The organism is Isoptericola cucumis (assembly GCF_014635665.1).
GTDB classification, from domain to species: domain Bacteria; phylum Actinomycetota; class Actinomycetes; order Actinomycetales; family Cellulomonadaceae; genus Isoptericola; species Isoptericola cucumis.
Genome location: NZ_BMDG01000009.1, coordinates 114,411 through 171,243 on the forward strand (window position 1 = coordinate 114,411; position 56,833 = coordinate 171,243).

Sequence of the window (56,833 nt, forward strand, 5' to 3'; positions counted from 1 at the left end):
CCCTCTACGACGTGCTGCTCGGGATGACGCCGACGCCCGTCGTGGCGCTCAACCGGGCGGTCGCGGTGGCCGAGGCCCACGGGCCGGCGGCCGGGCTCGCGGTGCTCGACGACCTGGCGGGCGACCCGGCGCTCGGCTCGTACCACCTGTTGCCGGCCGTGCGAGCGGAGCTGCTCGCGCGGTCGGGGCGGCCCGACGACGCCGCGGCGGCGCTGCGCACCGCGCTCGGCCTCGTGGACCGGGAGGGCGACCGGCGGCTGCTGCACCGCCGGCTGGAGGACCTGACCGGTCAGCGGAACGACCGGCGGTAGTCGCCCGGCGCCGTGCCGCACACCTGCCGGAACGTGTCGTAGAAGCTGCTCTGGGCGGTGAACCCGGCGGCGTGCGCGACCTCCGCCGTGGTGCGGGTCGACGTGAGGAGCAGGCGCTGCGCCTCCGCGACGCGGCAGCGCGCGATGTAGGTGCCGATGGTCGTCCCGACGACCCGCTTGAACAGGGTCATCGCGTGGCTCGGGCTGAGGTGCACGGCCCGCGCCACGTCGGCGGGGGAGATCGGGGAGCGGTAGTGCTCGGCGACGAACTGCGCCATGGCCGTCGCCCGGGACGCCGCGCCGGTGAGCTCGGCCGGGACGCCCGGGGCCGCGCCGTGCGGTGCGTCGGGCCGCGGGCCGTCGTGCGCGTCGCTGGTGAGCAGGCGCCGCACGAACGCCTGCACCTCGAGCAGCACGACGGTCGTGTCCCGGCCGGACGACAGGTCGTGGTGCCACGCCGCGAACAGCGCCTCGACGTCGTGCACCAGGGCCGCGACGGGCACCACCACGGGCCGCGCGCTGAGCAGCACCGCGAGGTGCTCGGTGGGCAGGGCCCAGCCCAGCACCTGCGCCAGCGGGACGTGCACCCACGAGACGTCGGTCGACGGCGTGGCCGGGGCGACGAGCTGGTGCGGCGTGCCGCCCCAGAAGAGGGCGACCTCGCCCGCGCCGACGCGCAGCCGCGAGCCGCCGAAGAGGTAGTCGAGGCGCCCGGTGCGCACGAGGTTGAGCTCGAGGTCGTCGTGCCGGTGCGGCCGCGCCATCACGGGGGGCGCGCCGCAGCGCACCCAGAGCGCGGGTTCCGCCAGCTCGACCTCGTCGTCCGCGAGCACCATGCCGCGAGGATAGGCCGACCCCTCGAAGGGCCGAAGGATCCCGGAGACCGGGACGAGTCAGCCGGAGGTTCCACCGTCATCCTCGGGCCTAGCGTCGCGGCATGGCTCATTCCCCGAAGATCACCATCATCGGTGCCGGCGGCTTCGTCTTCCCGTTCCGCCTCATCGGAGACCTGCTCAGCTTCCCGGCGCTGCGCGGCGCCACGCTCAGCCTCATGGACCTCGACGCGGGCCGGCTGGACCGGGTGGCGAGCGCCGCCCGCGAGCTCGTCGACCACCACGGCCTGCCCACCGTCGTCGAGCAGACCACCGACCGCCGCGAGGCCCTGGCCGGCGCGGACTTCGTCATCATCACGTTCCAGGTGGGCGGCGTGGAGTCCTACCGGCACGACGTCGAGATCCCGCGCCGGTACGGCGTCGACCAGACCGTCGGGGACACCGTCGGCCCCGGCGGCGTCTTCCGCTTCCTGCGGTCGGTGCGCGCCTACCAGGACATCGCGGCCGACGCCCTCGAGCTGTGCCCCGGCGCGCAGTTCATCAACTACGCCAACCCGATGGCGATGGCCACCGCCTACCTCAACGCGCTCGGCCTGCGCACCGTCGGTCTGTGCCACAGCGTGCAGGGCACCACGCGCATGCTGGCCCGCACGCTCGGCGTCCCGTACGACGAGGTCTCCTTCCGGTGCGCCGGCATCAACCACCAGGCGTGGGTGCTCGACTTCCGCCGCGGGGACGAGGACCTCTACCCGCGGCTGCGCGAGGTCATGGCCGAGCGGCACGTGCGCGGGCGCGCCGCGGCCGACCTGCTCGCCGACGACGGCGACCACTCCGACGCGGCCCTCGCGGCCAGCACCTACGAGGGTGGCAACGAGCAGGTCCGCACGACGCTGATGAACCACTTCGGCTGGTTCGAGACGGAGTCCAGCCACCACGCGTCGGAGTACGTGCCGTGGTTCCGCAAGGACCCGGCCACCACGCTGGAGTACCTCCCGGAGCGCTGGGACTACTACGAGATCTGCTCCGCGCACGACGAGCAGGGCGACGTCGACGAGCAGCTCGAGCGCCTCGAGGCCGACCTCAGCCCGTCGGTCGAGTACGGCGCGTCGATCGTCAACGCCGTGGTCACGGGCGTGCCCGCCGTCGTCTACGGCAACGTGCCGAACGCGGGCCGGGTGATCACCAACCTGCCCGACGACGCGTGCGTCGAGGTCGCGTGCCTGGTCGACGCGAACGGCGTGCAGCCGACCTCGTTCGGCGACCTCCCGCCCCAGCTCGCGGCGATCAACCGCACCAACGTCAACGTGCAGACGCTCGCCGTCCGGGCGGCCCTGACCGGCGACGTCGAGCACGTGCACCACGCCGTCGCGCTGGACCCCCTGACGTCGGTGCACTGCACCCTCGAGCAGGCCCGGGCCATGACCGACGAGCTGCTCGCGGCGCACGCCGCGCTGCTGCCCGCCGCGCTGCGACCGGACGGCGCCGCACCCGGCGCGGGCACGGCCGACCGGGACCCCGCGCTGGCGCTCTGAGCCCGGGGCACCCCGGTGCCCCGGGCGCCGACGCCCGGGGCACCGCCGGGGCCGCGCGCCGCGCCGCCCCTCGACGGACCCTCGACGAAGAGGAGACGACATGCCGACCCCCGTCGCGGGGACCGGGAACCCGGTCGCGCGCAGGCTGTCCCGCCGCAGCTTCCTGGCGGTCGCCGGGATCAGCGTCGCGGGCGCGCTCGCGGCCTGCTCCGGCGCCCCGACCGGTACCAAGCACCTGCGCCTGTCTTCGTGGAACATCCCGCTGGACCTGGAGTCGTACCAGGCGATCGCCGACGAGTTCGTGGCGGCCCACCCGGGCACCAGCGTCGCGGTCGAGGTGACGACCGGGCAGTTCCACCAGTGGTTCATCACCCGCCTGGCGGCGGACCTCGCGCCCGACATCATCCGCATCACGCCGCAGCAGATCGGGCGCTACGCCGCCAACGGCAGCCTCGTGGACCTGACCGGCGCCGTGCCGGCCGCGTACCAGGACGACTGGTCGGAGCCGTTCTGGGCGATCGGGGCCAAGGAGGACGGCCTGTTCGGCGTCTTCCAGCACACCGACAACTTCATCACGTACTACGACCGGCGGGTGATCGAGCAGATCGGCGTCGACGTCCCACAGAGCCTCGACGAGGCGTGGCACTGGGACGAGTTCCTGGAGATCGCCCGCGAGGCGCAGCGCCTCACCGGCCGGTACGGCTTCGGGTACGGCTGGGGCGGGCCCGAGACGGCGTACCGCTGGATGCCGCTCGTCTACCAGAACGGCGGCGCCTTCCTCGGTGAGGACGGCATGACGCCGAGCATGGACACCCCCGAGGCCGTCGGGGCCCTCGACTTCGGCGGGCGCTGGTACGCGGACGGGCTCGTCTCGCCGGCGAACATGAGCAAGTCCGGCGGCGGCGCCGTCGGCCGTGATCTCTTCGCCACCGGCCAGACCGGCCTGCTGCTCGACAACCCCGAGGCGATCGCGGCCCTCGACGAGGCGCGGCCCGACGAGTGGGGCACCACGTACATGATCCGCAACGACGGCGAGGCCTCGGACCTCGGCGGCAACGCGCTGGCGGTGACCCGCTCCAGCAAGCACCCGGAGCTCGCGGCGGAGCTCGTCGCCTTCGTCACGAGCCGGACCAACGTCGCCGAGTTCTGCCGGCGTGGCAACTGGCTGCCGGCCCGCTCGTCCCTCGACGCGGCCGACATCGGCTACCAGCGGCACGAGAGCACGATGCAGCAGTTCATCGACCAGGCCTCGACCATCCCGCTGTCGATGGTGCGGGCACAGTCCGGGCCGTACTTCAGCTCGCTCAACTCGGTCTTCGCGGACTACCTCGACCTGTGCTTCCTCGGCGAGCTCACCCCTGGCGAGTGCGGCACCCAGATGACGGAGGCGATGCGCAGTGTCACCACACGGTGAGACCCTCACGGCCGCCGGAACCGCCCCCGCCGGGACCACGACCGACGCCGTGCCGGGCGACCCCGCGGGGACGAGGACGGACGGGCCCGCGCGCCGCCGTCGCGGACGCTGGGCGCCCTACCTCTTCGTCGGGCCCGCGGGCCTGCTGTTCCTGGCGTTCTCGCTGGTCCCGATCGTCATCGCGGTGGCCCTGTCGTTCCAGGACACCGCCACCCTCGGCGAGGGCAGCTGGGTGGGCGCCGACAACTACCGCACCATGCTGTCCGACCCGCTGCTGCGTACCGCCCTGCTCAACACGGTGGTCTTCACGGTGGGCACCGTGCCGACGGCGATGGCGATCGGGCTCGCGCTGGCGGTGGCGCTCAACCGGCCCCTGCCGGGCCGCGGCGTGCTGCGGGCGCTGTTCTTCGTGCCGATGGTCGCGGCCGGCGTCGTGGTCGGCGTGATCATGTCGTGGATCTTCAACCCGGACTACGGGGTGGCCAACAACGCGCTCCGGGCGCTCGGCCTCGGGGGCCTGCCGTGGCTGACGTCGCCGCGCACCGCGATGGTGACGCTGGTCCTCGTCGTCGTGTGGACGCGCATCGGGTTCTGCATGGTGATCTACCTCGGGGCGCTGCAGTCGATCCCGTCGGAGCTGCGCGAGGCCGCGGCGATCGATGGGGCGAGCCGCTGGCAGCGGTTCCGGCGGCTCACCGTGCCCATGCTGGCGCCCACGACCTCGATCCTGCTGATCCTCAACGTGGTGTTCTCGCTGCAGGCCTTCGACGTGATCTACGTCATGACCGGCGGCGGGCCCGGGTTCTCCACCACCGTCCTCATCCAGTACGTGTTCCGGTCCGCCTTCGCCGACGCCCGCATGGGGTACGCGGCGGCGCTCGGCCTCCTGCTGGTGCTGATCCTGCTGGTCTTCACGCTGCTGCGGCAGCGCGCGACGAAGAAAGCCGAGGAGCTCCTGTGACCGCCGTCCCCGTGCGCCCCGCGCCCACCGCGCCCAGTGCGCCCACCCGTCCCGGCGGCTCACCCCGGGAGCGGCGTTCGTCCCGCCGTCGGTGGCTGCTCACCGCGGCCCTGACCGCCGTGGCCATCGCCGTCGTCTTCCCCCTGTACTGGATGGTCGTCTCGGCCCTCACCACGGGCGGCCAGTCGCAGAGCAGCGAGTTCTACCTGTGGCCCGACGCGCCGACCGTCGGCAACTTCACCGAGGTCTTCGCGACGCAGCCGGTCTGGCGCTGGCTCGGCAACTCGATGCTGGTCGCGACGGTCGGCACCGCGCTGTCCGTGTGCGTCTCCCTCGGCGCCGGGTACGCGCTGGCCAAGTACCGGTTCCGGGGGCGGGGGCTGCTGTACGCCCTGTTCCTCGTGACGATCATGATCCCGATCCAGGTGACCCTGGTGCCGGCGTTCCTCGTCGTCGCGCGGCTCGGCCTGGTCGACTCGCCCTGGGCCGTCATCCTGCCGACCCTCTTCGACGTCGTGGGGATCTTCATCGCGCGCCAGTTCATGCTCGGCGTGCCCGACGCCCTCATCGAGGCGGCCCGGCTGGACGGCGCCGGCGAGCTGCGCACCTTCTTCCGGGTGGTGCTGCCCTCCTGCGGGCCGCTCGTCGGGGTGCTGGTGATCCTCGGGTTCATGAACCGGTGGAACGACTTCCTGTGGCCGCTGGTCGTGCTGCAGGGCAACGAGAGCCTCACCGTGCCCGTCGGCCTGTCCACCCTGACGACGAACCCGGCGTTCAGCTCGCCGTGGGGCGCGGTGATGGCGGTCGCGACGGTCGCGGTCGTCCCGCTGCTGGTCGTCTTCCTGGTCTTCCAGCGGACCTTCGTGCAGGGCATCGCGAGCACGGGGATCAAGTAGGCCGCGCCGGACCGGCTGCGGCCCGGGCCTACCCCTGCTCGGCGGGGAACAGGCTGTCGAGCGAGACCATCCAGTCGAAGTCCTCGCTCGCGAGCCCGTCGGCGACGTAGGTGCCGTCACCGAGGGGGTAGATGCCGCTGGAGCGGTCGAAGATCGTGCCGTCGGCGATGTCCATGGCCGCTGCCTCCTCGCCGGTCGCGGCGTCGAGGAGCACGGCCTTGTTGGTCTCGGAGGACTTCACGATGACGCCGTCGGGGCCGCCGCCCAGGAGGCTCGTGCTCCCGTCGCCGGGCCCGGCGGACCAGGCCACCTCGAGCGTCGTCGGGTCGACGAGCGCCACGTCGCCGTCGGCGCCGAAGGGGCCGTCCGTGCCGGTCCGGACGACGAGCTTGCCGTCGATCGCGACACCGCACCGGTCGACCGCCTCGTTGCCGATGCAGATCTCGCCGCCCACGTCGTCGTGCGCGGCGAGCTCCTCGCCCGACGCCGCGTCGTGGACCGACAGCCCGAACCGCGTCGTGCTGCCGTCCTCGGACTCCTCCGCGGTCTGGACGACGAGCGGGTCGAAGGAGGCGACCTGCTGCTCCACGCCGTCGGCGCCCGGCAGGGTGAAGACCTCCTCGCCGGTCTCGGCGTCGAGGAACGTCAGGTCCTCGATGTCGTCGTCCGTGGCGCAGGTGGTCGCGACGAGGGCGCCGCCCGACGCTGCGTAGGCGCAGCCCGGGGCGTCGCCGCTGTTCGGGTCCCGGGCCTCGACCGACCACGTCTCCGCGCCGGACTCCGGGTCGAGCCGGGCGACGACCCACGAGGCCTCGAGGGAGCCGTCGGCCTGCTTCCCCTGCGCGAAGAGCCCGGCGTCGGAGAGGAAGAGGGTGGGGCTCTCGAGCGCGAGGCCGTCCAGGGTGGTCATGCCGGTCATGGTGGCCAGCGTCTGGTGCTCCGTGGTGTGGCCCTCGTACGGTTCGCCGCCCTCGGCCGTGCCGAACAGGGCGTAGCCGCCCCCGTACCCGAGGACGTCGCCCAGGGCGCCGAGCTCCACGGGGTCGGGGGGACCGCCCTGAGGGACCTGGTCCTCGCCGGCCTCGCCGGCCTCGCCGGCCTCGCCGGCCTCGGTCGAGGAGGCGTCCGACGAGGCTCCGTCGGCCGGTCCCTCCGCAGGGGCCTCGCCCCCGCCGGAGCATGCCACGAGCGTGAGCGCCGTCGTCGTCGCGAGCAGCGCCCCCGCCGTCCGCCGCCGGATGAGTCGTCGTGCCATGGTCGTCCCCCTGGTGCGTCGGTCCTCCGCGACACGGTAGGCCCGGGCACCAGCCGCGACCATGGGGAGACCTCCCCATCGGGCGCCCCGTGACGGGAGACGGCGAGAGCTCCTGCCCCCGGTCCGGGGGAGGAGCTCTCGCCGTCGCGACCCACCACCGGGGTGGGTGCAGCGCGTCAGACCGCGGCCGTCTCCGGCTCGGTGACGAGCGGGTAGACGCCGTTCTCGTCGTGCACCTCGCGGCCGGTGACCGGCGGGTTGAAGACGCAGACGCACGTGATCTCGGTGCGCGGGCGCACCTTGTGCTTGTCGTGGTCGTTCAGCAGGTACAGGGAGCCCGGCTTGAGCTGGTGGACCTCGCCGGTCGCCAGGTCCTCGATCTCGCCCTCGCCCGAGGTGATGAACACGGCCTCGATGTGGTTCGCGTACCAGAAGAAGCTCTCGGTACCCGCGTACAGGGTGGTCTCGTGGACCGAGAACCCGACGCCCTCCTTCGCGAGGATGATGCGCTTGGAGCGCCAGTTCTCGCTCTTGATGTCGGCGTCGGTGTCGGTGACCTCGTCGAGGGTGCGGACGATCATGTGGGGGTTTCCTCCGAAGCTTCTGGGGGTGGTGGGGGTCAGGACAGGACGGCGGCGAACGCCTCGTCGAGGATCGCCAGGCCGCGGCGCAGCTCGTCGTCGGTGATGGTCAGCGGCGGCAGCAGCTTGACCACCTCGCCGTCGGGGCCGGAGGTCTCCACGAGCAGGCCGCGCTGGAACGCCTCGGCTGTGACGCGGCCGGCGAGCTCGCCGTCGGGCAGCTGCAGGCCGCGGGCCAGCCCGCGTCCCTTCGCCACGAGCTCGTGCTGTGAGTAGCGCGAGACGACCGAGTTGAAGTGGCTCTCGATGAGGGCGCCCTTGGCGATCGTCGACCGCTCGAGGGTGTCGTCGGTCCAGTAGGTGCGCAGCGCCTCGGACGCCGTGGCGAAGGCGGGCGCGAAGCCGCGGAAGGTGCCGTTGTGCTCCCCGGGCTCGAAGATGTCCAGCTCGGGCCGCACGAGCGTGAGGGCGAGGGGCAGGCCGTAGCCGGAGATCGACTTGGACAGGCAGATGATGTCCGGCGTGATGCCGGCCTCCTCGAAGGAGAAGAACCCGCCGGTGCGGCCGCAGCCCATCTGGATGTCGTCGACGATGAGCAGGATGCCGTGCCGCTTGCACAGGTCGGCCAGGCCGCGCAGCCACTCTGCGCGGGCGGAGTTGATGCCGCCCTCGCCCTGCACCGACTCGACGATGACCGCCGCGGGCTCGTTGAGGCCGCTGCCGCCGTCCTCGAGCAGGCGCTCGAGGTAGACGAAGTCGTCCACGTCGCCGTTGAAGTAGTCGTCGTACGGCATCGGCGTGGCGTGCACCAGCGGGATGCCGGCGCCGCCGCGCTTCATCGAGTTGCCGGTCACGGACAGCGCGCCCAGCGTCATGCCGTGGAAGGCGTTGGTGAAGGTGATGACCGACTCGCGGCCCGTGACCTTGCGCGCCAGCTTGAGCGCGGCCTCGACGGCGTTCGCGCCGCCCGGGCCGGGGAACATGACCTTGTGGTCGAGCCCGCGCGGCTCGAGGATCACCTCGTGGAACGTCTCGAGGAACTCCCGGCGCGCCGTGGTGAGCATGTCGAGGCTGTGCACCATGCGGTCGTCGATGAGGTAGTCGAGGAGCACCTGCTTGAGACGCCGGTTGTTGTGCCCGTAGTTGAGCGACCCTGCTCCGGCGAAGAAGTCGAGGTAGGGGGTCCCGTCCTCCGCGTACACGGTGGCGTCGACGGCGCGGTCGAACACCGTCGGCCAGGCGCGCGAGTAGCTGCGCACCTCGGACTCGAGGGCGGTGAAGCCCGTGGGGTCGTCGGCGGAGTACATCGAGGGGGCAGGGATGGTCGGGGATGTCACGAAGGACACTCCTTGGGGTGGTGCGCGCCGGTGCGGTTTCGGTGTGAAGGGGCTGCGTCGTCACCTGCGCGCCGGACCGGCGCAACCCGAAGAGTGTGCGGCGCCGTCAGCGGCCGCGGATGCCGTCGATCACCAGCAGGGGCTCGGCCTCGTGGCCGTCCGGGAAGTGCGCCTCGGTGAAGCCGGTGGTCTCGGTGAGGGTGGCGCCGCGCCGCTCGGCCCAGCGGGAGAACAGGCGGCGGGACGCGACGTTGTCGGTCGTCACGGTGGTCTCCACGCGCGTGACGCCGGGGGAGCCGTCGACGGCCGCGTCCAGCAGCCGGGCGGCGACCCGCAGGCCGCGCATCCGCTCGTCGACCGCGACCTGCCACACGAAGAGGCAGGAGGGGTCCTCGGGGAGCCGGTAGCCGGACAGGAATCCCACGGCCTCGGCGGACGCGCCGTCGCCCAGGACGGCGATCCGGGAGGTGCCCGCGAAGTGCCGGGCGAGCAGCAGATAGGCGTAGGACGAGTTGAGGTCCAACGACCCCGTGTCGCGGGCGAGGCGCCACATGGCGCCGCCGTCGGACGTCGTCGGGGTCCGGATCGTCACGTCCTGCGGTGGCGCTCCCTGGGGGCCGTGCTCGTCGGTCGGGTGGTTGGTCGTTGCGGTGTCCGTCGTGTCCATACCGCCATCGACCATAGACGAGTCCGGGGAAGAACCCCACCTGGGACATGACCCTTTCTCGACCGGGACCCGGTGAGCGGGCGGGGACTATTCGTTGCCAGGTCAACGGACAGGCGGGGGTCGGGGCGGCCCTGCCCGGACCGGTCATCCGTCTCGGATCGTGAGATTTCTCGGGGTCGCGTGCCCGGGGTGGGCCGTCTCCGGACATGCCGAGACCCGGGCCGTCGCGAGGCGCTCCCTGGGAGCGCCCGGCGTCGACCCGGGTCTCGGTGCGGTGCTCGGGGCCGCGGCGTCCGCGGCCGTCGCTCAGCTCGCGAACGGCGTCGCGGACTTGATCTCGACCGCGATCTCCTTGCCGCTCGGGGCGGTGTACGTCACCGTCTCGCCGATGCTGTGCCCGTCGATCGCCGCACCCAGCGGCGACGTGGGGGAGTAGACGTCGAGGTCGGTGGTCCCGGCGATCTCGCGCGAACCCAGCAGGAACGTCATCTCGTCGCCGGCGACGACCGCGTCCACCACCATCCCGGCCTCGACCATGCCGTCGTCCGCGGGCGTGCTGATCTGCACGTGGCGGAGCTTCTCGGTGAGCTCGCGGATGCGGGCCTCGTTCTTCGCCTGCTCCTCGCGCGCGGCGTGGTACCCGCCGTTCTCCTTGAGGTCGCCCTCGTCGCGGGCGGCGGCGATGCGCTCGGCGATCGCGGTGCGGGCCGGGCCGGAGAGGTGCTCCAGCTCGGCCTTCAGCCGGTCGTGAGCCTCCTGGGTGAGCCAGGTGACGGTGCTCTCGGTCACGAGGGCTCTCCTTTCGTGGTGCTCGTGGGCCTGCTCCGGGCCGCGCGCGTACGGCCGACGCGCGTCGGCACGCGCGTCGGTTGGTGCAGGACTGCGTGTGAATCCCTCAGGATAGCCCCGAAATCGAGCGGATCCCAAGGCTTTGCCCTGGGCGAACGTCCGGACCGTGGTCCCGCGACGCTCAGCTCGTGGTCGCGCAGTCCGCCACGACGGCCGTCGTGGCCTCCTCCGAGGTGTGGATCTGGACGGTGTAGGTGGAGGTCGACTCGTCGGCGGGGCCGACCGGCACGTCGAGCGTCCCCACCTGCGCGTAGCTGGGGGCCAGCGCGTCCACCGTGCAGACGGCCGTGGTGCCCGGCGGCATGTGCACCTGGAAGGTGATGTCGGTCCGCTCCGGGCCCTGGACCTCGAAGCCGACGGCGTCGAACGAGACCGGCTGGTCGCGGCTCTGGTCGAACGAGAACCAGGCCACCACCGCCACCGCGGCGGCGAGGCCCGCCACGACCGCCACGGTGCGCCCCCGCCCGGACCGTCGGCGGGGTGCGCGGGTGCCGTACCGGTCGGCCGGAGGCTCGGCCGGAGGGGTGGAGGTGCCGGGGTCGCTCATGGTGCACCATTGTCCCTGAAGCCCGCTGCCGACCGACCCGGGAGGGACTGTGTCCTTCGCCCCGCACGAACCCCTTCGACTCATGGCGGTGCACGCGCACCCCGACGACGAGTCCAGCAAGGGTGCCGCCACCACCGCGCGGTACGCCGCCGAGGGGGTCGAGGTGCTGGTCGTGACCTGCACCGGCGGCGAACGCGGGGACGTGCTCAACCCGAGCTTCGAGGTCCCCGAGGGGCACGAGTTCGACTCCGTCGAGGGCCGGCGCGCCGTGCGCCGCCTGGAGATGGCGGACGCCGCCGCGGCGCTCGGCGTCCGGCAGACGTGGCTCGGCTTCGTCGACTCCGGCCTGCCGGAGGGCGACCCGCTCCCGCCGCTGCCGGACGGCTGCTTCGCGCTGCAGCCCCTCGAGGAGGCGTCCGCGCCGCTCGTCGAGCTGGTGCGCCGGTTCCGCCCGCACGTCATGACGACCTACGACCCGTCCGGCGGCTACCCGCACCCCGACCACATCAAGTGCCACGAGGTCGCGTACGAGGCCTACCACGCGGCGGGCGACGCGTCCCGGTACGTGACCGACGGCGGGGCGGAGCCGTGGACGCCGCGCAAGCTCTACTACAACCACGGCTTCTCGATGGAGCGTCTCCGCGCGGTGCACGAGGCGATGCAGGGCGCGGGCCTCGAGTCGCCGTTCGGCGACTGGATCGAGTCGCGGGCCGCACGCGAGATCCCGGAGCGGGAGGCGACGACGCGAGTCCATGCGGCCGACTACTTCGACCGCCGCGACGCCGCCCTCGTCGCGCACGCCTCGCAGATCGACCCGGAGGGCTTCTTCTTCGCCGTGCCGCGGGACATCGAGGCCGACGTCTGGCCGACGGAGGAGTTCGAGCTGGCGGACGCCCGCGTCCCGACCGAGCTCCCCGAGGACGACCTGTTCGCCGGGCTGCGGGAGGAGGGCCGATGAGCCTCGTGGCGCTGTGGGCGGCGTCCGCGCCGTCCCCGAGCCCCAGCCAGGGCCCGTCCGAGCTGGAGGTCACCCCCGGGCTCGCGGGGTTCCTCGCGACGTTCGCCGTCGCCGTGGCCTGCGTGCTGCTGTTCCTGTCCCTCACCCGGCACCTGCGCCGCGCCACCCGCAACGCCCAGGAGCAGGGGATCCCGGTGGAGGAGCCGAAGCGGATCGCCTTCGGGCGCCGCCCGGCCCCCCAGGGCGACGCCGAGGGCGGACCGGCCGGGGATGGCGAGGGCACCGCGGACGACGCCACGGAGGGTGACGGCGAGCCAGGGAGCCGGGGATGAGCACCCCGGTGCGCGTCACGGTCGGCCAGCTCGCGGGCTCGGCCGACCACGCCGCCAACAGGGAGGCCGTCGCCGAGGCGTTCGTCGCCGCGGCACGGGTCGGCGCCGACGTCCTGCTGCTGCCCGAGTACGCCTCCGGGTACGAGCCGAGGGGCGTGGGCGCCGAGCACGCCGAGCCGCTCGACGGGCCGTTCGTCACGGCCTTGCGGGAGAACGCGGCGCGCTACCGGATCGCGGTCGTCGCGGGGACCACGCTGCCCGCGTTGGGCGGGCCGGCGCCGGTGCCCGGGGAGTCCGCCTTCACGGGGCCGATCCCCGCGGTGACGGGCTCGGTCCGGGCGGTGACGGGTCCGGTGCCGGTGGCGGGCGGCGACGGGCGCGCCTCGAACACGGTGGTCGCCGTCGACGCCGAGGGCGAGATCTCCGGCATCTACCGCAAGGTGCACCTGTACGACGCGTTCGGGACCCGCGAGTCCGACCGGCTCGAGCCCGGTCCTCCGGACGTCCCGCCCCTGGTGATCAGGCTGGGCGACCTCACGTTCGGGGTCATGACCTGCTACGACCTGCGGTTCCCGGAGTCCGCGCGGCGGCTGGTCGACGCCGGCGCGCAGGTGATCGTGGTCCCGGCCGCGTGGGTGGAGGGGCCGCTCAAGGCCGACCACTGGCGCACGCTGCTGCGCGCGCGGGCCATCGAGAACACGGCGGTCGTCGTCGGCGTCGCGCTGTCGGGCGCGGGGCTTGTGGGGCGCTCGCTCCTCGCCGGGCCGGACGGCGTCGTCGGGCTCGAGCTCGACGACGCCCCGCAGGTGCGCACGGTCGACCTCGACCCGGAGCCGCTGGCCGACGTGCGGGCGCAGAACCCGTCGCTGGCGAACCGCCGGTACCTGGTCGTGCCGCGGCCGTGAGCCGCGGCTACAGCGCCGCGAGGTAGATCGCGACGGTGTGGCAGGTGAAGCCCACGACGGTCAGCGCGTGGAAGATCTCGTGGAAGCCGAACCACCGGGGCGAGGGGTCCGGGAACTTGGTGCCGTACACGACGGCGCCGACGATGTAGGCGACGCCGCCCGACGCGACCAGCCAGGCGACCGCCGCCCCGCCGGCGGCGGCGAACTGCGGGATGTACCCCACGGCCACCGAGCCGAGCGCCACGTAGACGGGCACGTACAGCCAGCGCGGGGCGCTCATCCACAGCACGCGGGCGACGAGGCCGAGCAGCGCGCCGCTCCAGACGATCCCCAGCAGGATCGCCGCCGTCCGCTGCGGCAGCAGCATCACCGCCAGCGGCGTGTAGGTGCCCGCGATGATGAGGAAGATGTTCGCGTGGTCCAGGCGCCGCAGCACGGCCGCGGTGCGCGGGGACCAGGTGCCGCGGTGGTAGACGGCGCTGGTGCCGAACAGCATGACCGCGGTCACGCCGAAGACGGCGCACGCGATCTTGTCGGCGGTGGTGTCGGCGAGGACGACGAGGACGACGGCCGCCGCGAGGGCGAGGGGGGTCGTCACCGCGTGGATCCAGCCGCGCAGGTGGGGCTTGAGCCGGGCGGCCTGGGCCGCGGCGGCCTCCGACATGCTCTGCACGGCGTCGGTCACGGCCTCCTTGGCGTCGCGGGCCGCCTCCTTGACGTCGGGCACGCCGTCGCGTTCGGTGCGGAACCTGTCGGCGCGGCCGTCGGGTCGTGCAGCAGCTGCCACGGATCCTCCTTCGCTCGGGACGTCAGTAACCTACGCATCCGTAGGTTACGCCAGCGTAGGCGACGGCCGCGACGACGGTCGACCGCCGGGCTGTGAAGATCCTGCGGCGGGTTGCGTCGCGTCATGGACCGGAGCGCCCGGACGGGCCGGCCCACCTGCGGGGAGCGGTACCGTTGTCCCGGTTTTGTCCGTCCTGCCCGCCGGGCGTCTGCGTCGTCGAGCGCCGGCGTGCCGCGGCCCGATCCTCCGAGGTCTCGCGTGCGCCTGCCCCACCTGCTCTACGGCCTGTACGAGCGGCGGCTGTCCACCTCGCTGCCGTCCGCGCAGATGCCCCGGCACGTCGGCGTGATCCTCGACGGCAACCGCCGATGGGCCCGCTCCTTCGGCGAGACCGCCGCGACGGGGCACCGGCGGGGCGCCGACAAGATCGCGGAGTTCCTCGGCTGGGCGGAGGAGCTGGGCGTCGAGGTCGTGACGCTGTGGATGCTCTCCACCGACAACCTCGCCCGACCGCAGGAGGAGCTCGCCGACCTGCTCGACATCATCCGCGACGCCGTGCAGGACCTCGCCGAGTCGGGGCGTTGGCGGCTGCGCGTCGTCGGGCGCCTCGACCTGCTGCCGCCCGAGCTCGCCGGCGCCGTGCGCTCGGCCGCCGACGCCACCCGCGGGGTGCAGGGGCTGCAGGTGAACGTCGCCGTCGGCTACGGCGGCCGGCACGAGATCGCGGACGCCGTGCGCTCCTACCTCAAGGAGGAGGCCGCGCAGGGCACGACGCTCGCCGAGCTCGCCGGGCGGATCGACGTCGACGACATCGCCGCCCACCTGTACACCAAGGGCCAGCCCGACCCGGAGCTGGTCATCCGCACGTCGGGCGAGCAGCGCGTGGGCGGGTTCCTCATGTGGCAGAGCGCCCACTCGGAGCTGTACTTCTGCGAGGCCTACTGGCCGGACTTCCGCCGCGTCGACTTCCTGCGCGCGCTGCGCGACTTCTCCCAGCGGGAGCGCCGCCTCGGCCGGTGACCGCCCCCGGCCCGACGGGGCGGCGCCCCCGAGCACGGCCGGGCGCCCGTCGGTGGCCTGCGGCACACTGCGAGGCGTGACCCCGCCATCGCCGACGCCGTCGCACGACCCCGTCCCGCAGCCCGCGCCGTCGACCCGCCCGACGGCGGGCGCCCGGCTGGCGGCCGACGCCTGGGAGTCGCTGTTCCGCACCCAGGTGGCGATCATGCGCCGGCTCCAGGCGGACGACATCTGGCACGACGTGACGATGCGCGAGTACGACGTGCTGTTCACCCTGTCGCGGGCGCCCGGCGGAGCGCTGCGGCTGCGTGAGCTCAACGAGGGCATCCTGCTCGCGCAGTCGTCGCTGTCCCGGCTCGTCGAGCGCCTCGAGGCACGCGGGCTGGTGCGGCGCTCGGTGCCGGCCGACGACGCCCGCGGCACGCTCGTGCAGCTCACCGACGCCGGGGCGCGGCTGCAGCGCGAGACCGGGATCGCGCACGTGCGCACGATCGAACGGTTCGTGGGCGAGGGCCTGGCGCCCCAGGAGCTCGAGACCCTCACCGAGCTGCTGGAGCGGCTGCGGGCCGCGCAGGCGGACATCCCGGACCGCCACGGCGACCCGGCACGAGGACGAGGGCGCGGGGGCCCGGGGGCGGCCGAGGGGTCGAGATGACAAGGTGTGCCGTCAATGTCACGTCGGGCGGAGGGTCCGGGGGGCCTGCGGACGTCTCGCCCGGTGGGAAGATGCCATCATGCCGATGACCCCCCGGTCGGCCGATCCCGGCCCGTACGACGCCCTGCTCCTCTACTCCTTCGGTGGCCCGAACAAGCCGGAGGACGTGGTCCCGTTCCTCCGCAACGTGACCGCCGGCAAGGGGATCCCCGACTCGCGGCTCGAGGAGGTCGGCGAGCACTACTACGGCTTCGGCGGCAAGAGCCCGATCAACGAGCAGAACCTCGCGCTCAAGGCGGCGCTCGAGGCCGAGCTCGCCGACCGGGGGATCGACCTGCCGATCGTGTGGGGCAACCGCAACTGGGAGCCGTACACCACCGACGCGATCGGCGAGCTGGAGCGCCTCGGCGCGAACCGCGCCGTCGCCCTGGTCACCTCCGCCTACTCGTCGTACTCCGGCTGCCGCCAGTACCGCGAGGACCTCGCCGTCACGCTCGAGAAGCGCGGCCAGCTCGGCCCCGACGGCTCGACGGGCGTGCAGTTCGACAAGGTCCGCTCCTACTTCAACCACCCCGGCTTCGTGGCCGCCAACGCCGAGGCCGTGCTCGAGGCCTACGAGGAGCTCGAGACCAAGGGCGGCGACCCCGCCGCCGCCACGATCGTCTTCGTCACGCACTCCATCCCCGACACGATGGAGGAGGCGTCTGGCGTCGGCCATGCGACGTACTCCGCGCAGCACCTGGACGTCGCCGCGGTGATCGCCGCGGTCGTCTCCGAGGTGCGCGGGCACGCCGTCGAGTGGGAGCTCGCCTACTGCTCGCGCTCCGGCCCGCCGTCGCAGCCGTGGCTGGAGCCCGACGTCAACGACCTGCTCACCGAGCGCGCCGGCGAGGGCCTGAAGGACGTCGTCCTGTCGCCGATCGGCTTCGTCTCCGACCACATGGAGGTGGCCTACGACCTCGACACCGAGGCCATGGCCACCGCCACGGAGCTGGGCATGACCGCGGTGCGCGCCGGCACCGTCGGCACGCGGCCGGTCTTCGTGTCCGGGCTGGTCGACCTGATCCTCGAGCGCGCCGCCCTCGCGCGCGGCGACGAGGTCGAGCAGGCCACCGTGGGCTCCCTGCCCGCCTTCCCGTCCGTCACCCCGCCCGACTGCTGCCTGCGGCGTCACGCCGAGCCCAGCGGCATCCCGGCACTCTGCAGCGAGGACATGCACCGATGAGCGAACAGCCCCAGTCCCACGTGCACGGCGACACCGGCGAGGCGGTCGACGCCGCGGCGATCAACGAGTCCATCCGGTACGCGATGATCGCCGTCTTCTCCGTGGCGGAGCCGCTGCCCGCGGACGACGCCGAGCGTGCCGCCGTCGTCGCCGAGGCCGAGACGGCGTTGTGGGACGGCCAGGAGACCGCCGCCCGCGTCGCCGAGCGCGCCGACGGCGAGGTCGTCGTCCGCGGCGTCTACGACGTCGCCGGCCTGCGGGCCGACGCCGACCTCATGGTCTGGGTGCACGGCCCGTCCGTGGAGTCGGTGCAGGGCGCCTACCAGCGGCTGCGCGCGTCGCGGCTCGGCTCGGCCCTGGCGCCCGAGTGGTCGGTCGTGGCGCTGCACCGCGCCGCCGAGTTCAACAAGGGCCACGTGCCCGCGTTCCTCGCCGGCGAGCGCCCGCGCGACTACCTGTGCGTGTACCCGTTCGTGCGCTCCTACGACTGGTACCTGCTGCCCGACGCCGAGCGCAGCACCATGCTGCGCGACCACGGCATGGCGGCCGCGGGCTACAAGGACGTGCGCGCCAACACCATGAGCACGTTCGCGCTCAGCGACTACGAGTGGCTGCTGGCCTTCGAGGCCGACGAGCTGCACCGCATCGTCGACGTCATGCGCGACCTGCGTGCCACCGAGGCCCGCCGCCACGTGCGCGAGGAGACCCCGTTCTTCACCGGCCCGCGCCTCACGCTGGCCGACTGGGCGGACAAGCAGCCCCGCGCCTGACCGCCGACGAGAGGCCGTCGCCGATGGCCTGCTCTCGGGTGGTCTGCATGCCGGCTTTCGGCATGCTGGAGGGATGACCGCCTCGACCCGTCCGGTGACCGCCCCGACCGGCGCAGATCGCGTCCGCCAGGTCGTCGTGCTGCTCGGTGCGCTCCTCGCGGTCGCCGGCGCCGCGGTGGGGTCGGGGGCCGGCGGCGGGCAGCCCGTCTCCGAGGCCGCCGACGGCGCGCTGTCCGCGGACGCGACCGTCGTCGCGCCCGGCTCTCCGGCGTTCTCGATCTGGACCGTGATCTACGTCGGGCTCGTCCTCTTCGCGGTCGTGCAGGCGCTGCCCGGGCGGGCGTCCGACGGCCGCATGCGGGCGGTCGCGTGGTGGGTCCTCGCGTCGATGCTGCTGAACGCCGTGTGGATCGGCGTCGTGCAGGCGGGCTGGCTGTGGGCCAGCGTCGCCGTGATCGCGTGCCTCGTCGCGGTCCTCTGCGTCATCCTCGTGCGACTCGTCCGCCTCCCGCCGGGCGGACGGCTCGACATGGTCGTCACCGACGTCACCGTCGGGCTCTACCTCGGCTGGGTCTGCGTCGCGACGCTCGCGAACACGGCGGCGACGCTGTCCGCCTCCGAGGTCGGAGCCCTCGGGCTCGGCGCGAGCGGCTGGGGTGTCGTGCTCGTCGTCCTCGGTGCGCTCGTCGTCTCCGCCGTGGCCGTCTACGGGTCGCGGCGTCCGAGCGTCACCGTGCCCGTCGGGCTCGCCGCGGGCTGGGGGCTCGCCTGGATCGCGGTGGCGCGCTTCGAGGGGCCCCTCACCGACCAGACCGTGGCAGTGGCCGCCGCCGCGGCGGCCGCGCTCGCCGTGGCCGTCCCCGTGGCCCTCGCGCTGCGACGCTGACGGCCGGCACCGGCGCTGCGGGTCAGTCGGCGGACGTGGCGACGACGACGGTGCCGCCGGTGGCGTCGTCCGCGTCCGGGTCGTCGTCGGTGACGACGCGCGGCCGCAGGCCGTGGGACCCGACCAGCCGCGTGGCGGCGTCGACCTGGCCGGTGCCGACCTCGAAGAGCAGCGACCCGCCCGGCGCGAGCCACTCGCGCGCCCCGGCGACCACCCGGCGCACGACGTCGAGGCCGTCGCCGCCGCCGTCGAGCGCGACGGCCGGCTCGTGGTCGCGCGCCTCGGGCGGCATGGTCGCGATGGCGTCGGTGGGCACGTAGGGCGCGTTGCACAGCAGGACGTCGACGCCGCCGCGCAGGTGGGCAGGAAGGGCGTCGAACAGGTCGCCGGTGTGCACGCGCCCGCCGAGCGCCTCGAGGTTGCGGCGCGCGTGGTCCGTCGCGGCGACCGCGACGTCGGCCGCGTGCAGCACCATGTGGGCACCCTGCGCGCGGAGACCGAGCGCCACCGCGCCGCCGACCGCACCGCACCCGCAGCACAGGTCGACGACGGTCACGGGTGCGGTGGGCTGGGCGAGGAGGGGGCCGGCCGGCCGGGCGAGAGCGAGCGCGGCACGGACCATGAGCTCGGTCCGCCGTCGCGGCACGAACACGCCCGGCCCGACCGACCAGCGGCGCCCGGCGAACGCGACCCAGCCGAGCAGGTGCTCGAGCGGCTCGCCCGCCACGCGTCGCGCCACGAGCCCCTCCAGCGCGACCTCGGCGCGGGCGCCGGGGCCGGCCGCCTCCCGCAGCAGCGCGGCCTCGTCCTCCGCGAAGACGCAGCCCGCGGCCCGCAGCCGCGCGACGACCACGTCGTCGGCGGCCGCGGACCCCGGGCCGGAGGTCCTGGCGAGGTCGCCGCTCAGGGGTAGAGCCCGCGGATCCGGTGCGCCTCGGCGGTGCGCTGGATGCCGATGACGAGGGCGGCGTCGCGCAGCGAAAGGTCCTGGCGGCGGGCGAGGGCGGAGACGTCGCCGTAGGCGGACGTCATGCGGTGCTCGAGCCGCTCGGCGATCTCGTGCTCGGCCCACCAGTACGTCTGGTTGGCCTGCACCCACTCGAAGTACGACACGACGACGCCGCCGGCGTTGGCGAGCACGTCGGGCACCACGGTGACGCCGTTCCTCGCCAGGATCGCGTCGCCGGCGGTCGTGGTGGGCCCGTTCGCGCCCTCGACGACCCAGCGGGCCCGGACCCGCCCGGCGGTCTGCTCGTCGAGCACCCCTTCCACGGCGGCGGGCACGAGGACGTCCACCTCGAGCCCGAGGAGGTCGACGTTGGACAGCGGCTCGGCGTCGTCGAAGCCGACGACCGACCCGGTGGCCGCGAGGTGCTCGAGCAGCCGCTTCACGTCGATGCCCGCGTCGTTGCGCAGGCCGCCGTACTGGTCGCTGACGGCGACCACCTTCGCGCCGCGCTCGGCGAAGATCGCGGCTGCGTGCGAGCCGACCTTGCCGAAGCCCTGCACGGCCACGGTCACGTCGGTCAGCGGGACGCCGGCCTCCTCGAGGGCGGCGGCGGTCACGTGCACGATGCCGGCGCTGGTGGCGGTGCCGCGCCCGCGCGAGCCGCCCACGGCCAGCGGCTTGCCCGTGACGACTGCCGGGATCGTGTAGCCGCGGTTGACGGAGTAGGTGTCCATGACCCACGCCATGGTCTGCTCGTCGGTGCCCATGTCCGGGGCCATGACGTCGGTGTCGGGGCCGATCATCGGCATGATCTCCGACGTGTACCGCCGGGTGACGCGCTCCAGCTCCGCGGTGGAGTAGTCGCGCGGGTCGATGGCGACGCCGCCCTTGGCGCCGCCGTACGGCAGGTCGACGATGCCGCACTTCCACGTCATCCACATCGCCAGCGCCCGGACCTCGTCGATGTCGACGCCGGGTGCGTACCGCAGCCCGCCCTTGCCGGGCCCGCGGGAGATGTTGTGCTGCACGCGGAAGCCGTGGAACAGCACCGTCTCGCCGTCGTCGCGGCGCAGCGGCACGGCGACGTGGATCTCGCGACGGGGGGTGGCGAGCATCTGGTGCTGGCCGGAGTCGTAGCCGAGGACCTCGACCGCGGTGGCGAGCTGGCTGTGCGCCGTCGCGAGCGGCGACGAGTTGCGGGGCGCGGGTGCGTCGGGCAGGTCGGTCTCGGGCGGGGTGGGCTGGGGCGAGTCGGGGATCGACGTCGTCGTCACGGGTCCTCCAGGACACGGTGCCGGCGGCCCGGGTGGGGTTCCGGCGTGGGTGGCGCGGCCCGGGATCGTGGGCCTCGCGACACACCGTAGCCCGTGTCCGGCGCAGCCCACGAGACGGGTGCTGACTTGCTAGCGTCTGGCGGCATGGCAGACGACGACGTCGACGTGGCCCCTGTCCAGCACGCCTTGCCGGAGGAGCGGCCACGCTGGCGCCTCGTGGGGCCGGGCCTCGTGGTGGCGGCCACCGGCATCGGCGCCGGCGACCTGGTCGCCACCCTGGTGGCCGGCAGCCGGTTCGGGTACACGCTGCTGTGGGCCGCGGTGGTCGGCGTCGTCATCAAGATCGTGCTCGTGGAGGGCGCCGGGCGCTGGTCGCTCGCCACCGGCCGCACGATCTTCGACGGGTGGAAGTCGCTGGGCGCGTGGGCGAGCGTCTACTTCGGCGTCTACATCGTGGTGTGGGGCTTCAGCTACGGGGCCGCGGCCATGTCGAGCTCGGCGCTGCCGCTCGCCGCGCTGTTCCCGCAGGTCGACCTCATCTGGTTCGCGATCGCCATGGGGCTCATCGGGGCCGCGATCGTGTGGCTCGGGAAGTACCGGACGTTCGAGTACGTCATCGCCGTGCTCGTCGGCCTCATGTTCCTCACCATCGTCGGCTCGGCGATCCTCACCGTGCCGAACCTCGGCGAGATCCTCGGCGGCCTCGTCCCGCGCATCCCGGAGGGCTCGCTCATCTACACGCTCAGCCTCGCGGGCGGCGTGGGGGGCACCATCACCCTCGCCGCCTACGGGTACTGGCTCAAGGAGAAGGGCTGGCACACCCCGCGCTGGATGAAGGTCATGCGGATCGACAACGCGGTGGCGTACGTGATCTCCGGCGTCTTCGTGGTCTCGATGCTCATCGTGGGCGCCGAGCTGCTGTACTCCTCGGGCGTCACGATCGCCGACGGCGAGGGCGGGCTCGTCGACCTCGCCGACGTGCTGGCCGACCGGTACGGGGAGCTCATGGCGCCCCTGTTCCTCGTCGGGTTCTGGGCGTCGTCGTTCTCGTCGGTGCTCGGCGTGTGGAACGGCGTCTCGCTGATGTTCGCCGACTTCGTCGCGACCGCGCGCGGGCTGTCCGAGGACGACCCGCGCCGCAAGTCGGGCGGCACCTACTACCGGGCGTACATCCTGTGGCTGACGTTCCCGCCGATGCTGCTCCTGCTGCTCGACCAGCCGATCGCGCTGGTCGTGGCTTACGGCGTGCTGGGCTCCCTGTTCATGCCGTTCCTGGCCATCACGCTGCTGATCCTCATGAACTCGTCCCGCGTGCCGCCGCAGTGGCGCAACAAGCCCCTGGTCAACGTGGCCCTCGTGCTGATCGCCGGGATGTTCGTCGTCCTCGGGGTGCAGCAGCTGATCGAGGCGCTCGCGCCGGTGCTCGGGGGCTGACCGCGGCTGACGGGGCCGACCGCGAACGACCGGGTCGACCGCGGCCGGGCGTGCCGGCCGCGGTCGCCGCACGTCAGTGGCCGAACGCGTCGGAGTCGGTGACGTGCTCCTCGCCCCGGTCGAGCGCGGAGATCGCCGACAGCTCGTCGGCGGAGAGCTCGAGGTCGAAGATCGCGAGGTTCTCGCGCTGCCGCTCGGGCGACGCCGACTTCGGCACGGTGACGTACCCCTGCTGCGTCACCCAGCGCAGCACGACCTGGGCGGGGGAGCGGCCGTGGCGCTCCGCGATCTCGACGATCGTCGGCTCGTCGAGGATCGCGGCCGGCTTGATGGGGCTCCAGGCCTCGGTGACGACCCCGTGCTCGCGGTGGAAGGCCACGCTCGTGTCGCGGGTCGCCCAGGGGTTGAGGTTGATCTGGTTGACCTCGGGAAGCTCGCCGGTCTCGTCGAGCAGCCGGCGCAGGTGCGCGGGCTTGAAGTTCGACGTGCCCACCGCGCGGACGAGGCCCTCGGTCCGGAGCTGCAGGAGCCCGCGGAAGGCGTCGACGTACCGGTCCTGGTCGGGGTTGGGCCAGTGGATCATCAGGATGTCGAGGCGGTCGAGGCCGAGGCGCTCGAGGCTGGCCTCGCACGCCTGCCGGGCGCCGTCGACGCCGTGCCACTCCTTGTTGAGCTTCGTGGTGACGAACAGCTCGTCGCGGGGGACGGACGCCTCGCGCAGGCCGCGGCCGACCGCCTCCTCGTTGCGGTAGTTCTCCGCGGTGTCGATCGATCGGTAGCCGGACTCGATCGCGGCCGTCACCGCGGTGGCGGCCTCGTCGCCGGTCATGGGCCAGGTGCCCAGGCCGAGGACCGGCATCCGTGCGCCGTGGGCGAGGGGGATCGTGGGGGCGAGAGTGCTCATGCGAACCAACCTACCGAGGGGCGCGGCGGGTCGCCGGGCTCGTCCGCCGGGTCAGCGCGCGCTGCGGCGGAACGACGACGGCGTCTCGCCCGTGAGCCGCGCGAACGTGCGCGTGAACGACGGCTGGTCGTAGAACCCGGCGGCCGTCGCGACCTGCGCCAGCGGGGTGGTCGTCGACGTCAGCAGGTGCGCCGCCCGGTCCACGCGCGCCCGCAGCAGGAGCTGCCGCGGCGAGAGGCCGAAGACCTGGCGCACCCGCCGGTCCAGCACGGCGGGGGTGGAGCCGGCCATCCGGGCGAGGTCGGCGACCGTCAGCCCGACGCCGGGCGAGGTGTCCAGGTGTGCCTCGACCGCCGCCACCAGCCGCGCCATCGCGTCCATCGTCGCGTCGTCGGCGTCGCCGGAGCGCAGGTCCTGCGACACCGACACCAGCCCGGCGACCCGGCCGGCGTCGTCGCGCACCGCGAGCTTCGCGGTGAGGAACCAGCCGGGCGTGCCGCCGACGCGGCGGATGAGCTCGAGCTCGTTGCGCAGCGGGCGCCCGGTGCGCAGCACCTCGGCGTCCTGCGCCTCGTAGCGCTCGGCCAGCTCGGGCACGAACAGGTCGGTGGCGCGCCGGCCCAGCACCTGCCGGCGGGAGCGCTCGTTGGTGCGCCGCACGAAGACCTGGTTCACCGCGACGTAGCGCCCGGCGGCGTCCTTGGCGCAGAACATGACGTCGGACAGCTCGTCCATGAGCGCCACCATCACCGGCGACAGCGCCGACAGGAGCGCGGCGGTGCCCGACCATGCGTCGGAGCCGCCCGACCCGTCGGCCGGCGGTCCGGTCGTGTTGTCGGAATCTGCGCCCATCGCGGGCCCGATCGTACAAGACGAGCCCGCGGCCGAAGGAGCACCCTGGGACCATGAGCACTGCTGTTCCCGGGCGCGGGGTCGCGCCGACTGACCTGGTGAGCGCCGAAGCCCTGGTCGAGGACGCCGCCGCCCTCGCGCACCACTGGATCGCCGTCGCGTCCGGTGCGTCGCCGCAGGCGGGCGGGTCGTCGACCACGCGCGCGGACCGCAAGACCCGCGCCACGGCCGAGCGCCTCGGCTCCCTCGTCGCCGACCCCGCGGGCCTCGAGCTCGCCGTCGGTTTCGTGGACGACGTCGCCAGGCCGCACGACGTCGGCGTCGCCGCCACCGCGCTGTCGCGGCTGGGCCGGGACGCCGGGTCGGCCACGTTCCTCAGCCCCGTGGACCGGGCGCTGTTCAAGGTCGGCGCGGTCGTCGCGCCGATGCTGCCGGCGGTCGTCGTGCCGGCCGCCCGCGTCCGCCTGCGCCAGCTCGTCGGCCACCTCGTGGCCGACGCCGGCAAGGGCCTCACCCAGCACCTCGCCCGCACCCGGGCCGAGGGCTACACGCTCAACGTCAACCTGCTCGGCGAGGCCGTCCTCGGCGAGGACGAGGCCAAGGCGCGCCTGCAGCGCACCATCGACCTGGTGCGCCGCCCCGACGTCGACTACGTGTCCGTCAAGGTGTCGTCCGTCGCGGCGCAGCTCGTCACCTGGGACCTCGACGGCTCGCGCGAGCGCGTCGTCGAGCGCCTGCTGCCCCTGTACCGCGCGGCGCGCGAGAACGGCGTCTTCCTCAACCTCGACATGGAGGAGTACAAGGACCTCGCGCTGACCACCGCGGTCTTCACCGAGATCCTCGACCACGAGGAGTTCCGGGACCTCGAGGCCGGCATCGTGCTGCAGGCCTACCTGCCCGACGCGATGGGCGCGCTCGACCACCTCACCGAGTGGGCCCAGGCCCGCGTGGCCGCCGGCGGCGCCCGCGTCAAGGTGCGCCTGGTCAAGGGCGCGAACCTCGCGATGGAGCACGTCGAGGCCGAGCTGCACGACTGGGAGCTGGCGCCGTACCCGACCAAGCCCGACGTCGACGCCAACTACGTGCGCATCCTCGAGCACCACCTGCGCCCCGAGCGCACTGCCGCCGTGCGGCTCGGCGCCGCGTCCCACAACCTGTTCCACGTGGCGCTCGCGGTGCTGCTCGCCCGCAGCCGCGGCGTCACCGACGGGCTCGACGTCGAGATGCTGCAGGGCATGGCGCCCATCGAGGCCCGCCTGGTGCGCCAGGAGGTCGCGAAGGACGGCGGCCACGTCGTGCTGTACACGCCCGTGGTGCGCGACGAGGACTTCGACGTCGCGATCTCCTACCTGGTGCGCCGGCTCGAGGAGAACGCGACCGAGCAGAACTTCCTGCACGCGGCGTTCGCGCCCGCCTCGCCCGCGGCGGGCGTCGAGGCGTCCGCCATGGACCGCCAGGAGCTCGCGTTCCGCACGTCCGTCACCCGCGGGGTGCACTACGAGCCGTCCGACGTCGCGCCCCGGCGCCGCGACCGGTTCGACGGGGGTGCGCCCGCCCCGACCTCCGCCGGCCCGTCGGGCGACGTGTTCCGCAACGCCGTCGACACCGACCCCGCCGTCGCCGCGCACCGCGCGTGGGCCCGCGCCGTCACCGGCCCCGACTCCGGCTTCGTCGGCGTCCAGGCGCCCGAGGTCACCGACGTCGCGACGATCGACGACGCGGTCGCCCGCGCCGTCCGCGCCCAGGAGGCCTGGGCCGCCGTCGCGCCCCGCGACCGGGCGCGCGTGCTGCGCGCCGCCGCCGCGCGGCTCGAGGCCCACCGCACCGACCTCGTGACCGCGATGGTGCACGAGCCCGGCAAGACCGTCGCCGAGTCCGACCCCGAGGTCAGCGAGGCCATCGACTTCGCCAGCTACTACGCGCAGTCCGCCGAGCAGCTCGAGCAGGTGGACGGCGCGACCTTCGCCCCCGACGGCGTCACCCTCGTGACCCCGCCGTGGAACTTCCCCGTCGCGATCCCCACCGGCGGCGTCCTGTCGGCGCTCGCCGCGGGGTCCGCCGTCCTCGCCAAGCCGGCGCCCCCGACCCCCCGGTGCTTCGAGATCGCGATCGACGCGATCCACGAGGCCCTCGACGAGGTCGCCCCCGCCATCGGGCTCGACCCCCAGGTGGCGCGCGACGTCGTCCAGTTCGTCCGCGTGCCCGACGGTGACCTGGGCCAGCACCTCGTGACGCACGCCGACGTGGCGCGCGTCGTGCTCACCGGCTCCATCGAGACGGCCGAGCTGTTCGCCTCCTGGCGCCCCGAGCGCCCGGTGCTCGCGGAGACGTCGGGCAAGAACGCGCTGGTCGTGACGCCGTCGGCGGACCTCGACCTCGCCGTCGCGGACCTGGTCAAGAGCGCGTTCGGGCACGCCGGCCAGAAGTGCTCGGCCGCGTCCCTGGTCATCCTCGTCGGCTCGGTCGGCGACCCGTCCACCGAGACCGGCAAGCGGTTCCGCCGCCAGCTCGTCGACGCCGTGCGGTCGCTCGCCGTCGGCACGCCGGCCGAGCTGTCCACCGTCATGGGCCCGCTCACCGAGCCCGCGCAGGGCAAGCTGCTGCGCGCCCTCACGACGCTCGAGTCCGGCGAGACCTGGCTGGTCAAGCCGCGCCGGCTCGACGACGCGGCCGCCGTGGCCGGGATCGACCCGGAGCGGCTGTGGTCGCCGGGCCTGCGCGACGGCGTCGCCCCCGGGTCGTTCTTCCACCTCACCGAGGTGTTCGGCCCGGTGCTGGGCATCATGACGGCCAAGGACCTCGACGAGGCGCTGCGCCTGCAGAACCAGGTGTCGTTCGGCCTCACCGCGGGCATCCACTCGCTGGACGACGACGAGATCGCCGCGTGGCTCGACCGGGTCGAGGCCGGCAACGTGTACGTCAACCGGCACATCACCGGCGCCATCGTGCAGCGGCAGTCGTTCGGCGGCTGGAAGGCCTCCAGCGTCGGGCCGGGCGCGAAGGCCGGCGGCCCGAACTACGTGGGCCAGCTCGGCGCGTGGTCCGACGACACGTCGGTCGTCCCGTCGCGCGCGGGCGACCCCGAGGGCTGGCTCGCGTGGGCCGAGCGCTCCGACGCGGCCGCCTGGTCCGAGGAGTTCGGCGTCGGGCACGACAAGTCGGGCCTGGCGGTGGAGGAGAACACCTTCCGCTACCGGCCGCTGGAGCGGATCACGGTGCGGGTCGGCGACGGCGCGCTGCCGGTCGAGGTGCGCCGCGTGCTCGCCGCCGCCCGCCGCGCGGGCGTGCCCGCCGTCGTCGTGCCCGCGACGGACGCGGGCTGGGGCGTGCCGCACGAGCAGCCCGTCTCGCACGAGGAGTTCGCGGCCTCGGTCGCGGCCGGGCGGATCACCGGCCGCGTCCGCGTCCTCGGCGACGCCCCCGGGCTGGCCGAGGCCGCCGCGAAGCGGCTCGGCACCGTGACGGTGCTCGACGGCCCGGTGCTCGCCAGCGGTCGCCGCGAGCTGCTCGCGCTGCTGCGCGAGCAGGCCGTGAGCCGCACGCGCCACCGTTACGGCCACGTGCACGCCTAACCACCTCGCGGACGCCGTCGTGACGGCGATCCCGGGCACCGCCACCGGACGGGGCGGTGCCCGGGATCGCGCTCGCCACGACGGGGTGGCACGATCGCGCGCATGACGGTCGCGTTCGTGCTCGGGGGAGGCGGCGTGCGGGGCGCCGTGCACGTCGGGATGCTGCAGGCGCTGTTCGAGGCCCGCGTCCGCCCGGAGCTCGTCGTCGGCACCTCGATCGGCGCGATCAACGGCGCGGCCGTGGCCGCCGAGCCCAGCGTGGCCGTGGTCGACCGGCTGGTCGACGCCTGGTCCAGCACGACGGCGACCGAGGTCTACGGCGAGGCCTGGTACCGCCAGCTCGGCCGGCTCGCGCGCTCGCACACCCACCTGTACGACCCGGCGGCCCTGCGCCGCCTCATCGCGGGCACGCTCGGCGAGCACGCGACGTTCGAGGACCTCGAGGTGCCGCTCGTGGTCGCCGCGGCCAGCATCGAGCGCGCCTCCGAGCACTGGTTCGACTCGGGCCCGCTCGTCGAGGCCGTCCTCGCGTCGGCGTCGGTGCCCGGCGCGCTCCCGCCCACCGAGATCGGCGGCGAGCACTTCGTCGACGGCGGCATGGTGAACTCCATCCCGCTCGGCGAGGCCGTGCGCCGGGGCGCGACGACGGTCTACGTGCTGCAGGTCGGTCGGGTCGAGGAGCCGCTGACCGTGCCCACGAAGCCGTCCGACGTCGCGCGCGTGAGCTTCGAGATCGCGCGCCGGCACCGCTTCTTCCGTGAGCTGGAGGACGCCCGGTCCGTCGCGACCGTGCACGTGCTGCCCAGCGGCGGCTCCCTGCCCGGCGACGAGAAGGTGGGCGCGTTCCGCCGTCTCGACGCCACCCGGCGGCGCATCGAGCAGTCGTACGTCGCCGCCCGCGGCTACCTCGACGGGCTCGGCGACGGGCTCGGCGACAGGCCGGGCCCCGGCGACCGTGCACCCCGGCCGGGGGCGGCGTCGTGATCGCGCCCCCGCCCCGCTGGGTGCGGCGGGTGCTGCTCGCGCCGCTCGTCGTCCTGCTCGCCGTGCTGCTCGTGCCGACGACGCTGATGCTCGCCCTCGTCGTGGGCGCCGTCCTCACCTGGGTGCTGCCCGGGCGGCTGCGGGTGCTGCGCCTGCTGTGGATGCTCGGCTTCTACGTCGTGTGGGACGCCGCGTGCCTGGTCGGGCTCTTCGGCCTGTGGGTGGCGTCCGGCTTCGGCCTCGCCCTGCGGCGCCCCGGCATGCAGCGCGCCCACACGAACCTCGCGCGGGTCATGCTCGGCGTGCTGTTCTGGCAGGCCCGCTGGACGCTGCGGCTGCGGATCGACGTGGAGGCGCCCGCCGGCTCGGCGCTGCCCGGCGTCCCGCTGCTGGTCGTCAGCCGGCACGCCGGCCCCGGGGACTCGTTCATCCTCGTGGACGCCCTCCTCGGGCGCGCCCGCCGGACCCCCGCCGTCGTGCTCAAGGACACGCTGCAGTGGGACCCGGCGATCGACGTCCTGCTGCACCGGCTCCCCGCCGCGTTCGTCACGCCCCGCTCGCGGCGCCGGCCCGGGCAGCCGGGCGCGACGGCGACCGTCGCGGCGATCGCCGGCGGCATGGGTCCCGACGGCGCGCTCGTGCTGTTCCCCGAGGGCGGCAACGTGACCCCGCGGCGCCGCGCCGCCCGCATCGAGGCGCTCCGCGCCGCCGACCAGGACGTCCTCGCCGACCGCGCCGCGCGGATGCCGCACGTCATGGCCCCGCACGCCGGCGGCTTCCTCACTGCGCTCGACGCCGCGGCGCCCGACGCCGCCGTGCTCGTCGTCGCGCACACCGGGCTGGAACGGCTCGTCACCGTGCGGGACATCTGGCGCGAGCTGCCGATGGACAAGACCATCGTCCTCGGCGGCTGGCTCACGCCCGCGGCCGACCTGCCCACCGACGCCGAGGGGCGCGGGCTGTGGCTCTTCGACCAGTGGGAGCGCGTGGACGGCTGGATCGCCGCCCGCACGCCCGAGCAGGTGGCCGGCTGACGACGCAGGTTCAGCGGGCCGACCGCGGCGTGGTGCGGAACGTCCGGACGGTGGGGCTCGCGCTCACGCGGACTGTCCCTCCACGAGGCGGGGCACGAAGATCTGCGGCTCTGTCGGCGTCGGCACCCCGCCGACCATGTCCAGCAGCGTGGAGGTCGCGGCCGAGACCATCTCCACCACGGGCTGCAGCACCGTCGTCAGGCGCGGGGTGGTCCGCTCGGAGCCGAGCGCGTCGAAGCCCACCAGCGCCACGTCGTCGGGCACGCGCAGGCCGCGCTCGCGCAGCACCTGGAGCGCCCCGGTGGCCATGAGGTCGGACGCGGCGAAGACGCCGTCGACGTCGGGGTGCTCCACCAGGAGCTTCTCCATCGCGACGGCGCCGCCCGCGACCGTGAAGTCGCCGTGCGCGACCGCGTCCGTCGCCAGGCCCGCCTCCGTGAGGGTGCCCTGCCACGCGTCGAAGCGGTCGAGCGCCGCGGTCATGTCGAGCGGGCCCGTGATCGTCGCGACGTGCCGGCAACCCCGCTCGACCAGCCGCCGCGTCGCGACGGCGCCGCCCGCCGCGTTGTCGACGTCCACGAAACGCAGGGTCTGCGTGTCGAACGGCCGCCCGACGAAGACGGCGGGCAGGCCGGAGCTGATCAGCTCCTCCTCGATCCGGTCCTCCTTGTGGTGCGACGCCACGATGACGCCGTCCACGTGGCCGCTGCGCAGGTAGCGGGCGATGTGGCCGGGCTTCTCGCCGGGCCGGGCGAGCAGGAGCACCAGCTGCAGGTCCGTGCCGGTCAGGCCCTCGCTGACGCCCCGCAGCACGCCCGCGAGGAACGGGTCGGTGAGGATGCGCGCGTCCGGCTCGGGCACCACGAGGGCGATCGAGTCGGTGCGCCGCGTCACGAGCGAGCGCGCCGCCCGGTTGGGGGCGTACCCGAGCCTCGCGACGGCGTCGTCCACCGCCGCCTGTGCCTCGGGCGAGACCCGCTCGCCGCCGTTCACGGCGCGCGACGCCGTGGACCGCGACACCTTCGCGGCCCTGGCGACGTCGTCCAGCGTCGGGCTGCTGTGCTCGGTGCTCACGACGGGAGACTACTCTTCGGCACCCGGTCGGGCGGGCACCGCGTTCGCCGCGGCGACCGTCGCGTACCAGCGGCCCGAGGCCTTGACGGTCCGCTCCTGCGTCTCGTAGTCCGTGTGCACGAGGCCGAACCGCTTGGAGTAGCCCAGCGCCCACTCGAAGTTGTCCAGCAGCGACCACGCGAAGTAGCCGCGCACGTCCGCGCCCCCGTCGATCGCGTCCTTGACGGCGCGCAGGTGCGCGTCGACGAACGCGAGCCGGTCCTGGTCGTCGACGCTGCCGTCGGCCTGCACGACGTCGGGGTACGCGGCGCCGTTCTCGGTGACGAAGAGCTGGATGCCCCGCGGCCCGGTGTAGTCCTCCTGGAGCCGCAGGAGCAGGCGGGTGAGGCCCTCGGGCTGCACCTCCCAGCCCATGTCGGTGGTCGGCAGACCGCGGCTGTGGTGGTGGATGCCGTCCGGCACCGGGTTGGGGGAGCGGACCTCCCACACCGGGGCGTCGTCCGCCTGCTCGCGCGCGCCGTCCGGTCCCGCGGTGCCGTCGGGGTCGGCGCCGCCCGGGTGCTGCGGCCGGGCGGACACCGCGCCGCCGTTGTAGTAGTTGACGCCGAGGACGTCGATCGGGGTCGAGATGATCTGCAGGTCGCCCTCGCGGACGTGCTCGGCGAACCCGAGGTGGGCGACGTCGTCGAGGATGTCGGCCGGGTAGGCGCCGCGCAGGATCGGGTCGAGGAAGATCCGGTTGAACATGCCGTCGTCGCGTCGGGCGACGTCGACGTCGGCGGGGTCCGTCGGGTCGACCGGGTCGGAGACCGTGAAGTTGAGCGTGATGCCCAGGGTGGCGGCCGGGTCGAGCTCGCGCAGGGCCGACGTCGCCAGGCCGTGGCCGAGCATGAGGTGGTGCGCGGCCGCCAGCCCGAGCTCGGGGGACTTCTTGCCCGGCGCGTGGGCGCCGGAGGTGTAGCCGAGGAAGGCGGAGCACCACGGCTCGTTCAGCGTGGTCCACACCCCGACCCGGTCGCCCAGGGCCTCGTGCATCGCGACGGCGTACTCGGCGAACCGGTACGCCGTGTCGCGCGAGGGCCACCCGCCGAGCTCCTCCAGCGCCTGGGGCAGGTCCCAGTGGTACAGCGTCAGCCACGGCAGGAGGTCCGCGCCCAGCAGCTCGTCGACGAGGCGCGAGTAGAAGTCGAGGCCCTCGCGGTTGACCGTCTTGCCGTCGGGCATGATCCGGGCCCACGACGTCGAGAACCGGTAGCTGCCCAGGTCGAGACGCTTCATGAGCGCGACGTCCTCGCGGTAGCGGTGGTAGTGGTCGCACGCGACCATCCCGTCGTCGCCCGCGTGCACCGCGCCGGGGACGCGGCAGAACGTGTCCCAGATCGAGTCCTGGCGGCCGCCCTCGGCGCCCGCACCCTCGACCTGGAAGGCCGCCGTGGCGGTGCCCCAGAGGAACCCGTCGGGGAAGGCGACCCGGCCGGCGCTGTTCGGCGTCGGGGCGGTGAGCGGTGCGGTGGGCGCGAACGGCACCGGCGTGCCGGGTGCCGGGATGCGGGCACCCGGGCCGGGGATGACGAGGCTCATATGACGAGATCTTTCCCTGTGTGTCGGGCCCGCGGGGGGCCGCTGTGGGGTGGGTTCGGGTGCGCTCGGCGCAGGGAGGGCGGGCGTCAGCCCTTGACCGCTCCGGCCATGATGCCCGCGACGAGCTGGCGGCCGACGAACACGAAGATCACCAGCAGGGGCAGCGTCACGAGGAAGATGCCGCCCATCACGAGCGAGTAGTCCACGAAGAAGTTGGCCTGCAGCGACTTCACCACGAGCGGGAGCGTCGGGTTCTCGCTGTTCAGCACGATCGACGGCCAGAAGTAGTTGGTCCACTGCTGCACGAAGGTGAACAGGCCCAGCATCGCGGCCGCGGGGCGCGCCGCCGGCAGCGCCACGGACCAGAACGTGCGGATCATGGACGCCCCGTCGACCCGGGCGGCCTCGATGAGCTCGTACGGCAGCGCCTCCGAGAGGTACTGCGTCATCCAGAAGACGCCGAACGCCGTCACGAGGCCGGGGACGATCACGGCCTGCAGCTTGCCGATCCAGTCGAGGTCCGACATGAGGATGTACAGCGGGATGACGCCGAGCTGGGTGGGCACGGCCATCGTCGCGATGACGAACACGAGCAGCGGACCCCGGCCGCGGAAGCGGAGCTTCGCGAACGAGTACCCGGCGAGCGTGGAGAACAGCACGACGGACGCGGCGGTGACGACGGCGATGATCACCGAGTTCGTCAGGGCCTTCCAGAAGTTGATCCGGTCGGACTCGAAGACCGTGGCGAACTGCTGGAAGAGGCTGGCGTCCGGCAGCCACTGCGGGACGGCCTCCTGCGCGATGGTCACGGGGTCGGACGACCCGAGCAGCAGCGTGAAGTACAGCGGGAACATCGAGATCAGCAGCACGGTCCCGAGCAGGATGTACGTGAGCCTGCCCGGCCGGCGCTGCGCGGAGCGGGTGCCGCGGCCGCGGCGCTTGGCGGCCGCGCGGGCGGCGCGCTTGCCGGCGGTCTGGGCGGTGACGGCGACGGAGCTCATCGACGGTCCTCCCGGTCGGTGGTCGGGTCGGTGGGCGCGGGCGCGGGCGCGGGGGTGGGCGGCGCGGTGCCGGCACCGCCCGCGGCGCGGGCCTGGGCGAGCAGCCGGCGGGTGTGCCGCCGGCTCACGGCAGGAGCCTTCGGGCCGGAGGTGGAGATCCGCCGGGTGATGAGGAAGTTGACCATGCCGATGAGGACGATGAGCAGGAACAGGAGCCAGGCCACGGCCGCGGCACGGCCGAAGTCCTTCTGGTTGCCCCACGCGACGTCGTACAGGTAGACGACGGTGGTCATCCAGTCCCGGTTCGCCCCGCCGAGCCCCGTGGAGTCGAACATGCGGACCTCGTCGAAGATCTGCAGGCCGCCGATCGTCGAGGTGATGACGATGAAGATGATCGTGGCCCGGATCTGCGGCACGGTCACGGAGAAGAACTGGCGCACCCGGCCGGCCCCGTCGATGACGGCGGCCTCGTAGAGCTCGCGCGGGACGGCCTGCATCGCGGCCAGGAAGATCAGGGCGTTGTAGCCGGTCCAGCGGAAGTTCACCATCGACGCGATCGCGACGTGGCTCGCGATCCGGTCGCTGTGCCAGCCCACCGGGTCGATCCCGACGATCCCGAGGAGCTCGTTGATCAGGCCGTACTGGTCGGCGAACAGGCGGCCGAAGATCATCGACACCGCGACCGGGGCGACCACGTAGGGGATGAGCACGCCCATCCGCCAGAACGTGGCGGCCCGCAGGTTCTGGTCGAGCAGGGCGGCGATGGTGATGGCCAGGAGCACCTGGGGGATGCTGGAGAAGACGAAGATCGAGAACGTGTTGACCAGCGACTTCCAGAACACCGGCTGGGCCAGCACGGCCGAGAAGTTCTCGAGCCCGACGAATTCGCCCTGCCCGCCCAGCAGGTTCCACTCGTGCAGCGAGACGAACGCCGTGTACCCGAGCGGGAACAGCCCGGTGAGGGCGAACAGCAGGAAGAACGGCGAGATGTACAGGTAGGGGGAGAGCTTCACGTCCCAGCGGCCGAGCCGCTGGGAGAACCCGACGCGTCGGGGCGGGCGGGGCCCGGAGGCACCGCGGCCACCGCGGCGGTGCGTGGGCTGGGTGGGGGAGAGGACGGCCATCTGCTGCTTCCTGTGCTCGCCGGTTCGAGGGCCCGTCGGTGGGCCGGCGCCGCGTGGCGCCGGCCCACCGACGGGGTCAGGGACTGGTCAGGTGGTCAGAGCCCGAGCGACGCGTACGTGTCGAGGGCGCCCTTCCAGCTCTCCTCGGGGTCGTCGCCGCCGATGTCCACCCGCTCGAGCGCGTCCTGCACGCCCTGGTGGATGGCGAAGTAGTTCTTCCCCTTGTACGGCGCGCCCTCGATCGCCTCGGCGCGTGCGGAGAAGATCGGCCCGACGGGGGCGTCGTTGAAGAAGTCGTTCACGGACGTCTGGACGGCCTCCGAGGCCTGGGCCTCGACCTGCGACGGGAAGGTGTTGGCGTTCTCGTACGCCTTGGTCTGGATCTCCGGGGAGGTCAGCCACGCGGCGAGCTCCTTGGCGGCCTCGGTGTTCGGGCCGCTCGCGGGGACGGTGAGGAACGAGCCGCCCCAGTTGACACCGCCGCCGGGGAAGACGTCGGCGACGTCCCAGCCCTCGACGCCACCGGCGTTCTGCTCGATGGACGCGGTCATCCACGGCGGGCAGATCATGGTGGCCCAGGCGTTGTTCTGGAAGCCGGCGGTCCAGTCCTCCTCCCACTGCTTGAGGCCCGCGGAGAGCTCGTCGTCGACCGAGGCGGCGAGCACCTGGTCGTAGAGGTCACGGATCTCCGTGTTGGACTCCAGGTCCTTGGGCTCGCCGGTCTCCGGGTCCTCGTAGGCGGCCGGGAGCTGGTTCACCATGCCCTGGTAGGTGGGCGTGGCGCTGTCGAACCAGGCCGCGTCGGACTTCGCGACGAACTTCTTGCCCGCCGCGAAGTAGTCGTCCCAGGTGGCGTCCTCGCCGCCGAGCAGCTCCGCGACCTTCTCGCGGTCGGTGGGCAGGCCGGCCTTCTTGAACAGGTCGGCGCGGTAGCAGATGGCGCTCGGGCCGATGTCGGTGCCGTAGCCGAGGAGCTTGCCGTCCGGCGTGCTGGCCTGCTGCACCTTCCAGTCCAGCCAGCGGCCCTCGAGCTCGGGGTCGGCGAGGTCCTCGAACAGGTCGGGGAACTCCATGAGCTCGGGCAGCCAGTCGACCTCGATCGCCTCGATGTCGGCGAGGCCCTCGCCGCCGGCGGCGAGCTTGGTCGTGAGGTTGTTGCGGGCGTCCTCCGACTTGGCCGCCGTGACCTGCTTGACGGTGACGTTCGGGTGCTCCTCGGTGTACGCGGCGAGCAGCTCGTCGGTGTACCCGAACTGGTTGAAGGTGGCGACGGTGAGGGTGATCTCCTCGTCGCCGGAGGTGGCGCCGTCGTCGGCGCCCTCGGAGTCCCCGCCGCACGCGGCGAGGGTGAGGGCGAGGGTCGTGACGCCGGCGGTCGCCGCGACAGCGCGGCGGGTGCGTCGGGTGCGTCGGGTGCTGTCGAGCACGATGACTCCCTTGTCTGGATCGGACGTGCATGCGGTTGGGCAAGATGGGAGCGCTTCCACCGTCATGGTGGTAGCGCTCCCATGACCATCCCGAATGCTTCCCTCACAGGGGGGCGTGAGTCAAGGCCGGCTGCGCGAAGACGGGGGTGAACCGTCGTCGTCAGACCGTGTTTCCGCAGGTCAGAGCGGGTATGCGAGGAAGGGGCGTGATGGGATCGTTATGGGCCGACGGGCGGCCGGCCCCCGGCCCCGAGCCATTCGCGGCCGGCCGCGCCCTCCGCCTCGAGGGTCGTGCGCACCGCCCGGGCGGCCGCCTCGGCCACCACCGAGCCGAACAGCGGGACCGACGCGCGCACCACGCAGTCGTAGACCTGGCGCGACCCGCCGTCCGGCAGCCGCTCGAGCGCCACCGTGCCGGTGACGCGCACCGGTGCGCCGGCGATCTCGACGGCGACCGTCCCCACCCGGCGTCCGCCCACGGGGGGCTCCCAGGCCTCGGCCTGGCGCACCTCGAGCCGGTCGCCGACGAACGGGCGGACCTGGACGGGGATGAGGTCGGTGGGCAGCGTGCGGCGCACCACGACCGTGAACCCGGCGTCGGGGCTGCCGGAGACGTCCACCTGCTCCACCGTGCCGTCGGCGGCCCGCGCGGCGCGCCAGCGCACGAACGTCTCGTCGGCGAGCATCGCCACGACCTCGTCCGCGTCCGCGGGGAAGGTGAGCTCCACGGTCAGGTGCACGGGGCCACCCTACCGAGGCGGGCCGGACGCGCAGGCGCCCGTAGTCTGGTGGGCGTGTCCGCCATGAGTGACCTCATCGCCCTGCACACCGACCTGCCCGAGGGCGACGTCGAGTGGTTGCACCTGCTCGTCGGCGACTGGCAGGTGGTGTCCGACCTCGCGTTCGCCGACCTGGTGCTCTGGCTCCCCACGAGCACGGGCGGGTTCGTGGCGATCTCGCAGTGCCGCCCGTCCACCGGGGCGACCGTGCACTACGACGACATCGTCGGCTCGTTCGCCCCCGACGGACAGCGGCCGCAGCTCACCGCGGCGATGACGGAGGTGCGGGCCCAGCGCTCGCGCGAGCCCCGCTGGTTCGGGGCCTACGCGGTGCGCGAGGAGGCGGTGCCCGTCGTGCACGAGGGGCGCCCCATCGCCGTCGTCGCGCGGCAGACCAACCTCGGGTCGGGGCGCACCCCCAGCCGGCTCGAGCTCAACTACGTCGAGTCCGCCGACGACATCCTCGCGATGATCGGCCGGGGCGAGTACCCCACGCCCAACGCGGCGACCGGGCCGCGCCGCGGCGCACCCCGCGTGGGCGACGGTCTCATCCGGCTCAACTCCGAGGGCGAGGTGCTCTACGCCAGCCCGAACGCGCTGTCCTGCTTCCACCGGCTCGGGGTGATCGGGCCGCTCGTCGGCCAGTCGCTCGTCGAGGTGACCGCCGAGATCGTCCAGCACCAGAACGCGGTGGACGAGTCGCTCCCGCTGGTCGTCATGGGCCGGGCGCCCTGGCGCACCGACATCGAGGCGAAGGGCGTGGCGCTGTCGTTGCGCGCCCTGCCGCTCACCGACCACGGGCAGCGGATCGGCGCCGTGCTGCTGTGCCGGGACGTCACCGAGCTGCGACGCCGCGAGCGCGAGCTGATGACCAAGGACGCCACGATCCGCGAGATCCACCACCGGGTGAAGAACAACCTCGCCACGGTCGCGGCGCTCCTGCGGCTGCAGGCGCGCCGCATGGACGTCCCGGAGGCGCGCGCGGCGCTGGAGGAGGCCATGCGGCGGGTGGCCACGATCTCGCTGGTCCACGAGTCGCTGTCCCAGACGCTCGACGAGCACGTCGAGCTCGACGACATGCTCAGCCGGGCGCTGCGGCTGGCGGCGGACGTCGCGTCGACCCGCACCAAGGTGAGCACCCGGCAGTCCGGGTCGTTCGGGATGGTCCCGGCGCAGGACGCGACGCCGCTGGCCCTGGTGCTCACCGAGCTCGTGACGAACGCCGTCGAGCACGGCTTCCCCGGCCGGGAGTCCGGCGTCGTCGAGATCGACGTGACCCGGTCGGGCTCGGAGCTGAGGGTCGTCGTCGCGGACGACGGCGTGGGGATGCCGGAGGGGATCGCCACGATGGGGCGGGCGTCCCGCAGCGGGCTCGGCTCGCAGATCGTGCAGACGCTGGTGACGAACGAGCTGCGCGGCACGATCGACTGGGCGGCGCGCGACGGCGGCGGTACGCAGGTGGTGCTCGAGCTCAAGCTGCGCGACGGGCAGCCGGCGCGGTAGCCGACCTGCGTCGTGACCGAGCGACGGTCAGGACACGGCGACGGTCATGACATGCGAGAGGGGCGGGCCGCACCTGGTGCGACCCGCCCCTCTCGTACTGGCTCTCGCCGGGAGTCAGCCTGCGCGGCGGGCGCGGGCGGTACGGCGCTTGAGCGCGCGGCGCTCGTCCTCGCTCATGCCTCCCCAGACGCCGGCGTCCTGGCCGGACTCGATCGCCCACTTGAGGCACGTGTCGACGACGTCGCAGCGACGGCAGACGGCCTTGGCCTCCTCGATCTGGAGGAGTGCCGGTCCGGTGTTGCCGATCGGGAAGAAGAGCTCAGGGTCCTCGTCGAGGCAGGCAGCCTTGTGGCGCCAGTCCATGTCATCTCCTACGGGGTGGGAACCCGGGGGGCGGGGCCCCGGGGCACGACACAGCATGCCCATACGGGTCCAGGTTCGGGGGTTCAGCGGAACTGCTATCCAGAGTCACACCTCGTGAAGCACCGCACAAGAGGTTGCGGGAAAGTTTCTCCCACATGAAGCGTGAGTGCTTGATCACACTGTTGTGAAACTGCAGGTCGCACGTATTCTGGCGTGTCATGCGCCCTCCTGTCACCCCCTCCGACGCTACGCCCACCGGCCCGGACCGCGCCCGGCCGGCGCTGCTGCGGGTGGTCGCCGCGGGCGTCGCCCTGGAGGTCGCGCTGCTGGTGGTGATGGCCGCCGTCGTGGTGATCGAGCTCGTCCGCGGGGGCTCCGGCAGCGCGGGCGTGAGCATCTTCCTCGTGCTGTTCTTCCTCGGCGTGGCCTGGGCGCTGGTGGCCGCGACCCGCGTGCTGTGGCAGGGACGCCACGGCGGGCGCGCCCCGCTCGTCGTCTGGCAGGTCATGCAGGGGCTGGTGGGCGTGAGCCTCCTGACCGGGGGCGTGACGTGGGCCGTGCTGAGCGGTGTCGCGCTGCTCGTCGTCGCGGCCGGCGTGCTCGTGTCCCTCGTGACGCGCCAGGTCGTCGAGGCGACGTCCGACTGAGCCGGCACCGAGCCGGCACCGAGCCGGCCAGGCCACCCGGCCGGCTCGCCTGACCGCGCTGCCCCGACGGTCGTCACGGCCGGGCGACCTGGAGCGGCTGGGCCAGGCCCGACACGACGAGCGCGCCGCGGCCCGGCCGGGGCGGGCCCGGCTCCACGGCGTCGGCGAGCGACGTGCCGACGGCCTCGTCCGCGCCGCGCTCCGCCGGGTGCAGCACGACACCGGTGCGCGCCGCCCGGAGCTCGGCCAGCACGCCGCGGTGCGCGAGCAGGGTCCCGGTGGTGGTCGCGGAGGCGACGAGGACGCGCCCGTCGCCGGGATCGTGCAGCCCGGCGAGCCGGTCGGCCTCCAGCGGGCACGTCTGCGCGAGCGCGTCGACGTCGTCCACCAGCACGACCCGGAGCGCGTTTTGGGGGGCCCGGCCCGGTGCTGCGGGGTGGCCGGCCGCCGGGTCGAGCAGCTCGTCGAGCAGACGGGCGACTCCCGCGGCCGACGGCGTGACGGCGGGGGCGCTCGCCGCCTCGGCCCGCAGCAGGGGGTCCCGCGAGACCACGGCGGCGAGGCGGCCCGTGGCCGCGAGCCGGCGGGCGACCAGGCGCAGCACGGTCGTGCGGCCCGACCCGCGCGGACCGGTCACCAGCGCCCCGGCGGCGACGTCGAGGTCCAGCGGCAGCGCGGCGTCGCCGCCGACGCCCAGCACGACGGTCGTCGGGCCCGCCGGTGCGGCCAGCGACGCGGCGTCGACCTCGGACGGCAAGGGGCGCACGACGACGGGCGGCCGGCCGCCACCGGTGGAACCTGGGGATGCCGGGCGGGCCGCGCGGGGCGGGAGCAGCACCTGGCAGACCAGCGGCCGGTCCCCGAGCCAGGCCGCACGCCCGGGGGGCCCACCCGACCCCGCGAGCCCCGAGGGGGCGCCGAGGACGACGTCGGCATGGGCGTCGCGGCCCAGCAGCACCAGCCGTGGCCCGACCCGGGACGCGAGGCCGGCCACGGTGGCGCCGTCGGCGGCGAGCGCGAACGCCGCGCCGCGGCCGGCGAGCGCCCCCGCCAGGGGGTCCCAGGGGTCCGGTCCGGCGAGGGCCGCGCGCAGCTGCTCGACGGCGTCCACCACGACGAGCACCGGCGGCGCCCCGGCCGGCGGCGCGGCGTCGTGGGCGGTGAGCCGCCGCAGCAGGCGTGCCGCGCGGCGGGGGTCGTCCGGCCCGGCGAGCGTGCCGAACCCGGGGTGGTCCGTGAGCGGCGCGAAGGAGTCCTGGGCGGCGCGCGGGACGAGAGCGTGCACGTGCCAGCCCCGGTCCAGGCCGTTGCGGGCGAGGGCGAGCAGCGTCGTCGTGCGGCCGGAGCGGGCGGCGCCGACGACCGCAAGATGCCCGTCGGCAGGGGCCCAGGTGATCAGGCGGCGGCGCTGGTGGCCCGGGTCGTCGCCGAGCGCGACGGGCAGCGCCGCCGCGGCGCCGGGCGCCCCTTCGGGCTCGGCGGGCTCGGGGACGAGGTACCGGCCGGCCTCGTCGGTGGTCACCAGCTCCGGCAGCGGGGGCAGCCACGGCGCCGGGCCGGCCGACAGCCCGCGCCGGGCGGCGGCGGCGCGCAGCGCGACCACCATCCGGTCGGCGTCGTCCGTCCCGGCCGCGCCGTCGTCGGGGACCCGGTCCGTGGGCACGGCGCGGGTCCGGTCGACGGTCCGCCAGGCGGGGGCACGCCGCACGACCGGGCCGGCGGTCCGCGGCGTACCGGCGTGGGCGCACTGGAGGACGACGGGCGCCGCGGCACCGAGCCGCAGCACGGCCCTGCCGGGGACACCGGGGCGGATGCGGGCCGCCGCCGCGGTGTCGACGACGTCCAGGGAGTCGGCCGCGTCCACCACGCGCAGCGCGATGCGTGCCGACACGTTGGCGCGCACGTCCGCACTGACCGCGCCCGCGGGACGCTGGGTCGCGAGCACGAGGTGCACGCCGAGGGAGCGCCCCTGCGCCGCCACCCGCAGCAGGCCGGGCAGGAACTCCGGCAGGTCGTCGGCCAGCGCGCGGAACTCGTCGATGACGACGACGAGGCGCGGCGGCGCGTCCGCGTGCCCGTGCAGGGCGGCGAGGTCGGTGACGCCGTGCGCCGCCAGCAGCTCCTCGCGGCGGTGCAGCTCCGCGCGGAGCCCGGCGAGCGCCCGGCCGGCGAGCCCGGCGTCGAGGTCCGAGACCTGGCCCACCACGTGCGGGAGGCCGGTGCAGGGCCCGAACGAGGCACCGCCCTTGAAGTCGACGAGGGCGAGCGCGAGGTCGCGCGGCGACCGCCGGGCCGCGAGCCCGAGCACGAGGGCCTGCAGGAGCTCGGACTTGCCCGCCCCGGTGGTCCCGGCCACCAGCAGGTGCGGCCCGTCGGCGACGAGGTCCAGGTGCACGGTGCGGCCGGCGGCGTCGACGCCGAGGGGGACGGCCCAGCCGGGGGCGTCCCACCCGGCGCCGTCCCCGTCCGCAGGTCCGTGGGGGTGGTGCGCGCCGCCGTCCGTCCGCCCGCCCGCGTCGGCGTCCAGGAGCCCGGCGAGCGAGACCGTGCGGGGCAGGCGCGGGTCGGCCGGGTCGACGTCGCCGGCCGACCCGTACGGCCCCGCCGGGCTCGCGGGGCCGGGGGCTCCCGTGCGCGTCCCGCCCGTGGGGTCGAGCTGCGCGAGCTCGCGCCGCATCCCGGCGAGGCCGGCCGCCCGCCGCGCCACCCGCTCCGCCCACGCCGTCGAGACCCCGACGGCGGGCGCCGACTCCGCGCTCCCGTCGGGTGCCCGGCGGTCGAGCGGACCGCCGGCGTGCAGCTGCCACACCGCGCGGCACCACGACGGGGGTACCTCGTCGTCGGGCAGGCACAGCACGACGGCGTCGACCCGCTCGTCCCCGGTGCCGTCGGCCGGGCCGGCCGGCACCTTCGCGACCGGCCACGGGTCGCCGGGCCGCGGGACGGCGACCGCCGCCGCGGCCCCCGCCTGCCCGGCGACGTCCACCACGACGACGCGCGGCCCGCCGTCCGGCAGCCAGCGGCACCACGACCACGCGTCCCGGCCCGGACCGAGCACGGTCACGGCCGCGCCGCGGGCAGCCAGGTCGACGACCACCGCCCGGGCGACGGCCCGGACGCCGTCCCGCGACCCGCGCACCGCGAGCGCGCCGTCGGGCACGAGAGGGCGTAGCGGCGCGGCGTCGCCGGTCCGCGTGCCTGCGCCCGGGGGAGCGGCGGCGCGTCGCAGGGCGTCCCGCCAGGCTCCGTCGGACGCCTCGTGGGCCGCCACCACCCGCGCGAGCGTCCGCCCGGGCTCGGTGCCGGGAGGTGACGACGCTGCCGCGGGGCGCTCCGCGGCGGCCGCCACGTCCGGCTCCCCCGAGGGGCGCGTGCGCGCCTGCGCCCTGCGCCGGCGGGCGGCGAGCAGCTGCGGCACGAGAGCGGCGACGCCCACCAGGGAGAACAGGGCGTAGGCGGGCTGGCGCAGCGCGGCGGCGAGCACGAGCGAGCCGATCACCGGGACGATCGCGGTGGCCGCCGTCCCGGCGCCCGGTCCCGGCGCGTCGTCCGTCGCCGGGGTGGGCGTCGCGAGCCAGCGGGCGACGTCGCCCGAGGCGTGCAGGCTGGAGTGCGCGCCGGCGCTCTCGAGCAGGACGCCGGGCCGCCACCGCCGCGGCAGCCTGCCCACCCGGCTGCGCCGCCGGCGCCCGCCGGCGGTGGTGCGCACCAGGGTCGCGGCCCCGGCCCGCGACCGCACCGGCACCCCGCCCCGCGACCGCACGCGCACCCGGCCCCGCGCGTCCACGCGCACGACCAGGGTCGGTGCCTGCCCGACGTCCTCGAGGGTGGTCTCCGTGCCCGGCCGCAGACCGACCACCCGCCCCGCGGCGGGCCCGTCGGCCGCCGCGACCAGCCACGGCCGGCGCAGCACCGCGTCGCGCTCGTCGTCCGCGACCGTCCCCTCAGCCGTCCGACCTGCCGTCCGACCCGCCGTCCGACCTGCCTGCCCGGGTGCGCGTCGTGACCGGGCGGGCGGCGGCCCGGCGACGGCGAGGACCACGCCGGGCAGGAGCGGGCGCCCACCGACGACGTCGGCGTCGGCGACCGGGACGCCGTCCGCCGTGAGCCGCGCGTGGCGCAGCTCGGGGCGGCGCAGCAACGTGGCCAGCCCGCCCCGCAGGTCGCCCAGCGGGACGCCGGCCGGCAGCAGCACGTCCTCGTCCGGGCGGACGGTGACGCGGACCGTGTCCCGCGCCGCCTCCGGCTCGGCCGTGACGGCGCCGGTCACGAGAGGTCCGGGGGCGACGGGTCCGGGCACGACGGGGGCGGGCCCCCCGGAGGTCATGGTCATGACCCCCAGGGTGCCCGCCCCCGGCCGTCGTCACGGACGGCCTGTGGACAACTCCGCCCGGGCGTTCGCCCGCGGAGCCGCCGTCACGGCGCCCGTCACAGCGATCGTCACTCCGTGGCCAGCGCCTCCACGGGGGAGGTGCGCACCGCCGTGCGAGCGGGGGCCACCGACGCGACCAGCCCGGCCACGAGGGCCACGCCCAGCATCAGCAGGACGTCGCGCCACGGGACGGCGATCGCCGGCTCGCCCGCCCAGCCCAGCGCGGCGGCCGCGCCGGTCCAGCCGTACACGAGCCCGAGCAGCACGCCGAGCACGGCGCCGACGAGCGCGATGAGCACGCCCTCGACGGCCAGCATGCCGCGCAGCTGGGCCTTCGACAGGCCGATCGCCCGCAGCGTGGCGGACTCCCGCCGCCGCTCGATGACCGACAGCGACAGGGTGTTCGCGACGCCGATCAGCGCGATCACGACGGCCACGGCGAGCAGCCCCACCACGATCCCGAGCGCGGTGTCGATGACCTGCTGGAAGCTGGCCCGCTCGACCGCGGCACCCAGGACGTCCGCGGGCGCCTCGGTGTCGGCGACGGCGTCCTGGATGGTGGGCACCACCGCGGCGGCGTCGCGCGGGTCGTCCAGACCCACCCACAGTCCGGTCGTGGGCGCCGCGGCGTCCAGGGTCGCGAGGTCGTCGGGCACGAGGACGACGGCGTCGTCCGCGAGCTCGGTGACCGCTGCGGTCGTCTCGAGGGGCCCGTCGGGGCCCGTGAGGGTGAGCGTCTGCCCGTCGGTGACGCCCCAGACGTCCGCGACGTTCTCCGGGACCACGGCGGTGCCGGCGGCCAGCGGCGTGAGCGACTCGGTGCTGCGCAGCACCGACGCGGCCTCGTCCGGGTCCATGCCACGGGCGATCACCTGCGCGGCCTCGTCCACGCCGTCGCCGGCGAGCTGGACCGACGTCGCGGGCACCTCGAGGACCGAGGCGACGCCGTCCAGCTCGCGGACCGTGTCCCCGAGCCCCGCGGGGACCGGCGTCGCGTCCTTGCCGGAGCCGGACAGGTCGGTCGAGACGGTGACGTCGACCGGGTAGCGGCCGTCGAACTCGGCGTCCATGGTGATGCGGGCGCTCGCCGCGGCCGTCGACATCATGCCGACGAGCGTCACGCCGATGAGCAGCGCGGTCGACGTGGCCGCCGTGCGGCGCGGGTTGCGCAGCGTGTTGGCGGCCGCGAGCCGTGCCGTCGGGCCCGAGGCGCCCACGAGGCGCCCGGCGAGGGCGACCACGCGGGGCAACCAGAACACCGCGCTGACCAGCACGCCGACGAACGACAGGACGCCGCCCGCGACGCCGACCAGCAGGCCCGTGGTCGGTTCGCCGGCCGCGGTGCTGAGCGCCACGCCCGCGCCGAGCAGGGCGAAGCCCACCACCGCGACGAGGAGGGACAGCACGAGCCGGACCCGCCCGGCGCCGCGGGCGGCGGTCGGGGCCTCGTCCGGGCGCAGCGCCGCGAGGGGGGCCACGCGGGTCGCCGCGCGGGCCGGGGCGAACGCCGCGACCAGCGTGACCAGGGTGCCCACGACCACGGGGACGAGCACGACGGCCGGGGTCAGGGTGATGGTCTCCGGCAGCGGGACGCCGAGGTCCATGCCGCGGCCGACGGCGAGCGCCGCCTGGCCGAGGCCGAGGCCGGCCAGCAGGCCGACGACCGAGGACGCGAGCCCCAGGAGGGTCGCCTCGAACAGCACGGACCGGCGCAGCTGGGACTTGTCCGCGCCGACGCACCGCAGCAGGGCGAGGGTGCGGGTGCGCTGGGCGACGAGCACCTGGAACGTGTTCGCGATGACGAGCGCCGCGACGAGCAGCGCGATCGCCGCGAAGACGAGCACGAACGTCGTGAAGATGACGTCCTCGCCGCCGGTCATCTCGCTCGCGACCGACTCGGCGTGCTCGTCGGGCGTCACGACGTCCACCGCCGACACGTCCATGCCGGCGTTCGAGGCGGCGGTCGCCGCGGCGCCGGTGATCGCCTCGCGCGTCTGCCCGACGTCCACGCCCTCGTCGAGGGTCACGAGCAGGGTCGCGGGCTCGCCCGAGCTCTCGCCCGGACCCATGAGGTCGGCCTCCCAGCCCTGGACGTCCGCCGCCGGGGCGACGGCGGCGCCGCCCATCATGGAGAAGGCACCGTACGGGTCGTCGAGCGTGCCGGAGACGGTGAGCTTCTCTCGGACCTCGGTCCAGGCCTGCTCGTCGACCTCCTGGTCGCCGTCGAGGACGTTGCGGGCCAGGGTGATCTGGTCGCCGGGCGCGACGTCGAGCCGCTCGGCGACGTCCGTCGGCAGCGCGATCTCGCCCGCGGCCTCCGGCAGCGCGCCGTCCGTGACCGTGAGCGGCAGCACCGCGGGGTCCGTCGGCTCGGCGAGGACGCCCTGGAAGATGGTGCGCCCGCCGTTCTCGAGCTGCTGGTAGCTCATGAGCTGCTCGTCGGCGGTGGCCACGCCGGCGACGTCGCGCACCGCGTCCTCGGTGGCGCCGCCGGGCGCCGCGCCGCGCACGACGAGGTCCGCGCCGGTGTACTGCGCGGCGATCGAGTCGTAGGTGGTGGACGTGATGACGTTGCCCGCGAGCAGCGTGACGGCCACGAACGCGGTGCCGATGACGATCGCGACGGCGGCGGCGGCGAGCCGGCCGGCGCTGCGTCGCATCTGCGACAGGGTGAGGCGGATCATCGCGCGGCCACCGTCCGCAGCGCGTCGAGGCCGGCCAGGGCGGACTCGGGCGTCGGGTCGGTGATGTCGCCGGCGATCTTGCCGTCGGCGATGAGGACGACGCGGTCCGCGTACGCGGCGGCGGCCGGGTCGTGCGTGACCATGATGATGGTGCGGCCGAGCTCGCGCACCGAGCGGCGCAGGAAGCTCAGCACCTCGGCGCCGGAGCGGGAGTCGAGGTTGCCGGTCGGCTCGTCCGCGAACACGACGTCGGGCTGGGCGATGAGGGCGCGTGCGATCGCGACGCGCTGCTGCTGCCCGCCGGACAGCTCGGCCGGGCGGTGGGTGAGGCGCTTGCCGAGCCCCAGGGTGTCGACCAGCGTGCCGAGCCACATCTTGTCCACGGTGCCGCCGGCGAGCTCGACCGGCAGGGTGATGTTCTGCTCGGCGGTGAACATGGGCAGCAGGTTGAACTGCTGGAAGACGAAGCCGACGCGGGTGCGGCGCACTGCCGTGAGCGCCTTGTCGTTCAGGCCGGTGACCTCCGTCGAGCCGACGAACGCCTGCCCGCTCGTGGCGGAGTCGAGGCCGGCGAGCAGGTGCATCAGCGTGGACTTGCCCGAGCCGGAGGGCCCCATGATGGCGGTGAAGCGGCCCGCCGCGAAGTCGACGTCGACGCCGTCGAGGGCGCGCACCTCCGCCTCACCGCGCCCGTACGTCTTGGTCAGGGCGCGTGCCCGGACGGCGGGGGTGACGGCGGGACGCGCGCCTGCGGCGGGGGCGTCGTCGGGGATCGGGACGTACACGGTCGTGTCCACGGAGCTCTCCGGTGTGGTCGGGGTGGTGGCGCGGCGGGCTCGGACGAGCCGGCCGGCCAGGACACCTGAGACGTTACGGAGACCGGGGAGCGGGGCACATCGGCCCCCGGGCGGTTCCTGGGGGCTCCCAGGTCATCCTCAGGTATGACGTCTCCCCGAGCGCCGCTCAGGGGTCCGCTCGGGGTCGGCGTCCGTGGAACGGGCGCGCGCGAGGACGAAGACGGACCCGGCGAGGAGCAGACCGGCCACGACCACGGCCCACCACGCCGCGGACTCGCCCACCACGTCCTCGAGCAGGACGCGGCTGCGGGACGTGGGGTCGGTCAGCACCACCGCGACGAACGCCGCCACGACGGCCACCACCGTCCCGGTGAGGACACGCTGCCAGGTCCGGCTCAGGGACGAGCGTCCCAGGACACGCCGGCCCGCCTTGACGATGTGGCGGGCGCGCAGGAGGCGCAGGGCACCCGCCGCGCGGAGCAGTCGCAGGAGCTGGGTGGGACCGATCGCCAGCAGCACCGACACCGTGATCGCGAGGGTCACGACCACCAGCCAGCGGTTCCTGCGCAGCCAGTCCCGCTTGTCGTCCGAGACCGCGAAGAGCACGACCGTCTCGCCGAGGAGGACCGCCCCGGTCAGCAGGCTGCCCACCGTCCCGATCGTGCGGTACGGGTCGTCGAGCAGCGTGAGCCACACGGCAGGCACGGACGCGAGCGCGGCGACGAGGACGGGGACGGCGAGCCGGTGCGCCCAGCGGGCCTCGGCCGGCGTGAGCGACGACCTGCTCCCGGATCGGGCACGGGGGTCGCGGCGCACGGGCCCAGGGTAGTCAGGAGCCGGGGCGGACGAGTCCCGTCTCGTACGCGGTGACGACCGCCTGCACCCGGTCGCGGGCGCCGAGCTTCGCCAGGATGCGCCCGACGTGCGTCTTGACAGTGGCCTCGGCGACGAACAGGTCGGTCGCGATCTCGGTGTTCGACCGTCCGCGCGCCATGAGCATCAGCACCTCCCGCTCGCGCTCGGTGAGGTTCGCGAGCGCGTCGTGCTGGTCGGGCGCCTGGTCCGTCGGGAGCGCGGTGACCAGGTGCTCCAGCAGCCGCCGGGTGGACGACGGCGCGATCACGGCGTCGCCGCGGTGCACGGTGCGGATCGCGGCGAGCATCTCCTCGGGCGGGGCGTCCTTGAGCAGGAACCCGGACGCGCCGCTGCGGATCGCCTCCAGCACGTACTCGTCGAGGTCGAACGTGGTGAGCACGATGATCTTGGGCGCGTCGGGCCGCGCCGTGAGCCGTGCCGTGGCGCTGAGGCCGTCCAGGTGCGGCATGCGCACGTCCATGAGCACGACGTCGACCCGGTGGTCGGCGAGCAGGCGCAGCGCCTGCTCGCCGTCCCCGGCCTCGAGCGCGACCTCCAGGTCCGGCTGGGAGTCGATGACCATGCGGAACCCGGCGCGCACCAGCTGCTGGTCGTCGACGAGGGCGATGCGCACCGCGTCGGTCGTCGGCGGTCCGGTGGTGGCGTCGTCGGTCATGCGTTCTCCTCGGGCGGGGCGGGGGTGGCGGTCGTCGTGGACGTGGGCGGGCCGGTGGTCGTGGCCGCGCCGGCGCCGGGCAGCGGGAGCTCCAGCAGGACGCGGAAGCCGCCGCCCCGGCGCGGCCCGGCCTCGAGCGTGCCGCCGTACAGGTTCGCCCGCTCGTGCATCCCGCGCAGCCCGAAGCCCGGGTCGGCGTGGGCCGACGCCGCCGCGCCGCGGCCGTCGTCGGTGACCTCGAGGCGCACGGTGTCGCGTGCCCAGGCCACGGCGACGGAGACGGCAGGGTCGGGGCCGGCGTGCTTGCGCACGTTGGACAGCGACTCCTGGCAGACCCGGTACAGGGTGAGCCCCATCCCGGCGGGCAGGGGACGCTCGTCGCCGATGCGCGCGAACGCGACGCGCAGGCCCCCCGCGCGGGCCTGGCCCACGAGGTCCTCGAGCTCGCCGACACCGGGCTGCGGCGCGGGCCGCGCCGTGGGGCCCTCGCCGGACGCCGGGGCGCGGGCCGCGGTGGTGTCCGCGACGGCGGGCGTCACCGGCGCGTCCTCGCCGGCCGGGGGCGCGTCGTCGTCGTGAGACCGCAGCACCCCCAGGAGGCGGCGCATGTCGGTCAGCGCGCTGCGGCCGGTCTCGCTGATGGTCGCGAGTGCCTGCACGGCGGCGGGCGGGTCGGCGGCGGCGGCGTACCGGCCGCCGTCGGCCTGCGCGACGACGATCGACAGCGAGTGCGCGACGATGTCGTGCATCTCGCGCGCGATCCGGGCGCGCTCGGCCGCCGCGCCGATGCGGGCCTGCTGGTCGCGCTCGATCTCGAGGCGGTGCGCGCGGTCGCGCAGCGCGTCCATCGCGACGCGCCGCGAGCGCCGCACGAGGGCGAACGCCCACACCGCGAGGCCGGTGACGAGGCAGAAGAGCCCCACCGGGATCGTCTCGATGATGCCGGACGCGCCGAGCCCGGACCGGGCGGCGACCGCGATGGGCAGCGCGACGACGCTCCCCACGGCCGTGGCGCTGATCGCGGTGATGTGCGCCCACGTCGGCCCGTACGTGGTCACCGAGAAGAGGGCGACGAGCACGAGCAGGTCGCCCGGCATGATCATGGGGAAGCCGACGACCATGTGCGCCAGCGCGACCGCGAAGATGGCGACGGCCGAGGGCACGGGCCTGGTCCGGCGCCAGGGCAGCGGCGCGAGGAGCGCGACGGTCCAGGCGATGGACCCGGTCCGGGAGAGGTATGGCGAGGTGGCGTACAGGTCGGTGGCCGAGACCAGCATGAACAGCGCGAGCAGCACCGCGGTGGTGAGGTCGACACCGAAGCGGTGCATCTCGAACCAGCGCCCCGTGCGTTCGTACCAGCCCATGGCCGCCAGGGTAGGCGCGGGGAGCGGGCGGGCGCGTCATCCCGCGGGCGGACGCACGCCGGCGGGCGTCGTCCCGGGGCATGAGCAGGACACGAGCCGGAGGTCACGGCGGGCACGCGGCAGGGTCGGCACGAACGGGTGACGACGTGTCACGTCCATGTCACAGCCGTGTCACGGCACCCCGGCGTGGGACGACGCCCAGGACCTGGGGGGATGCCGCTAGCATGAGGGAATGACCCACGTACTGCTGGCCGAGGACGACCCGGCTATTGCCGAGCCTTTGGCGCGGGCTCTCACGCGTGAGGGTTACGACGTCATCGTGCAAGGAACAGGTCAAGGAGCCGTCGACAACGCGGGGAATGCGGACATCGTGGTCCTCGATCTCGGCCTTCCCGACATGGATGGGCTGGACGTGGCGCGGGAGATCCGCGGCTCCGGCCTGACCGTGCCCGTGCTGGTGCTGACCGCCCGGGCGGACGAGGTCGACCTGGTCGTCGGCCTGGACGCCGGCGCCGACGACTACGTGACGAAGCCCTTCCGGCTCGCCGAGCTGCTGGCCCGGGTCCGCGCGCTGCTGCGACGCACGCACGGCGACACCGGCGAGGACGAGGAGCTGCGCGCGCAGGACGTCCGGGTCGACGTCTCGGCGCACCGCGCGTTCCAGGGCGAGCGCGAGCTGCACCTGACGACCAAGGAGTTCGACCTGCTCAAGGTGCTGGTGGCGAACGCCGGCTCCGTGGTGGTGCGCGACACCCTCATGCGCGACGTGTGGGGCTCCGACCCGGTGGGGTCCACCAAGACGCTCGACATGCACGTCTCCTGGTTGCGCCGCAAGCTCGGCGACGACGCGAACGCCCCGCGCTACGTGTCGACGGTGCGGGGGCTCGGCTTCCGCTTCGAGCTCGGCGCGAGCTGACGGCGCCGGCGGTCGGAGGAGGCTGACGTGCGTCGCCGCGTCCTGGTGGCGACCATCTCCGCGGTCGCCGTCGCCGTGCTGCTGCTCGGTGTCCCCCTCGGCATCTTCGGCGCCCGCTACGTGCTGGCGACGGAGACCCAGCGGGTGGTCGACCGGGTCGACACCCTGGCGCGCAGCATCGACGGGTCGATCGAGCGCGGCGACGACCTCAACCAGTCGACGGTCGACCGCGCGTCCGAGGGCCGCGAGGGGGACCTGCCTGCGTACGTCGAGGTGACGCTGCCCGACGGCACGCTCCTGACCTCGGGCGAGCCGGTCGCGGGGCCGGTGATCGCGAAGGCCAAGCTCACCGACAACCGGGCCACCGTCACGATGTCGGTCTCCGCAGTGGGCGCCTACGTGAAGTCCGCCCAGACGGTCGTGCTCGTCGTGCTGGCCGGCATCGTCGCGATCGCGGCCGGGATCGCCGTGGCGGTGTGGCAGGCGAACCGGCTGTCGGCGCCGCTGGTGTACCTGGCGGCGTCGGCCGAGCAGCTCGGCTCCGGGCAGGTGCGGCCACGCCTCGAGCCCTCGGGCGTCGAGGAGATCGACCTGGTCGCGGCGGAGCTGGTGCGCAGCGCCGACCGGCTGGCGGGTCGTCTCGCCGCCGAGCGCCAGTTCACGCAGGACGCGTCGCACCAGCTGCGCACCCCGCTGACCGCTCTGACGATGCGCCTGGAGGAGATCACCCTCGCCTCGAAGGACCCGGAGGTCGTCGAGGAGGCCCGCATCTCCCTCGAGCAGGTGGAGCGGCTGGTCTCGGTGGTCGACGACCTGCTGGCGGCGTCCCGCCGCGCGCAGGGCGGCACCACGGAGGCGGTCAACCTGGCTGAGGTCGTGCACCAGCAGGAGGAGGAGTGGGGCCCGACGTTCGAGCGGGCCGGCCGCCCGCTGGTCGTGGACGTCGCGGCCGACCACCAGGTCCTCGCCACCCCGGGCGCACTCGCGCAGATCATCGCGACGCTGCTGGAGAACTCGCTCAAGTACGGCGACGGCACGACGACGGTGCGCTCGCGGCCGTCCGGCGGCACGGGCGCGGTGGCGCTCGAGGTCGCCGACGAGGGGCCGGGCGTCCCGGACGACGTCGCGCCGCGGATCTTCGAGCGGGGCACGACGACGGGGCAGAGCACCGGGCTGGGGCTCGCCCTGGCGCGGGACCTCGCCGCCGCCGACGGCGGACGGCTGTCCCTCGCGCAGCGCCGGCCGCCGGTGTTCGCGCTCTTCCTGGCGGGGGTGCCCCGCGCGCTGGACCCGACGGTCGTGCTGCCGCCGGGCACCACGATCTCCTCGCGCGGCAGGCGCCGGGGCTGGCTGCACCACCACGGCGACTGACCCGGCCGAGCATCGGCCCGGCGCCGGGCCGGTATCCTCGATCCCCGTGACCGGACCTACGGACCTGCCCCTGCCCGAGCCCGCCCGAGCCCCCCGCCCCGTCACCGCCACGACCGCCGCAGCAGGCGGCCCGCAGCCGGCCCCGTCGGTCCCGTCGGCGCCGCTGACGGTCGCCGTGGTCGGCGGCGGTCAGCTCGCCCGCATGATGGCGCCGGCCGCGGCCGAGCTCGGCGTCAGCCTGCGGGTGCTGGTGGAGGACCCGGCGTCGTCCGCGGCGCAGGTGGCCACGGACGCCCCGGTGGGCACCGCCGGCGACGAGGCCGCGATCCGTGACCTCGTCGCGCCGTCCGACGGGCGCCCGGCGGCCAGCGTCCTGACGTTCGAGCACGAGCACGTGCCGAACGCGCTGCTGCGCGACCTCGGCGACCACGGCGTCCCCGTGCGGCCGGGCCCGGACGCCCTGGTGCAGGCGCAGGACAAGATCGTCATGCGCCGCCGGCTGAGCGCCCTCGGCGCCCCGTGCCCGCGGTGGGCGGCCCTGCCCGCCGACCCCGCCGCCGCACGCACGGCGCTGGCCGAGTTCCTCGCGGCTGCCCCGGACGGCACCGCCGTCGTGAAGACGTCGCGCGGCGGGTACGACGGCAAGGGCGTGCGGGTTGTGTCCGCCCCCGACGACGTCGCCGACTGGTTCGACACCGTCGTCGCCGGCGGCCCGGAGCTGCTCGTCGAGGAGAAGGTGCCGTTCGTGCGGGAGCTGGCCGCGCTCGTGGCGCGCCGCCCCTCGGGCGAGGTGCGCACGTGGCCGGTGGTCGAGTCGATCCAGCGCGACGGGGTCTGCGCCGAGGTGATCGCCCCCGCGCCGGGGCTGGACCCGGAGACCGACGCCCGGGCGCGCGAGATCGCGGTGTCGGTGGCCGAGGGCCTCAACGTGACCGGCGTGCTCGCGGTCGAGCTGTTCGAGACCCGCGGGGCCGACGGCCGGCCCGAGATCTGGGTCAACGAGCTCGCGATGCGGCCGCACAACTCGGGCCACTGGACGATCGACGGGGCGGTGACGAGCCAGTTCGACCAGCACCTGCGGGCGGTGCTCGACCTGCCGCTCGGCGACACGAGCGCTCGCGCCCCGTGGACCGTGATGGCGAACGTGCTCGGTTCGCGGCTCGAGGCGCTCACCGACGCGCTGCCCGAGGTGCTCGCGCGCTTCGGGGAGGCGCGGGTCAACCTGTACGGCAAGGGCATCCGCCCGGGCCGCAAGCTGGGGCACGTGAACGTCAGCGGTGACGACCTGGACGAGGTGCGTCGTCGTGCCCTCGCCGCGGCCGCCCTGCTGCGGGGCGACACCGTCCCGTCCGAGACCGTCCCCGCCCCCACCACCCACCAGGAGCACGCATGAGCGACCCGCAGCCCGTCGTCGGCATCGTCATGGGGTCGGACTCCGACTGGCCCGTCATGGAGGGCGCCGCCGACGCGCTCGCCGAGCTCGGCGTCGCGGTCGAGGTCGACGTCGTGTCGGCCCACCGGATGCCGACGGAGATGATCGAGTACGGCCGCAGCGCGGCCGAGCGCGGGCTGCGCGTGCTCGTCGCGGGCGCCGGGGGAGCGGCGCACCTGCCGGGCATGCTGGCGTCCGTGACGCCGCTGCCCGTGATCGGCGTGCCTGTCCCGCTGCGGCACCTCGACGGGATGGACTCGCTGCTGTCGATCGTGCAGATGCCGGCGGGCGTCCCCGTCGCGACGGTGTCGATCGGCGGGGCCCGCAACGCCGGGCTGCTCGCGGCGCGGATCCTCGGCGCCGGCACCGACGCGGAGGCGCTCGCGCTGCGCGAGCGCATGGTCGCGTTCCAGGCCGAGCTGGGCGACGTCGCGCGTGCCAAGGGCGAGCGCCTGCGCGCCTCGCGCGGTGCGGCGGCGCGGACCGGCTTCTCCGCCTGACGGCGGCAGCACCGCACCCGTACTACCTCGCGAGGCGTCGTACCACCTCGCGATGGGGCGTACCACCTCGGCGGGGTTCAGCCCGGCATGCCGCCGACGGTGCCGGGCTCGAGGTCGCCGTCGCGCACGTCGGCCCAGAACGCCCCGGCGTCGTCGGACAGCAGCACCGTGGACCCGACGCCCGTGCCGGGGTCGTAGCCGGGGTCGGCGATGGGCGGGGTGCCCGTGACGCCGTCGGGCCCGGTGGCCCCCTTGAAGGCGAGGGCGAGCCGGCCGAGGTCGACCATGCCCGTCTTCTCGTCGACGACGAGCGCGTCCGTGCCCGCGTTGACGAGCTGCACCTGGTTGATCGGGTTGAGCAGCACGCTGGGCTTGACGACCTTCTCGGCGACGGCGCCGATGACCTGCTGCTGCCGCTCGGCCCGGCCGATGTCGCCCTTGGGGTCGGAGTAGCGCATGCGGGAGAACGCGAGCGCCGTCTCGCCGTCGGCGTTGTGGCAGCCCGCCTCCCAGACGAGCTCGCTCTTCGGGTCGTCGACGTCCGCGTCGTAGCACAGCTCGACGCCACCCACGGCGTCGACGATCTCCTCGACGCTGCCGAAGCCCACCTCGGCGTAGTGGTCCATGGTCAGGCCGGTGAGGCCCTCGACGGTCTCGACCAGCAGCGGCGCGCCGCCGAGCGAGTAGGCGGCGTTGATCTTGTTCGAGTCGTGCCCGGGGATCTCGGCGTACGTGTCGCGCGGGATGGAGATGAGGGACGTGGGGCCGCTGGTCGGCTTGTGCAGCACCATGATCGTGTCGGTGCGCGCGCCCGAGGTCCCGTCGTCCGACACCGACCCGGTGCCGCGCGCGTCGGAGCCCGCGAGCAGGTACGTGGTGCCGGGGGTGTTCTCGGCGCCGGAGAGCGCGTCCACGTGCTGGATCTTGCCGTTGGCCCACAGGATCAGCCCGATCGGCCAGGCGAGCAGCAGCACCAGCAGCAGCACCAGGACGAGGCCCACGACCCGGCCCTTGCGCACGCGGAAGCGCCCGCCGCCCGCGGTGGCCGCCGCCGCGCCGCCGCCGGGGCGCGAGGGCGGCGCCTCGCGGCCCGCCTGCGGGCTGCGGGCCTGCGCGGGCATGACCCGGGTGCCCGACGGCTGCTGGGACGCCGGCCGCGACCCGCGCGGCGGGTACGAGCGCGGCGCCCGCTGCGGGCTCGCGCCGCGCCGCTCCGGGGGTGTGGTCGGGATCTCGCGGGAGGACTGGCGGCGCACTCGCGGCTCCATCGGTGCGGCGTCGTCACGGCGGCCGACGCGGCCCCCGGTGGGCGGCGACGCAGGGCGGGCCCCGCCGACCGGGATGGCGTCTCCGGGCGTGGCGGGTCGGTCCGAGCGCCCGCCCGAGGGCGTGAAGCTCGGCGGGATGCGGCGGTCGTCCTGGCTCATGGTCCTGTCCCTGCGCTCAGCCGCACACCGACGTCACGTCGGCACCGGTGAACGCCTCCTCGCCGGCCTCGCGGGTGCGCTTCGGCTCAGGGGCGTCGGCGTCGGCGGACCCGCCGTCGGCGCCCGTGGCCGTCTCCGCGCCGTCGGCAGGGGTGTCGTCCGACACCGGGGTGGCGTCGGGCTCGCTCTCGGACCCCTCGGCCGCAGCCCCCTGCTTGTCGCTCTTCTTCTTCGGCTGCTCGATGGCGTCGCTGACGGGACGGTCGTTCTCGAGGTTGTCCCAGACGGCGTCGGCCTCCTCGGTGAGGACGACGTTGGCCGCGTTGTACGGGTCGGTGGCGTACGGCACGGTCATGAACGCGATGGTGTCAGGACGGACGTTGCGGGCGCTGTACGCGAGCCCGGCGAGTCCCTTCACCGAGGCGAAGTTGCTGCTCATCGTCATGGAACCGGTGACGGCGCCGAGGAACTTCAGGGACTTGGCCGGGTCGGTGAGGGTGCCCGCGCTGAGCACCTCGCGGGACAGGGCGGCGATGATCTCCTGCTGGCGGCCGATGCGCCCGAGGTCGGAGCCGTCGCCGAGGCCCTCGCCCGTGCGGGCACGGGCGTACTTGAGGGCGGTCGAGCCGTCCAGCTCCTGCACGCCGGCAGACAGCACCAGGTGGTCCGCCTTCGGCGCGTCGACGTCCTCGGGGATGCACAGCTCCACGCCGCCCAGGGCGTCGATCATCTTCTCGAAGCCGGCGAAGTCCACGACGACGAACCCGTCCATGCGCACGTCGGACAACGTCTCGATGGTGTGCATCGTGCACAGCGCGCCCGACTCGACGTCGCCGCCGGACAGCACGCCCTGCGCGAAGGCGGCATTGAACTTGGTCCCGGTCACGGGGGAGGTCTGGTCGCCGCCCGACGTCGGGCACGACGGGACGTCGACGGTCGTGTCCCGCGGGATGGAGATCATCTCGACGCGCTTCCGGTCGGACGAGATGTGCATGATCATCGTCGTGTCCGAGCGGGCGCCCTCCGTGCCGTCGCCGACGATGTCCGCGTTGTCACCTCCGCGGCTGTCGGAGCCCATGACGACGATGTTCAGGGGCTCGCCCGCGTTCGGGTCGTCCGGCTTCGGCTTCTCGGGGCGGTCGGCGCCGAGCGCGGCGTCCACGTCGACGGACCGGATGTTGCCGGTGAGGGTGACGGCCGCGGTCGCGCCGCCCAC

At 74.5% G+C, this 56,833-nt stretch carries 50 protein-coding genes (2 of these 50 only partly in view); 23 read left to right on the forward strand and 27 right to left on the reverse strand.

The annotated features are described in order from the left end of the window. Positions 1-311, forward strand: partial view of an RNA polymerase sigma factor gene (locus IEW03_RS13855; RefSeq protein WP_188524286.1) — the 3' end only. Its footprint begins 1,009 nt before the window's first position; only the last 311 of its 1,320 coding nucleotides appear in the window; its start codon lies off the left edge, out of view; its stop codon occupies positions 309-311. Here IEW03_RS13855 and IEW03_RS13860 read toward each other — a convergent pair. Beyond that, positions 290-1,147 carry a helix-turn-helix domain-containing protein gene (locus IEW03_RS13860; protein ID WP_188524287.1) on the reverse strand — a complete coding sequence of 286 codons (858 nt, stop codon included), beginning with the start codon at positions 1,145-1,147 and terminating at the stop codon, positions 290-292. The two genes, IEW03_RS13855 and IEW03_RS13860, sit on opposite strands and share 22 nt — an antisense overlap. A 101-nt stretch (positions 1,148-1,248) precedes the next feature. On the opposite strand from IEW03_RS13860, the gene melA reads away from it, so the two are divergent. The 4 genes from melA (at position 1,249) to IEW03_RS13880 (ending at position 5,947) form a co-directional block, all read left to right on the forward strand. Beyond that, a complete protein-coding gene (melA, locus tag IEW03_RS13865) occupies positions 1,249-2,676 on the forward strand; it encodes an alpha-galactosidase (protein WP_188524288.1) in 1,428 nt (475 codons plus the stop codon). 100 nt (positions 2,677-2,776) lie between these two features. Then, positions 2,777-4,090: an ABC transporter substrate-binding protein gene (locus IEW03_RS13870; RefSeq protein ID WP_188524289.1), complete on the forward strand. Its 1,314-nt coding sequence runs from the start codon at positions 2,777-2,779 to the stop codon at positions 4,088-4,090. Beyond that, positions 4,074-5,051, forward strand: a complete 978-nt coding sequence (locus IEW03_RS13875; protein ID WP_229738064.1) for a carbohydrate ABC transporter permease — start codon at positions 4,074-4,076, stop codon at positions 5,049-5,051. The genes IEW03_RS13870 and IEW03_RS13875 overlap by 17 nt, the downstream gene beginning before the upstream one ends. After that, positions 5,048-5,947 (forward strand): carbohydrate ABC transporter permease, encoded by a 900-nt coding sequence (locus IEW03_RS13880; RefSeq protein WP_229738066.1) that lies wholly within the window; start codon positions 5,048-5,050, stop codon positions 5,945-5,947. The genes IEW03_RS13875 and IEW03_RS13880 overlap by 4 nt, the downstream gene beginning before the upstream one ends. Before the next feature lie 28 nt (positions 5,948-5,975). Here IEW03_RS13880 and IEW03_RS13885 read toward each other — a convergent pair whose 3' ends face one another. The 6 genes from IEW03_RS13885 to IEW03_RS13910 form a co-directional block, all read right to left on the reverse strand. Next, on the reverse strand, positions 5,976-7,202 hold the full coding sequence (locus IEW03_RS13885; RefSeq protein ID WP_188524290.1) for a PQQ-binding-like beta-propeller repeat protein: 1,227 nt from the start codon (positions 7,200-7,202) through the stop codon (positions 5,976-5,978). A 176-nt stretch (positions 7,203-7,378) separates the two neighbouring features. Beyond that, entirely contained in the window at positions 7,379-7,783 is a 405-nt protein-coding gene (locus IEW03_RS13890) for an ectoine synthase (RefSeq protein WP_188524291.1), read from the reverse strand. A 38-nt stretch (positions 7,784-7,821) separates the two neighbouring features. After that, positions 7,822-9,090 carry a diaminobutyrate--2-oxoglutarate transaminase gene (gene ectB, locus IEW03_RS13895; protein WP_188524366.1) on the reverse strand — a complete coding sequence of 423 codons (1,269 nt, stop codon included), beginning with the start codon at positions 9,088-9,090 and terminating at the stop codon, positions 7,822-7,824. A 136-nt stretch (positions 9,091-9,226) separates the two neighbouring features. Next, on the reverse strand, positions 9,227-9,787 hold the full coding sequence (gene ectA / locus IEW03_RS13900; protein WP_188524292.1) for a diaminobutyrate acetyltransferase: 561 nt from the start codon (positions 9,785-9,787) through the stop codon (positions 9,227-9,229). Positions 9,788-10,093: 306 nt separating this feature from the next. After that, positions 10,094-10,576, reverse strand: coding sequence for a transcription elongation factor GreA (gene greA, locus IEW03_RS13905; protein WP_188524293.1), 483 nt, complete (start codon positions 10,574-10,576; stop codon positions 10,094-10,096). Positions 10,577-10,757: 181 nt separating this feature from the next. Then, positions 10,758-11,183 (reverse strand): DUF4307 domain-containing protein, encoded by a 426-nt coding sequence (locus IEW03_RS13910; RefSeq protein WP_229738068.1) that lies wholly within the window; start codon positions 11,181-11,183, stop codon positions 10,758-10,760. An 82-nt stretch (positions 11,184-11,265) separates the two neighbouring features. Here IEW03_RS13910 and mca point away from each other — a divergent pair, with 82 nt between their 5' ends. Genes mca through IEW03_RS13925 form a run of 3 tightly spaced genes read left to right on the forward strand, consistent with a single transcriptional unit; the run spans position 11,266 to position 13,378 of the window. Then, a complete protein-coding gene (gene mca / locus IEW03_RS13915; RefSeq protein WP_188524295.1) occupies positions 11,266-12,141 on the forward strand; it encodes a mycothiol conjugate amidase Mca in 876 nt (291 codons plus the stop codon). Beyond that, on the forward strand, positions 12,138-12,473 hold the full coding sequence (locus tag IEW03_RS13920; protein WP_188524296.1) for a hypothetical protein: 336 nt from the start codon (positions 12,138-12,140) through the stop codon (positions 12,471-12,473). Before mca ends, IEW03_RS13920 begins: the two co-directional genes overlap by 4 nt. Then, on the forward strand, positions 12,470-13,378 hold the full coding sequence (locus IEW03_RS13925; RefSeq protein ID WP_188524297.1) for a carbon-nitrogen hydrolase family protein: 909 nt from the start codon (positions 12,470-12,472) through the stop codon (positions 13,376-13,378). Before IEW03_RS13920 ends, IEW03_RS13925 begins: the two co-directional genes overlap by 4 nt. A gap of 7 nt (positions 13,379-13,385) precedes the next feature. Here IEW03_RS13925 and trhA read toward each other — a convergent pair whose 3' ends face one another. Then, positions 13,386-14,165: a PAQR family membrane homeostasis protein TrhA gene (gene trhA, locus IEW03_RS13930; protein WP_371870629.1), complete on the reverse strand. Its 780-nt coding sequence runs from the start codon at positions 14,163-14,165 to the stop codon at positions 13,386-13,388. A gap of 258 nt (positions 14,166-14,423) precedes the next feature. Between trhA and IEW03_RS13935 the strand changes: the two genes are divergently transcribed. The 5 genes from IEW03_RS13935 to IEW03_RS13955 all read left to right on the forward strand — a co-directional run bounded on the left by IEW03_RS13935 (position 14,424) and on the right by IEW03_RS13955 (position 18,721). Next, on the forward strand, positions 14,424-15,185 hold the full coding sequence (locus tag IEW03_RS13935) for an isoprenyl transferase (protein WP_229738077.1): 762 nt from the start codon (positions 14,424-14,426) through the stop codon (positions 15,183-15,185). 76 nt (positions 15,186-15,261) lie between these two features. After that, positions 15,262-15,840, forward strand: a complete 579-nt coding sequence (locus tag IEW03_RS13940) for a MarR family winged helix-turn-helix transcriptional regulator (protein ID WP_229738079.1) — start codon at positions 15,262-15,264, stop codon at positions 15,838-15,840. A gap of 79 nt (positions 15,841-15,919) precedes the next feature. Continuing rightward, positions 15,920-17,065: a ferrochelatase gene (locus tag IEW03_RS13945; RefSeq protein WP_188524299.1), complete on the forward strand. Its 1,146-nt coding sequence runs from the start codon at positions 15,920-15,922 to the stop codon at positions 17,063-17,065. Further along, positions 17,062-17,835 carry a hydrogen peroxide-dependent heme synthase gene (gene hemQ, locus IEW03_RS13950; RefSeq protein WP_188524300.1) on the forward strand — a complete coding sequence of 258 codons (774 nt, stop codon included), beginning with the start codon at positions 17,062-17,064 and terminating at the stop codon, positions 17,833-17,835. Before IEW03_RS13945 ends, hemQ begins: the two co-directional genes overlap by 4 nt. A 73-nt stretch (positions 17,836-17,908) precedes the next feature. Continuing rightward, positions 17,909-18,721, forward strand: a complete 813-nt coding sequence (locus IEW03_RS13955; RefSeq protein ID WP_188524301.1) for a TspO-related membrane protein — start codon at positions 17,909-17,911, stop codon at positions 18,719-18,721. A gap of 22 nt (positions 18,722-18,743) precedes the next feature. Here the strand turns inward: IEW03_RS13955 and IEW03_RS13960 are convergent, their stop codons facing one another. Both IEW03_RS13960 and IEW03_RS13965 read right to left on the reverse strand, forming a co-directional pair. After that, complete coding sequence (locus tag IEW03_RS13960; RefSeq protein WP_229738088.1) at positions 18,744-19,574, reverse strand: putative protein N(5)-glutamine methyltransferase; 831 nt, start codon at positions 19,572-19,574, stop codon at positions 18,744-18,746. Positions 19,575-19,624: 50 nt separating this feature from the next. After that, positions 19,625-20,944, reverse strand: coding sequence for a Glu/Leu/Phe/Val family dehydrogenase (locus IEW03_RS13965; protein WP_188524302.1), 1,320 nt, complete (start codon positions 20,942-20,944; stop codon positions 19,625-19,627). 144 nt (positions 20,945-21,088) lie between these two features. Between IEW03_RS13965 and IEW03_RS13970 the strand changes: the two genes are divergently transcribed. Further along, positions 21,089-22,378, forward strand: coding sequence for an Nramp family divalent metal transporter (locus IEW03_RS13970; protein WP_188524303.1), 1,290 nt, complete (start codon positions 21,089-21,091; stop codon positions 22,376-22,378). A gap of 73 nt (positions 22,379-22,451) precedes the next feature. Here IEW03_RS13970 and IEW03_RS13975 read toward each other — a convergent pair whose 3' ends face one another. Then, positions 22,452-23,282 (reverse strand): aldo/keto reductase, encoded by an 831-nt coding sequence (locus IEW03_RS13975; protein ID WP_188524304.1) that lies wholly within the window; start codon positions 23,280-23,282, stop codon positions 22,452-22,454. A 51-nt stretch (positions 23,283-23,333) separates the two neighbouring features. Beyond that, positions 23,334-24,134 carry a helix-turn-helix domain-containing protein gene (locus IEW03_RS13980; protein ID WP_188524305.1) on the reverse strand — a complete coding sequence of 267 codons (801 nt, stop codon included), beginning with the start codon at positions 24,132-24,134 and terminating at the stop codon, positions 23,334-23,336. Positions 24,135-24,187: 53 nt separating this feature from the next. Here IEW03_RS13980 and IEW03_RS13985 point away from each other — a divergent pair, with 53 nt between their 5' ends. The 3 genes from IEW03_RS13985 to IEW03_RS13995 all read left to right on the forward strand — a co-directional run bounded on the left by IEW03_RS13985 (position 24,188) and on the right by IEW03_RS13995 (position 29,724). Then, positions 24,188-27,706, forward strand: a complete 3,519-nt coding sequence (locus IEW03_RS13985; protein ID WP_188524306.1) for a bifunctional proline dehydrogenase/L-glutamate gamma-semialdehyde dehydrogenase — start codon at positions 24,188-24,190, stop codon at positions 27,704-27,706. A gap of 102 nt (positions 27,707-27,808) precedes the next feature. Further along, positions 27,809-28,690: a patatin-like phospholipase family protein gene (locus IEW03_RS13990; protein WP_188524307.1), complete on the forward strand. Its 882-nt coding sequence runs from the start codon at positions 27,809-27,811 to the stop codon at positions 28,688-28,690. Then, positions 28,687-29,724, forward strand: coding sequence for a 1-acyl-sn-glycerol-3-phosphate acyltransferase (locus IEW03_RS13995; RefSeq protein WP_229738090.1), 1,038 nt, complete (start codon positions 28,687-28,689; stop codon positions 29,722-29,724). Before IEW03_RS13990 ends, IEW03_RS13995 begins: the two co-directional genes overlap by 4 nt. 63 nt (positions 29,725-29,787) lie before the next feature. Here the strand turns inward: IEW03_RS13995 and IEW03_RS14000 are convergent, their stop codons facing one another. The 6 genes from IEW03_RS14000 to IEW03_RS14025 all read right to left on the reverse strand — a co-directional run bounded on the left by IEW03_RS14000 (position 29,788) and on the right by IEW03_RS14025 (position 36,671). Then, the gene (locus tag IEW03_RS14000) at positions 29,788-30,798 is read right to left on the reverse strand and encodes a LacI family DNA-binding transcriptional regulator (protein ID WP_188524308.1); all 1,011 of its coding nucleotides are present in this window, start codon (positions 30,796-30,798) and stop codon (positions 29,788-29,790) included. A gap of 9 nt (positions 30,799-30,807) precedes the next feature. Then, on the reverse strand, positions 30,808-32,379 hold the full coding sequence (locus IEW03_RS14005) for a glycoside hydrolase family 1 protein (RefSeq protein ID WP_188524309.1): 1,572 nt from the start codon (positions 32,377-32,379) through the stop codon (positions 30,808-30,810). Positions 32,380-32,465: 86 nt separating this feature from the next. Next, positions 32,466-33,380 carry a carbohydrate ABC transporter permease gene (locus tag IEW03_RS14010; RefSeq protein WP_188524310.1) on the reverse strand — a complete coding sequence of 305 codons (915 nt, stop codon included), beginning with the start codon at positions 33,378-33,380 and terminating at the stop codon, positions 32,466-32,468. Continuing rightward, entirely contained in the window at positions 33,377-34,504 is a 1,128-nt protein-coding gene (locus IEW03_RS14015; RefSeq protein WP_188524311.1) for a carbohydrate ABC transporter permease, read from the reverse strand. Before IEW03_RS14015 ends, IEW03_RS14010 begins: the two co-directional genes overlap by 4 nt. 95 nt (positions 34,505-34,599) lie before the next feature. Then, complete coding sequence (locus tag IEW03_RS14020) at positions 34,600-35,931, reverse strand: ABC transporter substrate-binding protein (RefSeq protein WP_229738100.1); 1,332 nt, start codon at positions 35,929-35,931, stop codon at positions 34,600-34,602. A gap of 218 nt (positions 35,932-36,149) precedes the next feature. Continuing rightward, positions 36,150-36,671: a DUF2505 domain-containing protein gene (locus IEW03_RS14025; RefSeq protein ID WP_188524313.1), complete on the reverse strand. Its 522-nt coding sequence runs from the start codon at positions 36,669-36,671 to the stop codon at positions 36,150-36,152. A gap of 63 nt (positions 36,672-36,734) precedes the next feature. On the opposite strand from IEW03_RS14025, the gene IEW03_RS14030 reads away from it, so the two are divergent. Further along, on the forward strand, positions 36,735-38,213 hold the full coding sequence (locus IEW03_RS14030; protein ID WP_188524371.1) for a sensor histidine kinase: 1,479 nt from the start codon (positions 36,735-36,737) through the stop codon (positions 38,211-38,213). Positions 38,214-38,327: 114 nt separating this feature from the next. Here the strand turns inward: IEW03_RS14030 and IEW03_RS14035 are convergent, their stop codons facing one another. Continuing rightward, a complete protein-coding gene (locus IEW03_RS14035; RefSeq protein WP_166849954.1) occupies positions 38,328-38,576 on the reverse strand; it encodes a WhiB family transcriptional regulator in 249 nt (82 codons plus the stop codon). Between the two features lie 218 nt (positions 38,577-38,794). Here IEW03_RS14035 and IEW03_RS14040 point away from each other — a divergent pair, with 218 nt between their 5' ends. Beyond that, complete coding sequence (locus IEW03_RS14040) at positions 38,795-39,223, forward strand: hypothetical protein (RefSeq protein ID WP_188524314.1); 429 nt, start codon at positions 38,795-38,797, stop codon at positions 39,221-39,223. Positions 39,224-39,296: 73 nt separating this feature from the next. Here IEW03_RS14040 and IEW03_RS14045 read toward each other — a convergent pair whose 3' ends face one another. The 6 genes from IEW03_RS14045 to IEW03_RS14070 form a co-directional block, all read right to left on the reverse strand. Then, a complete protein-coding gene (locus tag IEW03_RS14045; protein WP_188524315.1) occupies positions 39,297-43,556 on the reverse strand; it encodes an FtsK/SpoIIIE domain-containing protein in 4,260 nt (1,419 codons plus the stop codon). A gap of 107 nt (positions 43,557-43,663) precedes the next feature. Continuing rightward, the gene (locus tag IEW03_RS14050) at positions 43,664-46,255 is read right to left on the reverse strand and encodes an FtsX-like permease family protein (RefSeq protein ID WP_229738102.1); all 2,592 of its coding nucleotides are present in this window, start codon (positions 46,253-46,255) and stop codon (positions 43,664-43,666) included. A gap of 20 nt (positions 46,256-46,275) precedes the next feature. Beyond that, a complete protein-coding gene (locus IEW03_RS14055) occupies positions 46,276-47,076 on the reverse strand; it encodes an ABC transporter ATP-binding protein (protein ID WP_188524317.1) in 801 nt (266 codons plus the stop codon). A 138-nt stretch (positions 47,077-47,214) separates the two neighbouring features. Beyond that, complete coding sequence (locus tag IEW03_RS14060; protein ID WP_188524318.1) at positions 47,215-47,892, reverse strand: hypothetical protein; 678 nt, start codon at positions 47,890-47,892, stop codon at positions 47,215-47,217. 13 nt (positions 47,893-47,905) lie between these two features. Then, positions 47,906-48,607, reverse strand: a complete 702-nt coding sequence (locus IEW03_RS14065; protein WP_188524319.1) for a response regulator — start codon at positions 48,605-48,607, stop codon at positions 47,906-47,908. After that, on the reverse strand, positions 48,604-49,971 hold the full coding sequence (locus IEW03_RS14070) for a sensor histidine kinase (protein WP_188524320.1): 1,368 nt from the start codon (positions 49,969-49,971) through the stop codon (positions 48,604-48,606). Before IEW03_RS14070 ends, IEW03_RS14065 begins: the two co-directional genes overlap by 4 nt. A 232-nt stretch (positions 49,972-50,203) precedes the next feature. On the opposite strand from IEW03_RS14070, the gene IEW03_RS14075 reads away from it, so the two are divergent. The 4 genes from IEW03_RS14075 to purE all read left to right on the forward strand — a co-directional run bounded on the left by IEW03_RS14075 (position 50,204) and on the right by purE (position 54,190). After that, entirely contained in the window at positions 50,204-50,887 is a 684-nt protein-coding gene (locus IEW03_RS14075; RefSeq protein ID WP_188524321.1) for a response regulator transcription factor, read from the forward strand. Positions 50,888-50,914: 27 nt separating this feature from the next. After that, positions 50,915-52,258 carry a sensor histidine kinase gene (locus IEW03_RS14080; protein WP_188524322.1) on the forward strand — a complete coding sequence of 448 codons (1,344 nt, stop codon included), beginning with the start codon at positions 50,915-50,917 and terminating at the stop codon, positions 52,256-52,258. A gap of 163 nt (positions 52,259-52,421) precedes the next feature. Then, positions 52,422-53,651, forward strand: coding sequence for a 5-(carboxyamino)imidazole ribonucleotide synthase (locus IEW03_RS14085; protein WP_268236094.1), 1,230 nt, complete (start codon positions 52,422-52,424; stop codon positions 53,649-53,651). After that, positions 53,648-54,190 (forward strand): 5-(carboxyamino)imidazole ribonucleotide mutase, encoded by a 543-nt coding sequence (gene purE / locus IEW03_RS14090; RefSeq protein ID WP_188524323.1) that lies wholly within the window; start codon positions 53,648-53,650, stop codon positions 54,188-54,190. The genes IEW03_RS14085 and purE overlap by 4 nt, the downstream gene beginning before the upstream one ends. Positions 54,191-54,267: 77 nt before the next feature. Here the strand turns inward: purE and IEW03_RS14095 are convergent, their stop codons facing one another. Both IEW03_RS14095 and IEW03_RS14100 read right to left on the reverse strand, forming a co-directional pair. Beyond that, positions 54,268-55,617: an LCP family protein gene (locus tag IEW03_RS14095; protein ID WP_229738108.1), complete on the reverse strand. Its 1,350-nt coding sequence runs from the start codon at positions 55,615-55,617 to the stop codon at positions 54,268-54,270. 16 nt (positions 55,618-55,633) lie between these two features. Further along, positions 55,634-56,833 carry the 3' portion of an LCP family protein gene (locus tag IEW03_RS14100; protein ID WP_229738109.1) on the reverse strand. Its footprint extends 138 nt past the window's final position, so only the last 1,200 of its 1,338 coding nucleotides appear in the window; its start codon lies off the right edge, out of view; it ends in the stop codon at positions 55,634-55,636.

Bases quoted from the DNA above. Each gene is read 5' to 3' on its own strand.
- IEW03_RS14030 (WP_188524371.1), top strand. From the start codon at position 36,735: ATGAGTGACCTCATCGCCCTGCACACCGACCTGCCCGAGGGCGACGTC.
- IEW03_RS13990 (WP_188524307.1), top strand. From the start codon at position 27,809: ATGACGGTCGCGTTCGTGCTCGGGGGAGGCGGCGTGCGGGGCGCCGTG.
- IEW03_RS14040 (WP_188524314.1), top strand. From the start codon at position 38,795: ATGCGCCCTCCTGTCACCCCCTCCGACGCTACGCCCACCGGCCCGGAC.
- IEW03_RS13955 (WP_188524301.1), top strand. From the start codon at position 17,909: ATGACCGCCTCGACCCGTCCGGTGACCGCCCCGACCGGCGCAGATCGC.
- ectA (WP_188524292.1), bottom strand. From the start codon at position 9,787: ATGGACACGACGGACACCGCAACGACCAACCACCCGACCGACGAGCAC.
- IEW03_RS14095 (WP_229738108.1), bottom strand. From the start codon at position 55,617: ATGAGCCAGGACGACCGCCGCATCCCGCCGAGCTTCACGCCCTCGGGC.
- IEW03_RS14015 (WP_188524311.1), bottom strand. From the start codon at position 34,504: ATGGCCGTCCTCTCCCCCACCCAGCCCACGCACCGCCGCGGTGGCCGC.
- IEW03_RS13970 (WP_188524303.1), top strand. From the start codon at position 21,089: ATGGCAGACGACGACGTCGACGTGGCCCCTGTCCAGCACGCCTTGCCG.
- IEW03_RS13890 (WP_188524291.1), bottom strand. From the start codon at position 7,783: ATGATCGTCCGCACCCTCGACGAGGTCACCGACACCGACGCCGACATC.
- ectB (WP_188524366.1), bottom strand. From the start codon at position 9,090: ATGTACTCCGCCGACGACCCCACGGGCTTCACCGCCCTCGAGTCCGAG.
- melA (WP_188524288.1), top strand. From the start codon at position 1,249: ATGGCTCATTCCCCGAAGATCACCATCATCGGTGCCGGCGGCTTCGTC.
- IEW03_RS13975 (WP_188524304.1), bottom strand. From the start codon at position 23,282: ATGAGCACTCTCGCCCCCACGATCCCCCTCGCCCACGGCGCACGGATG.
- IEW03_RS13870 (WP_188524289.1), top strand. From the start codon at position 2,777: ATGCCGACCCCCGTCGCGGGGACCGGGAACCCGGTCGCGCGCAGGCTG.
- IEW03_RS14045 (WP_188524315.1), bottom strand. From the start codon at position 43,556: ATGACCATGACCTCCGGGGGGCCCGCCCCCGTCGTGCCCGGACCCGTC.
- IEW03_RS14075 (WP_188524321.1), top strand. From the start codon at position 50,204: ATGACCCACGTACTGCTGGCCGAGGACGACCCGGCTATTGCCGAGCCT.
- IEW03_RS13910 (WP_229738068.1), bottom strand. From the start codon at position 11,183: ATGAGCGACCCCGGCACCTCCACCCCTCCGGCCGAGCCTCCGGCCGAC.
- IEW03_RS13985 (WP_188524306.1), top strand. From the start codon at position 24,188: ATGAGCACTGCTGTTCCCGGGCGCGGGGTCGCGCCGACTGACCTGGTG.
- IEW03_RS14005 (WP_188524309.1), bottom strand. From the start codon at position 32,379: ATGAGCCTCGTCATCCCCGGCCCGGGTGCCCGCATCCCGGCACCCGGC.
- IEW03_RS13920 (WP_188524296.1), top strand. From the start codon at position 12,138: ATGAGCCTCGTGGCGCTGTGGGCGGCGTCCGCGCCGTCCCCGAGCCCC.
- IEW03_RS13925 (WP_188524297.1), top strand. From the start codon at position 12,470: ATGAGCACCCCGGTGCGCGTCACGGTCGGCCAGCTCGCGGGCTCGGCC.
- purE (WP_188524323.1), top strand. From the start codon at position 53,648: ATGAGCGACCCGCAGCCCGTCGTCGGCATCGTCATGGGGTCGGACTCC.
- IEW03_RS14065 (WP_188524319.1), bottom strand. From the start codon at position 48,607: ATGACCGACGACGCCACCACCGGACCGCCGACGACCGACGCGGTGCGC.
- hemQ (WP_188524300.1), top strand. From the start codon at position 17,062: ATGAGCGAACAGCCCCAGTCCCACGTGCACGGCGACACCGGCGAGGCG.
- IEW03_RS13945 (WP_188524299.1), top strand. From the start codon at position 15,920: ATGCCGATGACCCCCCGGTCGGCCGATCCCGGCCCGTACGACGCCCTG.
- IEW03_RS14010 (WP_188524310.1), bottom strand. From the start codon at position 33,380: ATGAGCTCCGTCGCCGTCACCGCCCAGACCGCCGGCAAGCGCGCCGCC.
- IEW03_RS14050 (WP_229738102.1), bottom strand. From the start codon at position 46,255: ATGCGACGCAGCGCCGGCCGGCTCGCCGCCGCCGCCGTCGCGATCGTC.
- mca (WP_188524295.1), top strand. From the start codon at position 11,266: ATGGCGGTGCACGCGCACCCCGACGACGAGTCCAGCAAGGGTGCCGCC.
- IEW03_RS13980 (WP_188524305.1), bottom strand. From the start codon at position 24,134: ATGGGCGCAGATTCCGACAACACGACCGGACCGCCGGCCGACGGGTCG.
- IEW03_RS13860 (WP_188524287.1), bottom strand. From the start codon at position 1,147: ATGGTGCTCGCGGACGACGAGGTCGAGCTGGCGGAACCCGCGCTCTGG.
- IEW03_RS13885 (WP_188524290.1), bottom strand. From the start codon at position 7,202: ATGGCACGACGACTCATCCGGCGGCGGACGGCGGGGGCGCTGCTCGCG.
- IEW03_RS14035 (WP_166849954.1), bottom strand. From the start codon at position 38,576: ATGGACTGGCGCCACAAGGCTGCCTGCCTCGACGAGGACCCTGAGCTC.
- IEW03_RS14070 (WP_188524320.1), bottom strand. From the start codon at position 49,971: ATGGGCTGGTACGAACGCACGGGGCGCTGGTTCGAGATGCACCGCTTC.